The following is a 55,622-nucleotide window of genomic DNA, read 5'->3' as shown; positions in this document are numbered from 1 at the left end:
CGGATCGCGCGCACCAGATCGGAGATCCAGGTGTTGCGCATCGTGTTGACGAGGACCGCGACCACACCGCGGTGCGAGGTCTCGTCGGCGAGCTCCTCGAGCGGGAAGTTCAGGCGCTCGGCGGCCTCGTGGACGCGCTGGCGCAGGCGAGGCCGGATGTCGGCCTGGTCCCGCAGTGCTCGCAGTGCGACGGCGCTGGAGATGCCCAGGCTGTCGGCGACGTCGCGGAGGGTGCCGCGGCTGGGCCCCTGGTCGGCGGCGATGGACGCGCTCACCGCGTCGCCCTGCTCGATCACCTGGTCCGTCGCGCCTGCTCCCTCGGCGCTGTCCGAGTTCGGGTCGATGCTGCCGGCATCCTGCATGTCGTCCGCTCCTTCGCTGATGAGGTCATCGCTCATGGACTCATTGAACCGCACCGGAGCCCTGCGGGGTGCGCGGCTCCCCCGGGCGGGACAGGTCTCACAGCGCCGCGCGCCCGCGAGGCGGCGGCCGATCGGCCGCGCGAGCGGGGGTTATCCCCCGTGAGTCTGGGCGGTGGGCCCCGGTGTGCGCCGCACCGCGCCCGCCTACGGTGATCCCATGACCTCCACCACGACGCCCGCCGGTCCCGCGCCGGCACCGCGGCCCGACGCACCGCGCCCCGACGCACCTCGTCCCCGCTTCCTGGTGGGGATGGCGAGCGTGCTGGTCTCGGGACTGCTCTCGATCACCTGGCTGTGGATCAGCCTGACCGTCCTGGTCACCGGGATCGCCTCCCTGCCCGCGGTCCTCACGGGCCTCGTGCTGCTGGTGCCGTGGGTACTGGTGATGCGCGCGGCGGCCGCGTTCGAGCGCCGACGGGCCCGCGCGGTGCACGGCCTGGACGCCGTCGTCCCCTCTCGGCGGGTCGCACAGGGGGCCGGCTTCGGCGCCGCGCTGCAGAACCTGGGGCTCGACCTCGTCTCCTGGCAGTTCTGGCGCTCGGTGCTGCACCACCACCTCACGATGATCGTGGGCTTCTTCCCGAGCCTCGTGTTCTACGCCGGAGTGTGGGGCGCGTGGACCGGGGCCGAGCTCGCGATCCTCGCGCCCGATGCCCAGCTGGGCTCCTGGCGTCCCGGCGCGCTCGTACTCGCCCTGGGCGCCGTGCTGTGCCTCGCGATCGCGATCGGCTCGCTCGCCGCCGGGGTCCTCGCCGAGCGGGGTCTCGCCCGGGTGATGCTGCCCAGCAGCGACGACGGCCTCCGCCAGGAGGTCCAGGAGCTCTCCGTGCGCCGCCAGGGCGCGGTCGACGCCGCCGAGCAGGAGCGCCTGCGCATCGAGCGGGACCTGCACGACGGCGTCCAGCCGCGCCTGGTCGCGCTGGCCATGACCCTGGGCCTCGCGCGCTCGCGCATCGAGAAGGATCCCGCGGGCGCCGCCGAGCTCGTCGACGAGGCGCACGGCGAGGCGAAGGCCGTCATCACGGACCTGCGTCAGCTCGCCCGCGGCATCCACCCGGCGGTCCTTACCGACCGCGGCCTGGACCCCGCGCTCTCCGCACTCGCGGCGCGCTCCCCCGTTCCCGTGCGCCTCACGGTCACCGTGCCCGAGCGCCTGGGCCGCGAGCAGGAGGCGGTCGCCTACTTCGTGGTCTCCGAGGCCCTCACCAACGTCGCCAAGCATGCGGGCGCTTCGCACGTCCGCGTGGACGTGACGACCGCGGGGCCGGCCGAGCGTCCGGACGACGCGGCGGGGTCCCCCCGTCGGCACCCCGGACCGCCCGCGACCGCGGCCCTGCGGGTGCGCATCGAGGACGACGGCCGCGGCGGCGCACGCGTGCACCGCGACGGCGTCTCGACGGGCCTCGCGGGGCTCACCGACCGCGTCCGCGCGACGGGCGGGCACCTCGTGGTCTCCTCCCCCGCGGGCGGTCCCACGGTCCTCGACGCCGCGATCCCGACGCCCGCTCCCTCGGGACCAGCGCGCGAGCCCGCCGGCGCCCACGCTCCCGCCCCCGTCCCCGTCCTCGACGACTCCGTGAAGGAGACCCACCGATGAGCACGACCCGATCCCCCCGTCCCGCGCGCGAGAGCCTGCGGATCGTCATCGCCGAGGACTCGGTGCTCCTGCGGGCGGGCCTCGAGCGCCTCCTCGCGGCCGCCGGCCACGAGATCGTCGCCTCCGTCGAGGACGCGACCGGGCTGCTGGACGCGGTCTCCCGCCACGAGGTGGACCTCGCGATCGTGGACGTGCGCATGCCCCCGACCTTCACCGACGAGGGCATCCGCGCCGCCGTGCTGATCCGCGCGCAGAACCCGGACGTCGCCCTGCTCGTGCTCTCCCAGTACGTCGAGGAGCGCTACGCCTCCGAGCTCATCGCCGACTCGGGCGGGGCGCTCGGCTACGTGCTCAAGGACCGGGTGGCCGACGTCGAGGAGTTCCTGCGCGTGGTGCGCGCCGTCGGTGACGGCGGAACCGCCCTGGACCCCGAGGTGGTCCAGCAGATCCTCGTGCGCTCCCGTCGCCGCTCGGTCCGGGAGGATCTCTCCCCGCGCGAGAGCGAGGTGCTGCAGCTGATGGCCGAGGGACGCTCCAACGCGGCCATCGCCGAGCGGCTGCACGTCTCGGCAGGGAGCGTCGAGAAGCACATCTCGTCCCTGTTCGCCAAGCTCGGCCTTCCGCCTGTCGACGGTGAGAACCGTCGGGTCATGGCCGTGCTGCGCCACCTGGAATCGGAGGACCGCTGATGCCCACCACCCAGCTCCCGCCCCGCCCCCTGTCCGAGGGGACCGGTCGCGACCGCACGATGCGACGCGTGCTCGTGATCCTCGCCGTCGTCTGCCTCGTGCTCACCGCAGGGGGCCTCGCCGCGCGCAGCATCGCCGCGGGCGTCGAGCAGTCCCGCTTCCCCGAGGCGCCCGCCGTGCTCGCCGCCGGCGCGCCCTCGTCCCTCGAGGTCACGTCCTCGGTCTCCGACGTGACCGTGCGCGTGAGCGACGAGGTCGACCAGGTCACGCTCGCGCTCGTCGAGCAGGGCACGGAGACCGTGCCAGCGGATCCCGCTCCCGTGAGGGCGCGCTGGGTGCGCAGCACGCACGACGGGACGCTGCGCGTGGACGTGCAGCGTCCGCGTCTGAAGACGACCTCGAGCTGGATCGACGACGAGCAGCGCGACCTGCTCGTGCTCGTCCCGCCGAGCGCCGCACCCGATCTCACGCTCGGCGTGAAGGTCGACGTCGGGGACCTCTCGGCCCAGGGCGCCCTGGCCGGGCTCGACCTGCGGACCATCACGGGCGACATCGACGCCGACGGCGTCTCCGCGCACGGCTCCGTCGCGGCGCGCACCGATGTCGGCGACATCGACCTCGCGCTCGACGAGGCCGGCGCCCGGGAGGTCACGGCCCGCACGACCACGGGCGATGTGTCCGTCTCCCTCCCCTGCTGCGAGACCTGGAGCGTGGACGCCCGCGCCCAGGAGGGCTCGACCGACGTCGACGCCGGCATCCGGGGCGAGGGGGCGCCGCTGAGCGTCCGCACGGACATCGGCGAGGTGAGCGTCTTGCGGCGCTGAGGCCCCGCTCGGGACCGACCCGCCGCGGCTCGTCGGCCGGACGCGCCGCGGCGCCCCTCACCACCGGGGTGAGGGGCGCCGCGCCGTGAGCGGGACTCCCGTCGGCGCCGGCCCACGGGCCGGCGCCGTCAGGGACGGACGCTCACTTCTTGTCCTCGAGGCCCTTCTGGATGAGGTCCATGACCGAGGAGTCGGCGAGGGTCTGGGTGTCGCCGATCGTGCGGTGCTCGGCGACGTCGCGCAGGAGGCGGCGCATGATCTTGCCGGAGCGGGTCTTGGGCAGCTCGGTCACCAGCAGCACCTTCTTAGGCTTGGCGATCGGGCCGATCTCCGTGCCGACGTGGGCGCGGAGGATCTTCGCCGCCTCCTCCTCGCCGCCGGCGGCCTCCACATCGCCCTGGGTCCCCTCGCGCAGGATCACGAAGGCGACCACGGCCTGACCGGTGGTCTCGTCGTCCGCGCCGACCACGGCGGCCTCCGCCACCCAGTCGTGCGAGACCAGCGCGGACTCGATCTCGGTGGTCGACAGGCGGTGGCCGGAGACGTTCATGACGTCGTCCACACGGCCCAGCAGCCAGATGTCGCCGTCCTCGTCGCGCTTCGCGCCGTCGCCCGCGAAGTACTTCCCGGGGAAGCGCGACCAGTAGGTCTCCTTGAAGCGCTCCGGGTCGCCCCAGATGGTGCGGAGCATCGAGGGCCACGGCTCGGTGAGCACGAGGTACCCCGTCTTCTCGTTCTCGATGGGATCGCCGTCGTCGCCCACCACCTCGGCGCTGATTCCGGGCAGCGGCACCTGCGCGGAGCCGGGCTTGGCGTCGGTGATGCCGGGCAGCGGGGAGATCATGATCGCGCCGGTCTCGGTCTGCCACCAGGTGTCGACGATCGGGCAGCGGTCCCCGCCGATCACGCGTCGATACCACAGCCAGGCCTCGGGGTTGATGGACTCTCCGACGCTGCCCAGAAGGCGCAGGGAGGAGAGGTCGAACTTCGCCGGGATGTCGTCGCCCCACTTCATGGCGGTGCGGATGGCGGTCGGCGAGGAGTAGAAGATGCTGACCCCGTACTTCTGGACGATCTCCCACCAGCGGCCCTGGTGGGGAGTGTCCGGGGTGCCCTCGTAGATCACCTGGGTGGCGCGGTTCGCCATGGGTCCGTACACGATGTAGGTGTGGCCGGTGACCCAGCCGACGTCCGCCGTGCACCAGTACACGTCGGTGTCGGGCTTGAGGTCGAAGACGTCGCGGTGGGTGTAGCTCGCCTGCGTGAGGTAGCCGCCGGTGGTGTGGACGATCCCCTTGGGCTTCCCCGTGGTGCCCGAGGTGTAGAGGATGAACAGCGGGTGCTCGGCCTCCACCCAGACCGGCTCATGGTCGGAGGAGGCGTTCTCGCGCGCCTCGTGCCACCAGACGTCGCGTCCCTCGGTCCATGCGACGTCGCCCCCGGTGCGCCGCACCACGAGCACGTTCGTCACGGACTCGGCGCCGCCGGAGAGCGCGGCGTCCACGGCGTCCTTGAGCGGCAGGGCCTTGCCCCGGCGGAACTGGCCGTCGGCCGTGATGACGACCTTCGCCTCGGCGTCCTCGATGCGGGAGCGCAGCGCGTCGGCGCTGAAGCCGCCGAAGACCACGGAGTGCGGGGCGCCGATGCGGGCGCAGGCGAGCATCGCGAAGACGGCCTCGGGGATCATCGGCAGGTAGATCGCGACCCGGTCGCCGGTGGTGACGCCGAAGCCCTCGAGGACGTTCGCCATCCGGCTGATCTCGTCCTTCACCTGGGCGTACGTGAAGGCGGCATCGGAGCCGTCCTCGTACTCGGCGAGCAGGGCGACCTGGTCGCCGTGACCGGACTCCACGTGGCGGTCCACGCAGTTGTACGCAGCGTTGAGCTCGCCGTCGGCGAACCACTTCGCGAACGGCGGGTCCGACCAGTCGAGGGTCTCGGTGGGGGTCTTGTGCCAGCTCAGCGACGCGGCGCGGGACTTCCAGAAGCCCAGACGGTCGCGCGCGGCCTCCGAATAGAGGGACGGACGGGCATTCGCGTTCTGGACGAACGCCGAGCTCGGGGGGAAGGTGCGGTTCTCCGCGGGGTGGGTGCCGGTCGAAGTGGCGTCGTCGGACATCATCGCTCCTGCGTACGGGGTCCCGCGGCGCTGACCGCGGGGCGTTCGGTCTTCCGCCTCACCGTATCGCAGGAGACCCACGTCACGGGAATGCGCCCACGCGATCGGGCACCGCGGCCGGCGCCCGCCGCGCGGGGGCGCCGGACCGTTCAGGGCAGGGGATGGATCTCGACCTCGATGCCGTCGGGGTCGAGCACGTGCAGCGCGCGCACGGCGCCCTCGACGAGGCGCGCGTCGTACCCGGCGGCGCGGACCCTCTCCCCGAGCGCCCCGAGGTCCTCCGAGGTCTCGAAGCCCAGGCGCACCTGGAGCGTGGGCGGGAGGTCGGGCATCTCCGGGGAGGCGCGACGCGTGCGCTCGCGACCTGCCATCGGGGCGTGGAGACCGATGATCCCCGCGCTCCCGGGGCCGTGCAGCTCGAGCCACCCGTGGCGCTCGGCGGCGGCGATCTCCTCGTCGGCCCGCCCACCGGTCCCGTCGTCCTCCTCGGCTCCGTCGGCTCCGTCGGCCGCTCCGGGAGCGAAGCCGAGCCGGACGAGCCAGCGCGCGTCGCGCCCGAAGTCCTCGCTCGAGAGCACCGCGCACACGCGCAGGCGCGGGTCCGGGGAGGCGTCGTGCCCCTCGTAGCCGTAGAGGTCCTCCTGGTCCTCGTTCAGCGAGACGCCCTCGCCGTCGGGCCCGGTGATCATGCCCTGCCGGCCGTAGCTCTCGTCCCACACGGTGACCTCGATGCCCGCGCGCTCGAGGGCCTCTGCGGCTCCGTCGGCCGACGGCGCCGCCATGCACAGGTCCGTGGTGCCCGGCCGGGCGCCCGTGGCGCTGGTGGAGGCGGCGTGCACCATGACGGCGCCCGCTCCTGCGCGCAACTCGCCGAAGCCGTCGTCGCCGGCGGTGATGCGGCGGGCCATGCCGAGCTCCACGAGGAACGCGATCATCGCGCGCGGATCGGCCGTGAAGCGCAGCGGGAAGACGGTGAGATCGGGTGCGCCGACGGGCGTCGAGGCGGGGGCCGCGCCGGCCTCGGCGGCGAGCGCGGCAGGGTCAGGAGTGGTCCTGGGCGTCATCTTCGACGCTCCTTCCGAGGTGTGCGCGCAGCGCCGAGTCGACGAGCGCGCTGAGGGAGGACGACTCGTCGATCGCGCGATGCTTCACGGCGACCACGAGGTCCTTGGGCAGGTAGACGTTGAACTGCACCTTGCGATCGCCGCCGGCGGTGCCGTCGGTCGGGGAAGAGCTTCCGGTCATGCAAGAATGCTAGCACCCTTGCATGCTGTCCACCAGAGGCTTCCGGGCGCCGCACCGCGCGCCCTCACTCCCACTCGAGCACGCAGGTCGCGGCGACCACCTCGGCCATCACGCTCTGCAGCAGCGCGCCGTGCGGAAGGGGGCCCGCGTGCACCTCGTCCACGCGCCGTCCGGCGCGTCCCACGGTCGCGACGGTCCGCCGCACGGACCACGGGCGTCCACCCTGCACACCCCGCTCCCCCCGCCCCTCGCGCCAGGGCAGGTGCACCTCGGTGACGGCGAGATCCGCGGGCCGCATGTGCCAGCTGACGAACCGCCCGCGCTCCATCGCCCCGGGGAGAGGCAGGGCCAGCTCGAGCACCGCCGCCTCGCCCTCCCCGAGAGGCCGGGGCAGCACGACCTCCACGAGGGTCGCGCCGCCGGGGAGGGCCGCGCGCCTCCCCAGGTCGGCGCCGAGCACCCGCGCCTCCTCCGAGGCCAGCGAGTCCAGCGGCGCCTCGAGCACCGCGAGGAGTCGGTCCGCCCCGCCGCGCTGCGCCGTGAGGACGACGTCGTAGTGCAGGATCGCCTCGCCGTCGGGAGCATCGAGATCCAGAGCCGTGCGCACGTACTCGCGACGCAGCCCGTCGTCCCAGCGCAGACCCCACGCTCGACGGGCGTCCTCCGCCTCCTTCGCGCGCGGGAGCAGGCGGGCCGCCTCGGCCGCGCTGCGATAGCGCCAGGTCTCGGCGTCGATGTCCACGAGATCCACGAGCTCGCCGTCCTCGAGGTCGAGGCACTGCTCGAGAGCCTGCACCACGCCCAGGGACGAGCGGCGACGGGGACGCGAGCGCCCGCTCGCCCAGTAGGAGAGGGTCGCGGGCGACGTCGGTGCACCCGTGCGCGCGAGCATGCCGGCGAGCTCGGCGAAGCCGATGCCGCGCGAGATCATGGTCTCCCTCAGCCGCATCGCGAAGTCGCCGCCCGCGCCCAGACCGCGGCGCCCGGGCACCGTGGCGGTCATGCCGCGCCCCAGGCCCAACCCAGTCGCACGGACCCCTCGTCGATGCCATGGGCGACCACGGCCGCGATGCCGTCCCTGCCCACGTCGACGGCATGCTCGGCGCTCGAGCGCGCCGTGGCCTCGCGCGAGCGCACGATCGACGTCGCCGAGGCGGGGACCGCGCCGACGGGGAAACGGCACTCGAGCACGATCGTCGAGACGGGGAACTCGGTGTGCACGACGTAACCGCCCTCGAGGTCGACCGAGGGGGACGGTCGTTCGAGGGGCCGGACCGTGTAGTCCAGAGCGCCGATCCTGCCCGGGACGATCGGCTCGTCGAGCAGGAGCTCGGTGAACAGCAGCCCGCGCTCGGGCCACGAGCGCTGGCGCCCCACACGGCTGCCGTGGCCGGGCACCAGCTGGAGGGGCACGCCCTCGGCCCCGTGGGAGGCGACCCCGAGGCGGGAGACGGTCTCGCGGGTCGAGCGCAGGACGCGGCGGATCCGCACACCGATCGGCCGATGCTGCGGATCGATGTCCACGCGGTGATGGACGAGCAGCCGCTGCACGGTGTCCCCCTCGTCGAGACCCATCTCCGCTCGCACCCGCTGGACCGGATCCTCCGTCTCCGTCCGGGCGCTCCAATGGTGGGCGGGGAGACTGCGCACGAGGGTGTCGAGGAGATACCCGCGCGGAGTGCGCAGCACCTTCTCGAGCTCGGCCACGGCGCGCATGGCCTCGTTGCGACGCGGGCGGCTGCGGCCATGGCGCCACAGCGAGAGCGTGGAGGGCGAGAGGGCGATTCCCGCTCCGCGCAGGCGCTCGCACACGCGCTCGAGCGCGAGGCCGCGCGCGCTGAGCGCCGCATCCAGGCGCGCTCCGAAGGTGTCCCCGGGCAGCGCCCCGGGAGGATCCGGGGTGAGGGCCGACGGCGGAGTCGCGGGGGTGCGCAGCACCGGGCTCGAGCGAGCGGGCGACGACGGCCCCGGCGCGGGGCTCTCCACCCCGCTCCGCTCGGCCCCGCCCGCGCTGGATCCCATCGACTCCCCCTCGTGATCGGGGCGCTCCCGCACGGGGCGCCCGACTCCGCCTCACCCTACCCACGCAGGCGAATTCGGAGGAATCGGACACCGTGGCGGCGTCACGAGAGGGTCATGATGCGATGCGGCTCACGCGCACGCGCTGCGCGGGCGGATGTGATGTGGGGGTGTCGAGGCGCGGCGGCGTCGGACGGCGAGGGCGTCTGACGGCGAGGGCGTCGGGCAGCGGGGCGCCGGCGCCCGTGCGATGCCCCGTCAGCACTCGGGCAGGGACACGGGCACCGCCGTGACGGCGAGCCCGCCCATGGCGGTCTCCTTGTAGCGCTCGGACATGTCCTTGCCGGTCTGGCGCATGGTCTCGATGACGGTGTCGAGGGAGACGAAGTGCTCGCCGGTGCCCCGCAGCGCGAAGCGGGCGGCGGTGATCGCCTTCACGGCCGCCATCGCATTGCGCTCGATGCACGGCACCTGCACGAGCCCTCCCACGGGATCGCAGGTCAGACCCAGGTTGTGCTCCATCGCGATTTCGGCGGCGTTCTCGACCTGGCGGGGCTTGGCCCCCATCACCTCAGCGAGCCCCGCGGCGGCCATGGAGCAGGCGGATCCGACCTCGCCCTGGCAGCCCACCTCGGCGCCGGAGATCGAGGCGTGCTCCTTGTAGAGGGACCCGATGGCCCCGGCGGTGAGCAGGAACCGCACGGCGACGTCGTCGGGGTCGGCGTCTCGCAGATAGTGGGTCGCGTAGTAGAGGACGGCCGGGATGATCCCCGCCGCGCCGTTGGTCGGCGCGGTCACGACGCGCCCGCCGGCGGCGTTCTCCTCGTTCACGGCGAGCGCCGCGAGCGAGACCCACTCCAGGGCGGATTCAGCGCCGTGGCCGGGGTCCTCGGCGCTGAGGGAGTCGTGCCAGGAGGCCGCGCGGCGCCGGACGTCCAGACCGCCGGGGAGCACACCGGGGGTGCGCACACCGCGCTCGATGCAGTCGCTCATGGCGCCCCAGATACGCAGGGCGCCCTCGCGGATCTCGTCCTCGCTGCGCCACTGCAGCTCGCGCCGCATCATCGCGGCCGACACGGAGATCCCGCGCTCCTCGCACACGCGCATCAGCTCGGCACCGGTGGTGAAGATGGCCTGCCCCGCCTCCTCGGAGGCAACCTCGGCGATCGACTGGTCCATGTCCGCGGCGTCGACGACGAAGCCGCCGCCCACGGAGAACATGGGCCGGCTCGCGATCACCTCGCCGGAGGCGTCGCAGGCCTCGAAGGTCATGCCGTTGGAGTGCTGGGGCAGGAAGGTCAGGGGGTGCAGCACAATCCCGGAGGGCCGGAGGGCCACGGGGAGGCGGCCGTCCAGCAGCAGCCCTCCCCCGGCCTCGATCTGCGCGACGCGCTCGCGACCAACGACGGGGTCGACGGTCTCCGGGTCGGCACCCTCCAGGCCCATCACGATCGCGTCGAGCGTCCCGTGGCCCTGGCCGGTCGCGGCGAGCGAGCCGTACAGATGCACGCCGACGTCCGCGACGCGCGGCCCGGTCTCACGGTCCTCGAGCACCTCGCGCGCGAAGAGGGTCGCGGCCCGCATGGGGCCCACGGTGTGGGAGCTCGACGGCCCGATCCCGATGCTGAACAGGTCGAACAGGCTGATGCTCATCGTCCGCCCCTGCGCGGGCCCGCTCCCCCGCCGCCACGGCGACCGCCGCGACCGCCCTGAGGGCCGCCGCGTCCCTGCGAGCCGCCGCGACCACCCTGGCCACCGCGTCCGCCCTGGCCGCCGCGCCCGGTGTGCGAACCGTCGTGCCCGCCCTGGGATCCGCCGCCGGACCGCCCGGAGGGAGCGTCGCCGCCGGTGCGGGCGCCGCCCTGCCTGCCGCCCGAGCGTGCGCCGCCCGTGCGCCCCTGGCCGGTGCGGCCGCTCGTGCGGCCTCCGGTGCGCTGGCCGGTGGAGCGCCCTGCGCCGGCGCGGCCGCCGGCACCGCGTCCACCCGAGCCGCGCCCGCCGGACCCGCCTGCTCCTCGCCGAGCGCCGTGACCGGCCGAGGGGCCGCCCTCGGCAGCGGCCTCCTCGTCCCAGGCGGCGCGGAGCTCCTCGTTCGTGCGGCGCTCCTCGGCGCGGGCCGCGTTCGCGCCCTCACCGCCGTTCGCCACGCCGCCGGAGAGGCGGAGCTTGCGCGGGGCGCCCTTGTGCTTGATCTTCGCCGGGTCCGCGGCGGGCTCGCCCGAGGGCGTGCGACCGCCCAGGTCGATGAGCGCCTGGGCGTCCGCGCTGCGGGCCTCCTCCCACGTGGGCTCGACCTCGGCCGCCTCGAGCACGGCGCGGGTGCCCCGGGTCTGGTGCGGCAGGGCGAGGGTGACCACGCTGCCGGCGGCGCCCGCTCGCGCCGTGCGGCCGGAGCGGTGCACGTACTCCTTGGAGTCGGTGGCGGGATCGGCGTGCACGACCATGCTCACGTCGTCGATGTGCAGCCCGCGGGCCGCGACGTCGGTCGCCACCAGCACCGGGAAGTCGCCCTCGCGGAAGCCGGCGAGGACGTTGGTGCGCAGACCCTGCTGCTTGTTGCCGTGCAGCGCCGCCGCCTGCACGCCGACCTCCACGAGCTCCGCCGCGATGCGCTCGGCGCCCAGCTGGGTGCGCGTGAACACGAGGGTGCGCCCGCGGCGCGCGGCGAGCTGCGCGATGACCTGGCGCTTGGCCTTGGGGGCGACCGCGAGCACGTGGTGGGACATGGTCTTCACCGCGGCGGCCACCGGAGTGGTCTCGTGCTCGACGGGATCGACCAGGAAGCTGTCGACGAGGGTCTCGACCTGCCCGTCGAGCGTCGCGGAGAACAGCATCTTCTGGGTGCCCATGGGGGTCGCCGCGAGGATCTCCCCGACCTGGTCGAGGAAGCCGAGGTCGGCCATGTGATCGGCCTCGTCCACGACGGTCGTCTCGATGCGGTCGAGGAAGAGGGCGTCGCGAGCGGCGAGGTCGAGGAGACGACCGGGCGTGGCGACGACGATCTCCGCGCCCCGGCGCAGGGCCTCCGCCTGCTTCTCGATGTTCATCCCGCCGGCGACCAGCTGCGCACGGATGCCCACGGCCCGCGCGAAGGGATGGAAGGTGTCCACGACCTGCACGGCGAGCTCACGGGTGGGGACCAGCACGAGGCCGAGCGGTCGACGGCGGTGCACCTTGCGCCCCCGGAACCGTGCGCACATCGAGAGCGCGAAGGCGAGGGTCTTGCCGGAGCCGGTCTCGGCGCGGGCCATCACGTCGCGGCCCGCGAGGGCGTCGGGCAGGATCGCCTCCTGGATCTCGAAGGCGCGGGTCAGGCCCTGCTCGGCGAGCACGGCGAGCAGCTCCTCGCTGAGCGCCATGTCGTCGAAGCGGGACGAGCTGTGGGCGCTGCGGCGGCGTGCCTTGGGCATCGGGGGTCCTCCTGGGTCGGGGCGCCCCTCGGGGCCGATCGGTGTCCCGATCCGGCCGTGCATCGGGCCTGCGATCGGGTCGTCGATCGGGCGGAGCGCTCCTCCATCATCGCGCACCGCGCGCTCGCGCGAGGCCGTGCGGGGCATGCGGGTGCGCAATGCCTCCCGTCGGCCGGACGGCGTCGCCCTCATCGGTCGGACGGGGTCCGGGGGCCGACGGCCGACGGGGCGCTCGTCACAGGTCGCCTCACGAGGTGGTCGCGCCTCGCCGGGCCCGTCGGCCCGTGGGAGAATGGCGGCGATGATGCGCACACTCATGACCTCGAAGATCCACCGCGCGACCGTGACCCAGGCCGACCTGCACTACGTCGGCTCGGTGACGATCGACGCGGCGCTCATGGACGCCGCCGGGATCCTCGAGAACGAGCAGGTCTCCATCGTGGACGTCACCAACGGCGCCCGGCTGGAGACCTACGCGATCACGGGCGAGCGCGACAGCGGCGTCATCGGCATCAACGGGGCCGCCGCGCATCTGGTGGTACCCGGCGACCTCGTGATCATCATCGCCTACGGCCTGTTCGACGCGCAGGAGGCCGCACAGCACCACCCACGCGTGGTGCACGTGGACGGCGCGAACCGCGTGGTGAAGGTGGGCGACGACCCCGCGGAGCCCGTGCCCGGCATGCCCGACCAGCGCACCGGCCGCTGAGCCGCGCACGGGTGCGCTGAGCCGTGACAGGGGTCCTCTCCGGGTTCTTCATCGTCTGGTGCCTGATCGCGATCGGCTGGATCGTCGGGCGCACGGGCGTCCTCGGCGAGCAGGGGCGCTTCGTCCTGAACCGCACCACGTTCTTCCTGGCCTCCCCGTGCCTCGTGCTCACCTCCCTGCTCGAATCGGACCTGGGGCAGGTGCTGTCCACGCCGATGCTCATCGCCGGGGTCTCGGGTCTCGTCTCGGGCGGGCTGCTCCTGCTGATCATCCGTGTGCTCACGAAGCGCCGCGGAGCCGAGCTCGTGGTCACCGCGATCAGCGGCTCCGTGGTCAACGGCGCGAACATGGGCTTCCCGATCGCCGCGTACGTCCTGGGCGACACCTCGCACGCGCTGCCCGTGATCCTCTTCCAGCAGGCGATCTACACGCCGCTGTACCTGTTCGTGCTGCACGCCGTGACCACGAAGATGCGTCCCTCCCCCGCGGGCGTGCTGCGCAACATCGCCTCGAACCCGACGATCGTGGCCGCCGCGGTCGGGATCGTGCTCGTCGTGTGCGGGGTGAAGCTGCCGGAGGTGATCCTGCAGCCCTTCGGCTCGATCGCGGACATGGCGATCCCCGCCATGCTGCTGGCCTACGGGATCTCGCTGATGGGGTCGGCGCCGCTCGCCAAGGACGACGGGTACCGCGGGCTGATCGCGATCGCCACCGTCTTCAAGCTCGCCGTGATGCCGGTGATCGCGCTCGGCCTGGGTCTGCTGCTCGGACTCGGCGGGCACGATCTCTTCGCGGTCGTGGTGATGGCCGCGCTGCCGACGGCGCAGAACGTGTTCGTCGCCGCCTCCCAGTACAGGGCCGCCGAGAACCTCGCCCGGGACACGGTGCTGCTGACGACGGTCGGCACCGTGATCACCCTGCTGATCGTCTCCGGCGTGATGAGCGCGTGAGCGGGTCCTCCGTGACCCCGACGACGGGTCGCGATAGGATCGCTCCGTGGCTCGTTCGCTCCTGCTTCCGTAGCCGCGCCGGACATGCGTCCGCCCCAGCCGTCGGCCCCGGGGACCGGACACCGACGCGGCTCCCCTCGCCTGTGCGGGGGTTTTTTTGTGCCGGAGCGGGCACGGGCCCCAGGACCACCACCGAGAAGGACAGACATCCATGAGCGAGGCACCCTTCCGCTACACGGCCGAGATGGCCCGGAGCATCGAGGAGCGCTGGCAGGAGCGCTGGGACGAGGACGGCACCTACGACGCCGTGAACCCGGTGGGGCCGCTCGCGGACGGCACCGCCCCCGCGGACCTGCCCGAGAAGATGTACATCATGGACATGTTCCCCTACCCCTCCGGGGTGGGGCTGCACGTGGGCCATCCGCTGGGCTACATCGCGACCGACGTGATCGCCAGGTACCAGCGCACGCTGGGCAGGAACGTGCTGTACACGATGGGCTACGACGCCTTCGGCCTGCCCGCCGAGCAGTACGCCGTGCAGACCGGCACGCACCCGCGCACCACCACCGAGGCGAACATCGCCAACATGCGCCGCCAGCTGCACCGCCTGGGCCTGAGCCACGATCCGCGCCGCTCCTTCGCGACCACGGACCCGGAGTTCGTGAAGTGGACGCAGTGGATCTTCCTGCAGGTCTTCGACTCCTGGTACGACCCGTCGGCCGCGAACGCGGACGGTGTGCGCGGGCGCGCCCGCCCGATCGCCGAGCTGGTCGAGGAGCTGCGCGCGGGCGCCGTCGACCCCTTCGCGCTGGCGGAGCGCCAGGGCATCGCCCTGCCCGAGGACTGGGCGGGGCGCAGCGCCGAGGACCTGACGGAGGCCTCCGAGAAGGAGATCCGCGACCTCGCGGAATCCTTCCGCCTGGCCTTCATCTCCGAGACGCCCGTGAACTGGTGCCCGGGACTGGGCACGGTGCTGGCGAACGAGGAGGTCACCTCCGAGGGCCGCTCCGAGCGCGGCAACTTCCCGGTCTTCACGCGGACCCTGCGCCAGTGGAACATGCGCATCACGACCTTCGCCGACCGCCTGCTCGAGGACCTGGACCGCGTCCAGTGGCCCGAGGCCGTGCGCTCGATGCAGCGCAACTGGATCGGCCGCTCCCACGGCGCCCAGGTCGCCTTCGGCATCGAGGGCCGCGACGGGGACGGCGCGGGCTTCGAGGTCTTCACGACCCGGGCCGACACGCTGTTCGGCGCCACCTTCTGCGTGCTGGCCCCCGAGCACGCCCTGCTGAGCGACGTCGACTCCCTGCCGGAGGCATGGCCCGAGGGCGCGAAGGACGCGTGGACGGGCGGCGCCGCGAGCCCGCGCGAGGCCGTGCGCGCCTACCAGCAGCGCGCCGCCGCGGCGGGCGAGGAGGACCGCACCGCCGAGGACCGGGAGAAGACCGGCGTGTTCACCGGCCTGTTCGCCGTGAACCCCATGGACGGCCGCCGCCTGCCCGTGTTCACCGCGGACTACGTGCTCACCGGCTACGGCACCGGCGCGATCATGGCCGTGCCCGCGGAGGACGAGCGCGACTTCGCCTTCGCCGACCGCTTCGAGCTGCCGATCATCCGCACCGTCCAGCCGCCCGCCGACTTCGAGGGCGGCGCCTGGACCGGCGAGGGCGCGAAGATCAACTCGCGGAACGACGAGCTGGACCTGGACGGCCTGGACAAGGACGAGGCCAAGCGCCTGGCCACCGAGTACGCGACCGCGAAGGGCTTCGGGCGCGCCCGCACCACCTACCGTCTGCGGGACTGGCTGTTCTCCCGTCAGCGCTACTGGGGCGAGCCCTTCCCGATCGTCTACGACCCCGCCGATCCGGAGACGCCGATCGCGCTGCCCGAGAGCATGCTGCCCGTCGAGCTGCCGGAGGTCACGGACTTCTCCCCGAAGACCTTCGACCCGATGGACGCCGAGACCGAGCCGCAGACCCCCCTCTCGCGCGCGACCGAGTGGACGCACGTGACGCTGGACCTGGGCGAGGGCCCCAAGGAGTACCTGCGCGAGACGAACACGATGCCGCAGTGGGCGGGCTCGTCCTGGTACCAGCTGCGCTACATCGACCCCTCGGACGGCGCCCACGCGGTCGAGCCGGACAACGAGCGCTACTGGATGGGCCCGCGCCGCGAGGGCGACGTGGGCGGCGTCGACCTGTACGTCGGCGGCGTCGAGCACGCCGTGCTGCACCTGCTGTACGCGCGGTTCTGGCACAAGGTGCTGTTCGACCGCGGCGTCGTCTCGAGCCAGGAGCCCTTCCACCGCCTCATCAACCAGGGGTACATCCAGGCCTTCGCGTACACCGATGCGCGCGGCATGTACGTCCCGGCCGACGAGGTCGTCGAGGAGTCCGACGGGACCTTCACCCACCAGGGGGAGAAGGTCACCCAGGAGTACGGCAAGATGGGCAAGAGCCTGAAGAACGCCGTCACCCCGGACGACATGTACGACGAGTACGGGGCGGACACCTTCCGCGTGTACGAGATGTCGATGGGCCCGCTCGAGGACTCCCGCCCGTGGGAGACCCGGGCCGTCGTCGGCTCGCAGCGGTTCCTGCAGCGGCTGTGGCGACTGATCGTGGACGAGGACAGCGGCGAGCTGCGCGTGAGCGAGGACCCGGCCGACCTGCCCACGAAGCAGGCGGTGCACCGCACGATCGACGGCGTCTCCCGCGACATGGAGACCTTCGGGTTCAACACGGCCATCGCGAAGCTCATCGAGCTGGTCAATCAGCTCACGAAGTCGGGGGCCTCCCCGCGCGAGGCCGTCGAGCCCCTGGTGATCATGCTCGCGCCCTTCGCCCCGCACCTGGCGGAGGAGCTGTGGACGCGGCTGGGCCATGGGGGCACGGTGACGCGCGAGCGCTTCCCCGAGGCCGATCCGGAGCTGGTGAAGGCCGATGCCGTCACCTGCGTGGTCCAGATCAAGGGCAAGGTCCGCCACCGCCTCGAGGTCGATCCCGAGATCGGCGAGGACGCCCTGCAGGAGGCCGTCCTCGCCGAGGCGCGGGTGCAGGAGCTGATCGGGGACGCCGAGATCCGCAAGATCATCGTGCGCGCGCCGAAGCTCGTGAACATCGTCGTCTGATCACGACGGGCCGACGGGGCACGATCCCCGTCGGCCCGCCGCATCAGCGCCCGGGGCCCTGAGGGGCCTCACGGCGCGACCGCGCCGCGCGGGCCCAGCGTCGTCACCGGGTCGCCGTCGACACGCCCGAGGCGCCCTCGACGGAGGCGGAGCCGACCTCGCGCAGGTCCTTGCCCCTGGTCTCGGGCAGGCACAGGACGATGGTGAGCGTGGAGATCACGAGCAGCGCGATCGCGTAGATCCCGAAGGCGATCTGGCCTCCGGTGCCCGAGCCCGCGTGGGTCGAGACGAAGGTGTTCACGTACGGCGCGGTGCCGCCGAACACGGCGATCGCGATCGCGTAGGGGATGCCGAAGCCGCTCGTGCGCTCGGCGGTCGAGAACATCTCCGCGTACATCGCGGGGGCGTGGGACAGGAAGCCGGCCAGGAGCGCGAGCTGCACGCAGATCGCGAGGACCAGCTGCCAGAACTCGCCCTGGATCAGCAGCACCAGCGGGATGTAGGCGATCGCGGAGCCCAGCAGGGCGATCACCGCGCAGGTCTTGCGGCCCACGCGGTCCGAGGCGATGCCCCACAGAGGCAGGGCGATGATGAGCACGATGTTGCCGATCATCGAGGCCTCGAACGCCTCGGAGTCGGAGTAGCCGAGGTTCTGCTGGGCGAGCGAGGCCATCGAGACCGACCACACGTAGTAGCAGACCGTGAGGCCCGCGGTCATGCCGATGACGATGAGCCCGGTGCGCCAGTTGCGCGCGAGCGCGAGCCAGACGTTGGCCCTCGAGCCGCTGGCCTCCTGCTGGGCCTTGCTCTCCTCGAACACCTCGGACTCGTCCATGGAGCTGCGGATCCAGAGGGCGACGAGCCCCAGGACGGCTCCGCCCGCGAACGGGATCCTCCAGCCCCAGGCGCTCATCTGCGCCTCCGTGAGCGCGCCGGAGAGGACCAGGCCGACGACGAGCCCCGCGAGCAGCCCCAGCGTGCCCGTGACGTAGATCGAGCTGGCCCAGAAGCCCCGCCGGTTCCGCGGCGCGTGCTCGGCGAGGTAGGTCTGGGCGCTGGGCAGCTCGCCGCCATGGGCGAGGCCCTGGACGAGACGCGCCACGAGCAGCAGGGCGGAGGAGGCGACGCCGATCTGGCTGAAGGTGGGCAGCAGCGCGATGAGCAGGGAGCCTGCCGAGGCGCACAGCACGGCGATCGTCAGGCCGTGCTTGCGGCCGATGCGGTCGCCGATCCAGCCGAAGACGACGCCGCCGAAGGGCCGTGCGACGAAGCCGACGGCGAAGATCGCCATGGTCGCCAGGAAGTCCGAGGCCTTGTTGTCCCCGTTGAACGCCTGCGCGGAGAAGTACACCGCGAAGCTCGCGTAGATGTTCCAGTCGTACCACTCGAGGGCGTTCCCGATCCCCGTGCCGAGCAGGGTCTTCAGCGTGGACTGTGCGGGCTGCGCGGGCCGGGCGCCGGCGCCTCCCGGTGTCGTGGGGTGCGTGGTCATGCCGCCCAGGGAAGCACGCGCGGAGGGCGGCACGCGGAGGTTTCTGCCCTTCGGACCCGCGGACGCGGAGCTCCACGATCCCCACGAGTCCTCCCCACCGCGAGTTCTCCACAGCGGCGCCGCTCCCCCGGCGGCCGCGGTCGCATCTGCGTAGCGTCCGCGGCATGAGTGGATTCCTGGGATGCGACACCGTGCAGATGCAGCAGCTCGCCCGGCGGTTCGAGAGAGCCGCCTCGGGTCTGGAGACGCGGGCGGGCGTGCTCGACGCCGCCGGAGGTCTGCGGTGGGAGGGGCCCGATGCGGAGACCTTCCGCGCCGCTGCGGCGAACGCGGGGCGGCAGGTGCGCTCGCGCAGCGCGAGGCTGCACGCCCTCGCTGATGACCTGCGCTCCCAGGCCGATGAGCAGGAGCGGGCGAGCAGGGCCGAGGGAGCGGGCGGTGCCACGGCCGGGACGGACGCGGCGGCGATCGGGCCGGCGGTCGGCGGGGCCCGGATCGGCCCGGGCTCCGAGGACGACGGCCTCGATCTCGGCGCGATGGCGCGCAACGATCTCTTCGACCTGTTCGAGGACGCGACCGGGCTCGACGAGGACGATGTGCGCGATCTCGTCGAACCGCACCCGCTGGGATACGGCGATCCGGAGGGCATGAGCCGCTGGGTGAACGAGACCTCCTCCAAGCTCGCGAAGAAGCTCTTCGAGCTCACCCAGCGCCCGGTCCCCGGCTGGCTGGCTCCCGGGAAGCCCTTCGCCCATCCGATCGACCCCGGTCTCGCGGATGCGGTGCGGGAGAGCGCGGCGGCTCTCAACGCACCGGTGCGCCCCCATGATCCGTCCTTCGACCTCGATGCGGCCCATGAGCAGCAGGGGTCGGAGCTGCGGCACTCGCTGCTCGCGCGCGTGCCCTATGCCGGCGAGGCGCAGGCCGCGCTGGACGCCCGGGACAGCGTCCAATCGATGCGCGGGCGGATGGAGACGTTCGCGAACGAGCACGGCCTCGGCGAGGCGACGGCTCCGCTGTTCGCCGCCATGCGGCTCTCCCATGCACCCGACGAGGCGCTGTTCGGCGAGAAGTCCTCCGTCGGCTCGATGCTGTCCGGCACGGACCAGCTCCTCGGCGGCGTCCTGCAGACGAAGGACGAGGTGGGCGGCGCCCTGGGCGCGGGGGATCTCCCGGGCGCGGCGCGGGCCATGGAGACCGGCGCCTACCGCGAGCTGGGGATCGCCGCGCACACCGCGACGTCCACGCCGATCTCCTCCTTCGGTCCGATGGTCTCGACCCAGCTGGAGGCGGAGGCCGACATCCTGGACTCCCCGGTCTTCCAGGGCACGGGCATCGACGGCGACGCGCTGCGCGCCCGCCAGCAGGAGGTCGACGGATTCGTGGAGGACTTCGAGCGCCGCAGGACCAACCTCACCGACACCGAGCCGCTGCTGGAGATGCGCCGGCGGGTCGCCCCCATGCCCTGGGACGAGTGAGGCGCACGCCCCCGACGCGGCAGGACCCCATCCGCCGTGATGGCGGACGGGGCCCTGCTGACCGGGTGGTTCATCCCCGCGGAGCGCGGGTGCTCATCGCAGCGCGTCCTCGTCCTCGCCGCCGAGGTCGACGTCCGAGAGGTCGACCGGGGCCTCGGTGTCCCGCGGGGCGGAGGTGTCCTCGAGGATCGCGTCCTCCGCCTCCCGGGCCTCGGCATCGGACTCCTGCTCGTCGCCGTCCTCGGCGGAGCCGACGACGTGCAGCTCGAGGGCCGACCCGTCGGCCGCGACGCCCGCGGAGACGTGGTCCCCGTCGTGCACCGTGCCGCGCAGGATCATGCGCGCCAGGGCGTCGCCGATCTCCTTCTGCACGAGCCGCTTGAGCGGTCGCGCCCCGTAGAGCGGGTCGAAGCCCTCGTCGGCGAGCCACTGGGTCGCGGCGTCGTCGACGTCGAGGGTGATCCGGCGCTCGGCGAGCCGCGCGGAGACCGAGGCCACCTGCAGGCGCACGATCCGGGCGAGCTGCTGCCGGTCCAGGGCGTCGAACATGATGACGTCGTCCAGGCGGTTCAGGAACTCGGGCTTGAAGCTCGCCCGCACGACGTTCATGACGTTCTCGTGACGCTCCTTCTCGCTGAGCGCCTGGTCCTGCAGGAAATGCGCACCCAGGTTCGAGGTGAGGATCAGGATCGTGTTGCGGAAGTCCACCGTGCGGCCCTGGCCGTCGGTCAGGCGGCCGTCGTCGAGGACCTGCAGCAGGATGTCGAAGACGTCCGGGTGGGCCTTCTCGATCTCGTCCAGCAGCACGACCGTGTACGGGCGGCGGCGCACAGCCTCCGTGAGCTGGCCGCCCTCCTCGTAGCCGACGTATCCCGGAGGGGCGCCGACCAGACGGGAGACGCTGTGCTTCTCCCCGTACTCGGACATGTCGATGCGGGTCATCGCGCGCTCGTCGTCGAACAGGAACTGCGCGAGCGACTTGGCCAGCTCGGTCTTGCCCACGCCCGTCGGTCCCAGGAACAGGAACGATCCGGTGGGACGGTTCGGGTCGGCGATGCCCGCGCGGGCACGGCGCACGGCGTCGGAGACCTCGGTGACGGCCTGGCGCTGCCCGATCAGGCGCTCCCCGATGATGTCCTCCATGTCCAGGAGCTTCTGCGTCTCGGACTGCAGCATGCGCCCGGCGGGGATGCCGGTCCAGTTGGAGACCACCTCGGCGATGTCGTCGGGGCCCACGCGGTCGGAGACCAGCGGGCGGGACTCCTCGGCCTCGCCCGAGGCCTCGACCTCCTCGGCGTCCACGAGCTGGCTCTTGAGCGCGGGGATGTCCCCGTACAGGATCTTCGAGGCCGCGGTGAGGTCGCCCTCGCGCTGGGCGCGGTCGGCCTGCATGCGCAGCTGCTCGAGCTGGGCCTTGAGGTCGCCGACCTTGTTCAGCCCGGCCTTCTCGCGCTCCCAGCGCACCGAGAGCTCGTCCATCTTCTCCGTGCGGTCGGCGAGCTGGCCGCGCACCGATCCGAGCTGCGCCTGGCTGCCGGGATCGTCGCTGCCCTGCAGGGCCAGCTCCTCCATTTTCAGACGGTCCACCTGGCGACGCAGGATGTCGAGCTCCACCGGCGACGAGTCGAGCTCCATGCGCTGGCGCGACGCGGCCTCGTCGACCAGGTCGATCGCCTTGTCCGGCAGCTGACGGCCCGAGATGTACCGGTCGGAGAGCGTCGCGGCGGCGACCAGCGCGGCATCGGTGATCGAGACCTTGTGATGGGCCTCGTACTTGTCCTTGAGCCCGCGCAGGATCGTGATGGTGTCCTCGACGCTCGGCTCGCCGACGAAGACCTGCTGGAAGCGGCGCTCGAGGGCCGGGTCCTTCTCGATGTTCTCGCGGTACTCGTCGAGCGTGGTCGCGCCCACCATGCGCAGCTCGCCGCGGGCGAGCATGGGCTTGAGCATGTTGCCCGCGTCCATCGAGCCGTCACCGCCGCCGCCGGCGCCGACGACCGTGTGCAGCTCGTCGATGAACGTGATGATCTGGCCGTTCGACGTGCGGATCTCGTCGAGGACGGCCTTCATCCGCTCCTCGAACTCGCCGCGGTACTTCGAGCCGGCCACCATCGAGGACAGGTCGAGGGAGATCAGGGTCTTGTCCCGCAGGGAGGCCGGGACGTCGCCCGCGACGATGCGCTGGGCGAGGCCCTCGACGACGGCGGTCTTGCCGACGCCGGGCTCGCCGATCAGCACCGGGTTGTTCTTGGTGCGGCGGCTGAGCACCTGCACCACGCGGCGGATCTCGGCGTCGCGGCCGATCACCGGGTCGAGTTTGCCCTCGCGGGCCTGCTCGGTGAGGTCGAGGCCGAACTTCTCCAGGCTCTCGAAGGTCGATTCAGGGTTCTCCGTATCCATGGGGTTCTCTCCGATCAGTGCAGGAAGGGCATCGCGCAGCGTGCGGGGCGTCGCGCCGAAATCGGCGAGCAGCCGTGCGGCGTCGTCCTTGCCGAGCGCGATGCCGATCAGGAGGTGCTCGGTGGACAGATGGGTGCGGTCGGCATCGTCGGCCTCGCGGCGCGCCGCCTCGAGTGCGTCGTACCCGCTGCCGACGAAGGTCGGATGGGTGTCGCTGCCGCTCACGCGCGGCAGTGCGTCGATCGCCCGCTGGGAGCGCTCGACGATGCGGTCGGGGTCCGCCCCGACCTTCTCGAGCAGGGCGCGCGCGATGCCGTCCTTCTGCTGGGCGAGAGCCCACAGCAGGTGGATCGCGAGGACCTGGGGGTTGCCGAGCTCCGCCGCCCGTTCGGCGGCCTGGGCCACGGCTTCCTGGGAACGGGTGGTGAAGTGGAACTCCACAGTCGCTGCCTCCGGTTCGTGGATGGTCGATTCCGGGCCGCTGCGACGATCACGCCCGCACGCGCGCTCTCGATGAGGCGCACTGCGGGGCACGATCCCTCGCGACCCGACATGAGATGCAACGTCAGGGAAGTTGAGTCTATTCCGCTCAACCCTGGTCTCCCCGTGGCCTGCCTCACGATACTCGCGCAGGGTGTCGGGGCAGCCGCCGTCGTCCACAATCGTCGGCCCTCCCCCGTCACGGATTCCCCCTCCCGGTAGCATCGGCACTCCGGCGCCTCCTCGGCTCCCGCCCGCCGTTCCCGTTCCCCGCGAGGACCCCATGACGCATCCGCCGTCCGCACCGCAGCCCCCGCAGCAGCCTCCGCAGCGGCGCCCCCTCCAGCCCCCGCCGCGGGAACAGCAGCCGGTCCCCCGGGAGCAGCCGGCACCCGGGCAGCGGAGCGGCGGGCAGCAGCAGGCCGGCGGGCAGCAGCAGGCCACGGGCCAGGACCCTGCGCCGCAGGGCCGCCCGGGCGCGCAGAGCCAGGGGCCGCCCGGCGGCCAGTACGTCCACTACGAGCTGCCGCGCCTGTACGACACCTCGAGCCGTCCCGCAGGTCCGCTCACGCGCGCCCGCTTCGCTCCCGCACCGGCGCAGCGCCCGCAGCAGGAGCAGCCGGATTCGGCGTGGGCGACGCAGACCCGCCGCATCCAGGAGGTCCAGCAGCAGCCGAAGGCGGGCATGCCGCTGCCGATCGTGCTGGGCTGGATCCTCGCGGTGCTCCTGGGACTCGGGCTGCTCGTGCTCCTCACCCTGCTCTTCCTCCTGTACGTGCTGGAGGGCTCGAGCCCCGGCGCCTGGGTGCTCGAGGCCGTCCTCGCCTCGTTCTCCCTCGTCGTCATCATCGGGGTGATCGTGCTCGCGGACCGCTGGGATCCGCAGCCGATCCCTCTGCTGATCAGCGCCGTGCTGTGGGGCGCGGCAGCCGCCGCGGGCACGGCGTACGTGGTCAACTCGGTCGTCTCGATCCTCGCCTACCAGGCGACCGGCGACGAGGGCGCCGCCTCGTTCGTGGGGGCAGTGATCAGCGCTCCCTTCACCGAGGAGAGCGCGAAGGGCCTCGGCCTGGTGGTGCTGTTCCTGGTGGGGCGGCGCTACTTCAACGGTCCGCTCGACGGCCTCGTGTACGGGGCCCTCATCGGGGGCGGATTCGCGTTCACCGAGAACATCACCTACTACGGGAGCGCCTGGGACCACGGCGCCGTCACGACCGTCGCGTCGACCGTGGTGATCCGGGGGGTCATCGGCATCTTCGGCCACGCCATCTACACGTCCCTGACCGGCGTGATCATGGGGCTCGTCGCGCGCAAGTGGGGCACCGTGCCGGGCGCCCTCGTCTTCTTCGTGGCGACGTGGCCGGGCATGTTCCTGCACTGCATGTGGAACCTGTCCTCGTTCCTGTTCCCCGACCTCGAGGGCCTGATCATCATGCTGCTGCTCGAGTTCGTGCTCTCGGCCCTGTGGCTCGGCCTGATCGCCGTGCTGGTCTGGGACGAGTCGCGCCTGACGCGCGTGCGCCTGGGCGAGTACGCGAACCTCGGCTGGCTCACGCACGAGGAGGTCACGATGCTGGGCACCTGGAAGGGACGTCGGGAGGGCCGCTCCTGGGCGCGCACGATGGGCGCCCTGCCCGTCATGAAGCGCTTCATCCGGGAGTCGGCGGAACTTGCCGCCACCCGCCAGCGACTGCTGGCCGACGGGGCGAGCCCGAAGGCCACCGCGCACGAGAGGCAGCTGCTGGACCGTCTCACGGTCAATCGCCGCGAGCTGCTCTCCCGGGCCTGAGGTCGACTGAGGTCTCGCCGAGGGCGTCGACGGGATCCACCCCGCGACCGCGCAGGCGGTCCATCTCCCGCCGATCCTTCTTGGTGGGCCGGCCGGCGCCGCGGTCGCGGCGGGGCGGCGCCGCGAGCAGCTGCGGCGCGGGCTCGGGCGAATGGTCCTCGTAGGCCTCGCGGGCGACGGGCGCACCCACCCGCTTCTCGAGCAGGCGGGTGACCACGATGATCCGCTCGCGTCCGGGGCGACGCACCCGCAGCTCGTCACCCACGGAGATCCGCTGCGAGGCCTTCACGAGGTCGCCGTCGCGGCGCACGTGCCCGCCGCGGCAGGCCGCCGTGGCGGCCGAGCGGGTCGGGAACAGGCGCACGCTCCACAGCCACACGTCCACGCGCACCGCCGTCGGACCCGTCGCGCCCGATGCCCCGGTCGGCCCCTGCCCGCCGCTCACGGGACGTCGACCTCGCGCACGAGCGGCCAGGGATCGGCCTGCTCCAGCTGGGCGGCGAGCGCGAGCAGCAGCTCCTCGTCGCCGCCGCGCACGGCACCCAGCTGCACGCCGAAGGGGAGCTCGACCCCGTCGATCTCCTCCCGGTGAAGGGGTACGGACATCGCCGCGCGCCCGGTCATGTTCCAGGTGCTCGTCCAGGGGGTGAAGGCGCACTGGGCGTCGAAATCGGCCTCGGGGTCCTCGAGCTGGAGCTCCGCGGGGAACGCGGGCGGGGCGGCGAGGGACGGGGTGATCACGACGTCGAGGCCGTCGAAGGCCTCCCCCACCTCCCGGGCCAGCATCTGCATCCCCGCGAGCGCGCCGGTGACGGCGCGGCCGTCGTACTCGCGCCCGCGCTCGCGCAGCCAGCGGGTGAGCGGCAGCAGCAGCGCCTCGGCCTCGGGCGGGAGGTCCAGGGCGGCGGCGCCGACGGTCCACAGCGGCATGAACGTGCGCCAACGCGTGGTGTCGAAGGGCGCGGGCACCGCCGTGACCTCGTGTCCGAGCGCGCGCAGCAGGGAGCTCGCGCGCTCGACGGCGCGCAGCGCGGCCGGGTGCACGTCGGTCGCGATCGCGAGGGGCTCGGTGAGCACGCCGATACGCAGTCCCGTCCGGCTCCCTCCCTCGCCGGGGAGCCCGCCTGCGGCCTGCTCGAGCGGTGCGAGATAGCCCCCGCGAGGGGGGCATCGGCCCCAGGCGTCGCCGGGACGCACGCCGGCGATCAGATCGAGCCCGAGGGCCGCGTCGCGCACGGTGCGGGCGAGGATGCCATCGGTCACCAGCCCCGGCCCCTCGGCGCCGTGCGGCCCCGGGGACACGAGCCCGCGCGAGGGCTTGATCCCCACGATGCCGCAGCAGGCGGCGGGGATGCGTATCGAGCCGCCGCCGTCGGATCCCTGGGCGATCGGCACGATGCCGCTGGCGACGGCCGCGGCCGCTCCCCCGCTCGAGCCGCCGGCGGTGCGGCGCGTGTCCCAGGGCGTGCGGGCGGGGGCCGTGGTGGCCGGCTCGGTGTAGCAGGGCAGGCCGAACTCGGGGGTCGTCGTCTTCCCGATGGTCACGGTGCCCGCGTCGAGGATGTCCTGGGCGACGCCGTCGGTGACGTCCGCGCGGGTGCCGACGAGGACCGCGCTGCCGGCCTCGAAGGGTTCGCCCTGGATGCGGGTGAGGTCCTTGATGGGCAGCGGCACGCCGAGCACGGGACGGGACCGTGCGAGCTCCTCCCGGGCGGAGCCCCCGTGCGCGGCGGCGAGCTCCCGGGCGGCGGTCTCGGCCTGGGTGCGGCTGCGCTCCTCGAGCAGATGCGCGAAGGCTCCGACACGGGGGCCGACGGAGCGGGCCTGCGCGAGGACCCTCTCGGTGTGCTCGCGGACGTCGACCTCGCCGTCGCGCAGCGCGCGGGCGAGAGCGAGGGTGTCGAGGCGGAGGGGATCCGCCGCGGGCATCGTCATCGGAGATCCTCCTGCATCGCGGGATGCCAGGGTCTCACGCGGGCGCCTCGTCCGGTGCGCCCGATGTCCGGCGCGGGGAGGGCGCTCAGCCGCGGGCGGGGAGGTGACCGCGCACGTGCTCGACGATGCCGCGGGAGGCAGCCTCGATCTTGCGCGCGGTGTCCTCGAAGTCGCTGCTGTCGCCGTACCACGGGTCGCGGATACCCAGGTCCTCCGGGGCCTCGGGATCGAACTCGCGCAGCATGCGCAGGCGCTCGGAGACGCCGCGCCCGCCGATCCGCTCGAGCGGCCCGACGTGATCGTGGTCCAGGGCCAGCACCAGGTCGACCTCGCGCAGCTCCTCAGGCGTGACCTGCCGCGCCCGGTGGCCGGAGGGGTCGAATCCGAGCTCGCGCAGTTTCTCCCCGGCCCGAGGATCGATGGGTTCGCCGGTCTCCCAGCTCGTGGTGCCCGCGGAGGAGATCTCGACCTGGTCCGCCAGGCCCTCGTCCTCGAACGCGCCGCGGAGCATGTACTCCGCCATCGGCGAGCGGCAGATGTTGCCAGTGCACACGGTGATGATCCTGAAGGTCACGCGTCGCCCTCCCCCGGCTCGCGGCCGGCCTCATCGGTGGGGCGCTGCGTCGAACGGGCCCCTGCGGGATGACGCTCGAGGTAGCCGCGGGCGAACCAGCAGGTCGCCTCGACGTCCAGGCCCTCCTCGGCGGTCTCGGCGAGAGCCTCCCGCACGAGCGCGGTGCCGATGCCCTGGCCCCCGTGCTCCGGGGAGACGACGGTCGAGCGCAGATCACGCGCGCCCTCGGCACTGCCCGGTCCGTACTGGAGGACGCCCACCAGGCGGTCGTCCAGCAGCGCCTCGAACCTCTCCCGGTCCGCCGCGTGCGCGATGCGCAGTCCCTCGACGATCCGTCCCCGTGCTCCCATGGGGCATCACGGTACACTGCCGGTCATGCCCGCGCCCCTGATCTGGCACATCACCGAACGCTCCTCCTGGGACGCGGCGGTGCCCACCGGGCGCTACACGTGCTCCACCCGCGGCCGCAGCCTCGCCGAGGTCGGCTTCATCCACGCCTCCTGGCCCGAGCAGATCTCGATGGTCGCCAAGCGCGTCTATCCGGATCGGCCGACGGACCTGGTGATCCTCGAGATCGACGTGCAGCGCGTCGAGGCCGCGGGCATCGCCGTGGACGTGGAGGAGGACTCCCGCGGCACCGGCCGCTCCTATCCGCACATCCGCGGCCCCGTGCCGATCAGCGCCGTGGTCCGCCTGCGCCGCACCAAGTGGCTGGGCCGGGAGTTCGTGGTCGTCGCCTGAGCGCGCCGCGCGAGGCGCCCCTCCCCCGTCGGCCCCCGCCGGACGTAGCATCGGGCATGGCCCGATATCTGGACATCCATCCCGTGGACCCGCAGCCGCGCCTCATCGAGCAGACGGTGCGCGTGCTGCGCGACGGCGGGCTGATCGCCTACCCCACCGACTCCTGCTACGCGCTGGGCTGCGCCCTCGAGGCGCACGAGGGGCTCGAGCGCATCCGCCGCATCCGGCAGGTCGGCTCCGACCACGACTTCACGCTCGTCTGCTCGGACTTCGCGCAGCTCTCGCAGTTCGTGCTGGTCTCCAACCCCACGTTCCGCCTGGTCAAGAACCTCACGCCGGGGCCGTACACCTTCATCCTGCGGGCCACCAAGGAGGTGCCCCGCAGGATGGCCCACCCGAAGAAGAAGACCGTGGGAGTGCGCATCCCCGACAGCCGCGTGGACCGGGCGCTCGTGGAGGCCCTCGGCGAGCCGATCGTCTCCTCGACGCTGCTGCTGCCGGGCGAGGAGACCCCTCCCTCGCAGGGCTGGCAGGTCCAGCAGGCGCTGGACCCTCAGCTCGACGTGATCATCGACTCCGGGGACGTGGGCACGGAGCCCACGAGCGTCATCGACCTCACCGGGGACCTCGCCGAGATCCGTCGCGAAGGGGCGGGGGACCTCTCTCTCCTGCAGTGAACCGCGCGCCCCGGCGCGCTCAGGCCCGGGCCCCGGCCTCCGTCGTCGGCGCCGTGCGCGCGGAGAGCACTCCGGAGAACACGAGGATCCCGAGGGCGTAGAGCGGCACGAGCCACAGCGCGAAGCGCAGGGTGAGCGCGTCGGCGAGGGCGCCGACGATCGGCGGCGTCACGAAGAAGCCGATGCGGGCGAACCAGCCGACCACGGTGATGCCGAGGCCGTGCGGGACGCCCTCCATCTCGTCGGCCGCTCGGAACGCCGCGGGGAACAGGGTCGCGATCCCCCAGCCGGCGCACGCGAAGCCGATCAGCGCCGTCGCCGGGTGCGGGAAGATGAGCGCCATGGCCATGCCTGCTCCGCTGAGCAGCGCGCCGATCCGGGCCGTGAGACGGTCGCCGAGGCGGTCCACGACCCCGTCGCCGAGGAAGCGGCCGACGGTCTGCGCGCCCTGCAGGGCGACGAAGGCGAGGCCCGCGAGGAACGGCGTCGCCTCGAAGGTGTCGCGCATGAACAGGGCGCCCCAGGTGTTGCCGGCGTCCTCGGTCGCTCCCGCGAACACGAGCACGAGCCCGAGCGCCGCGATCAGCAGCAGTCCGCGCAGGGTGCTCGCGCGCGTCACCCCGGTGCCCGTCGTCGCGCCGGTCCCGGTCGTCGCGTCGCTGCCCGTCGCAGAGTCCGCCCCGGCCGTCTCGCCCGTGCTCGCCGTCTCCCCGCCCAGCGCCTCCTCGGTCGCGGCCGCAGGGGCCGCGGCGGAGGCGGCGGACGGGGCGGCGAGTCCTGCCTCGAGGGCCGCGGGGCGACGTTCGGTGGAGTCGTGGCCGGTGAGGAGGAATCGCCTGCTGCCCAGGGCGAGGGACCCGAAGAGGACGAGGCCCACGAGGCCCTGGATCCACAGCGGCACCGCGAGCTGGGCGCAGACCGAACCGAGGATGCCGCCGGTGACGGCGCCGAGCGACCACCAGCCGTGATAGCTGTTGAGGATCGAGCGCCGGTACCGGCGCTCGACGCGCATGCCGTGGGCGTTCATCGAGACGTCGGTGATCGAGTCGCTCGCGGCCGCGAGGAACAGCGCGGCGGCGAGCCACAGCCAGGTCGCCGAGGTGTAGACGAGCAGGTGGACGGTGCTCGCGACGACCTGGAAGGCGACGGCCACCCTCGCGGAGCCGAAGCGGGCCATGAGCGGGGCCGCCAGGAGTCCGGCGGCGAGCCCGCCGATCGGTCCCAGGCCCACGGCCAGGCCGAAGGACCCGTTGGACAGGCCGATGGACTCCACGAGCTGCGGGTAGCGCGGGAGGATCGCGCAGAACGACGCCCCGTTGAGGAAGAAGATCAGTGAGACCGCCCAGCGCGCGCGGCGGGCGTCGGCGGCGACGGGGACGCGGGAGGTGCGGTGCGGGTGCGAGGAGCGGGACGAGGTCACGGTCACCCAGGTTTCCGGATCGGTGCGGCGGTCGGAGCGAGAACGGGCCCCGCTCTCCGGCGGCGGAGAGCGGGGCCCGTCGGCGCGGTGCGGAGCCCTGCGGCGGGCCGAGGCCCTGCGGCGGGCGCCGCGCGCGTTCAGCGGTGGCGCGGCTGCGGACTCAGCGCAGCAGCGCGGGTATCGCCTGGAAGGCGAGGAACAGGGAGAGGATGCACATGAGCAGCCCGATCACGAAGAGGAACCACGCGATCGTGTAGAGGCTCATGACCCACAGGCCGGCGATGAACAGGCCGAACACGACGATGAACAGCACCCAGGTCACCACGGGATTGTGGGTGGAGGGGGTGCTGGCCTCCTCACGGGGCTGCTGCGTGTGCGGGTCGGTGGCGGAGCTCATCATTCCTCCAGGGGGTACGGCGGGGACGTCCCTCATCCTAGACCAGCACGGGCCCCGTCCGCGCATGAGGGCACGCTGCCGATCGCGGTGACGAGCGCCTCGAACAGCCCGTCGCCCTCGCGGTCGAGCTCGGGGTGCCACTGGACGGCCAGGACCGGGGATCCGGCGGTCGCCTCGAGGGCGAGCGGGAGGCCGCTCGCGTGACGGGCGACGGCGCGCAGGCCCTCGCCCACGGTGCGCACGCCCTGGTGGTGGAAGGCGGTGACCTCGGGACGGGTGCCCACGGCGAGCGCCGTGTCGCTCGCGGCATCCACCTCGGCCTCGACGCGGGTCGGACGCTCCCCGGTCACGGGGTGCTGCGGGAGGTCCGCGGGGAGGTGCTGGTGGAGGTCGCCGCCCTCGGCGACGGTGATGATCTGCAGGCCGCGGCAGATGCCCAGGACGGGCAGGCCCACGCGGCGTGCGGCCCGGTAGAGCGAGGTCTCGAAGGCGTCGCGCTCCGGGGCGGGCGTCATGTCGGTGTCACGGGCCTCCGCGCCGTACAGCACGGGGTCGAGGTCGGCGCCGCCGCTGAGGACGATGCCGTCGAGCTCGGCGAGCTCCTCGTCGGTCCACGCGTCCTGCGGGGCGAGGATCACGGGCCGCGCGCCGGCGCGGCGGATCGCTTCGACGTAGTGCTCGGTGAGCACCACCGCCACGTGGCCCTCCCAGGCGCCGGACATCAGGCGGGACGTCCCAGCGGTCACGCCGATGAGCGGGCGACGAGTGCGCTCGGCCATGAGAGGTCCTTCCTGTTCGATGCCGGTGTCCGGCGAGTGCAGTGCTGTGGGGCCGGTCTCGGTCGGGCCGACGGAGCCCATATCACTCCCCCGCGCGGCGCCCGGTCCACGTGTGTGGCCGAATGTGACGGGCTCTGGTAGGAATCCCCCATGTCGCCAGAGAACCCGGATCCCTCCCCCGCCCTGGACCTGCCCGAGGTGCTCGTCATCGAGCACGAGACGGACTGCCCTCCCGCGGTGCTCGCCGAGGTGCTCGAGGCCGAGGGCGTGACCCTGCGTATCGTGCGCGCGCACCGGGGCGAGCAGGTGCCGGACGAGCTGCGGGGCGTCGAGGGGCTCGTGGTGCTCGGCGGCGGCATGGACGCCGACGACGACTCCGGTCATCCCTGGTTCCCGGCGGTGCGGGCGCTCGTGCGCACCGCGCACGACCGCCGCGTGCCCACCCTGGGCATCTGCCTGGGTGCGCAGCAGCTCGCCCTCGCCCTCGAGGGCGCCATGGGCCGCCGCGCGGTCGCGGAGGTCGGGATCCTGCCCGTCGTGCCGACCGCCGAGGGCAGGGAGGATCCACTGATCGCCGCGCTCGGCGACGACCCGAGGGTGCTGCAGTGGCACCAGGATCAGATCACCTCGCTGCCGCCGGCTTCCCGGCTGCTCGCCTCCGGGACCGACGGCGCCGTGCAGGCCTTCGTCACCGAGGACCTCGCGTGGGGCGTGCAGTTCCACCCCGAGGTGACCCCGGAGGTCGTGGGCCGCTGGGCGGAGACGAGCGATCTTCTGCCCGAGGGCGTGACGCCCGCGCAGGCCGCAGCGGCCGTCGCGGAGGCCGAGGCCCCTCGCGAGAGCTGGCGGGCGCTGCTCGCGGCCTTCGCCCGCATCGTCCGCGGCGACTGACGCCGCGCTGCGGCGCGGGCGCTGGACCTCGGGAGCTCGGCCCCGCGCGCTCAGCCCAGGGCGAGCACTCCGGCGTTGGCGAGGATGGCCTGCTCGTAGTGTCCGTGCAGCTGATCGGCGAGCACGCTCCAGGAGCGCTCCCGCACGGAGTCGAGGGCGGCGCGGCCCATGGCCTCGCGCTTGGCGTCGTCGAACAGCAGGTCGGCGCTGCGGGCGCGCAGCTCGGCGAGATCGCCGGGCGCGTACAGCCAGCCGGTGCGGCTGGGGTCGATGAGGTCGATGGGGCCGCCGGCGCGAGGGGCGATCGCGGGCAGACCCGAGGCCATCGCCTCCTGGATGGTCTGGCAGAAGGTCTCGTGCTCGCCGGGGTGGATGAACAGGTCGGCGCTCGCGAGATGGGCGGCCAGGTCGGCGCCGCGGCGGAATCCCACGAAGCGGGCGCGCGGCATGGACTGCTCGAGATCGGCGCGCTCCGGCCCGTCGCCCACGATCACCAGGCGCACTCCGGGCATGTCGTGGACCACGCGCAGGTCGCGCACCTGCTTCTCGGGCGCCAGGCGCCCCACGTAGGCGATGATCCGCTCCGAGGGGTCGGCGAGCTCGTCGCGGAGGGCGCGGGAGCGCGCCGTCGGACGGAACTGCTCGGTGTCCACGCCGCGGCCCCAGAGACGGATGCGCGGGATCTGGTGAGCGGCGAGCAGGTCGCGGGACGCGGTCGACGGGGCGAGGGTGAGGGTCGCGCGCTGGTGGACGTCGCGCAGGATCTGCCAGCAGGCGTTCTCGAGGAAGGGCAGTCCGTAGGCGGCGGCGAAGCCGGGCACGTCGGTCTGGTAGACGGCGACCACGGGCAGGTCGAGCTGGCGGGCGGCGATCACGGCGCGTCCGCCGAGCACGATCGGCGAGGCGAGATGGACGACGTCGGGCGCGTGGGCGGCGATGGTGCGCCGCAGGGAGGTCGCGCTCACGGTCGCCACGCGGATCCCGGCGTAGCCCGGGAGCGGCAGGGACGGCACCTCGTGGATGGGCACCCGCGCACCGCATGCGGTGGTCAGGGAATCCGGAGCGCCCGCGTGGTGGGGCGCGATCACGGAGACGTCGTCCCCGCGGGCGGTCAGCTGGTCGGCCATGTGCAGGACGGAGCCGGTCACGCCGCTCATGTGCGGCAGGAACGTCTCGGCGATGACGAGTATCCTCACGCGCTCAGCGTGTCCCGCAGTGGGATACCGCAGGACACGCCGGCGTGACGTGTCGGCGACGTTCTTGCGAACGTCGGCCGAGGATCGGACCGGTACGGACCGGTACGGACAGCTCCGATCGGTCAGGAACCGGCCGGCCGGTCCGAGCCGGGTCGGGCCCGGACTGGGAACCAGTCTGAGCGACTCTCAGAGCCTCGCGGAGGCGATCGCGGCGCCCTGCACGAGCGAGTCGAGCTTGGCCCAGGCGATGTCCGGGTGGATGCGCCCGCCGAGTCCGCAGTCGGTCGAGGCGATCACGCGCTCGGGGCCGACGAGCTTCGCGAAGCGCTCGATGCGCTGGGCGACCAGTTCCGGGTGCTCGACCACGTTGGTGGAGTGGGAGACGATGCCGGGGACGATGACCTTGTCCTCGGGCAGCTCGAGGTCCTCCCACACGGTCCACTCGTGCTCGTGGCGCACGTTCGCGGCCTCGAAGCTGAAGTACTTGGCGTCGATCTCGAGCATCGTGGGCGCGAGGTGCGCGAACTCGAGGTCGGTGGTGTGGGGTCCGTGCCAGGAGCCCCAGCACAGGTGGAAGCGGACCTGCTCGGCGGGGATGCCCTCGAGGGCGCGGTTGACCGCGTCGACGCGCTTGCGGGTGAAGGCGAGGTAGTCCTCGACGGTGGGCTCGGGGTTGATCTGGTCGAAGTTCTCGGCGATCGAGGGGTCGTCGATCTGCAGCAGCAGCCCGGCGTCGGCGATGGCGCGGTACTCGGGACGCATGACCTCGACCCACGCGTCGAGGAAGGCGTCGACGTCGCCGTAGTGGTCGTCCTGGATGCGGCTGCCCGATCCGGGCGAGAGGGTGTTGAGGAATCCCTGCTCGATGCCGTGCGCGCCGAGCGCCTCGCGCAGGTTCGCGGCGTCCTGGGCGACCAGCTCGCGTCCGAGCTCGGTGAAGGCGACCTCTCCGGTCGCCGCGGGGAACACGTGCTGCTCGCCGAGCGAGATCCCGGAGGCCGGGTCGGCGTAGGCGTCGGCGAAGCGCACCCAGTCGCGGCGGTCCGCGAAGGAGGTCAGGCGCACGTCGCCGGGCGCGGAGCGCACGGGCTCCTGGCTGCGATGGTCCACGCCCGTGATCTGCAGTCCGCTCACGCGGTCGAAGACGTAGCTCCACCAGGTGCCGTAGTTGTAGGCCGATCCCATGGCGTGGCCGTACTCGCCGTCGTTGGGCACGGAGATGCCCACGCGCTGCTGGCGCGCGACGATGTCGTCGACCGCGGAGGCGAGGATCTGGCGGAACTCGTCGGTGATGATCGGCGTGACGCCGTCATCGGCGACCTCGCGCCGCGCGTTGGCCTCGATGAGCTCGGGCGTGCGCGGGAGGGAGCCGGCGTGGGAGGTGAGGATCTCGGTCATGACCGCAGGCTACGGGTGCCGACTCGCCCGGCCGAAACCGGATGACACGCGGGTTCATGCGGCCGCGGGACCGCGGCGCCTCAGGACTCCGCGTACGCCTCGGGGCTCTGGCAGGTGCACACGAGGTGGCGGTCGCCGTAGGCCTGGTCGACGCGGCGCACCGGCGGCCAGTACTTCGCGGCGATCCGCATCTGCACGCTGTCGTGGCGGCGGCCCTGCGCGATGCTCTCCCGCGAGGCGTGCACGCCCGGGTAGACGGCGATCTCCCGCGAGTAGGGGTGCTCCCAGTCGTCCCGGGCGATCGCCTGCGCGGTGTGGGGCGCGTTCACCAGCGGATTGTCGTCCTTCGGCCAGGCGCCCGAGGCGACCTGCTCGGCCTCCTCGGCGATCATCAGCATCGCGTCGACGAAGCGGTCCAGCTCCGGCAGGTCCTCGGACTCGGTGGGCTCGACCATGAGCGTCCCCGCCACGGGGAAGGACATGGTGGGCGCGTGGAAGCCGTAGTCGATGAGGCGCTTGGCGACGTCGTCGACGGTGATCCCGGTGCGCGCGGTGAAGGGGCGCAGGTCGAGGATGCACTCGTGGGCGACGAGCCCGTTCTCCCCGCGGTAGAGGATGTCGAAGACGTCCTTCAGGCGCGCGGCGACGTAGTTCGCGGCGAGCACCGCGGAGGCCGTCGCGTGCCGCAGGCCCGCCCCGCCCATCAGGCGGATGTACGCCCACGGGATCGGCAGGATCGACGGCGAGCCGTAGGGGGCCTGGGAGACCGGGGCGCCGCCGTGGACGGTCGCGGGGTGCCCGGCGACGTAGTGCTCGGGGTTCTGCATGAGCGGGTGGCCCGGCAGGAAGGGCGCGAGGTGCGCCTTGGCCGCGACGGGGCCGACGCCCGGGCCGCCTCCCCCGTGGGGGATGCAGAAGGTCTTGTGGAGGTTCAGGTGGGAGACGTCGCCGCCGAACTCGCCGGGGCGGGCGACCTCGACCATGGCGTTCATGTTCGCGCCGTCGACGTAGACCTGGCCTCCCGCGTCGTGCACGAGCTCGCACACGGTGCGCACCTGCTGCTCGTAGACGCCGTGGGTGGAGGGGTAGGTGATCATGATGGCGGCGAGCTCGTCGCCGTGGTCCTTGATCTTCTGCTGGAGGTCGTCGACCTCCACGTTGCCCTCGGCGTCCGAGGCCACGACCACGACGCGCAGGCCCGCGAGGACCGCGGAGGCGGCGTTGGTGCCGTGGGCGCTCGCTGGCACGAGGCACACGGTGCGCTCGGAGTCGCCGCGCGAGAGGTGGTAGGCGCGGATCGCGAGCAGCCCCGCGTACTCGCCCTGGGAGCCGGCGTTCGGCTGCAGGGAGACGGTGTCGTAGCCGGTGATGTCGGCGAGGAAGCGCTCGAGGGAGTCGATGAGCTCGAGATACCCCTCGACGTCCTCGCGCGGGGCGAAGGGGTGCACGGCGGCGAACTCCGGCCAGGTGATCGCGCTCATCTCGACGGCGGCGTTGAGCTTCATGGTGCACGAGCCCAGCGGGATCATGCCGCGGTCCAGCGCGTAGTCCTGGTCGGAGAGCCGTCGCAGGTAGCGCATGAGAGCGGTCTCGGAGTGGAAGGAGGAGAACACCGGATCGGCGAGGTAGGCGCTCGTGCGGTGCAGCTCGGCGGGCCAGCCCGCGCCGATCTCCGGGAGCCCGTCCTCGTCGAGCGCATCCGGGGTCTCCGACCCGTCGGCCGCAGCCTCGGTCGTGGTCACGAGCGGCCCGGCCCCGCCGGCCGCGATCCCGCCGGGGACCGAGGACTCCGCGGGCGCGAAGCCGTCGATGACGCCGACGAGGGCCTCGAGATCGCCGGCGTCGGTGGTCTCGTCGAGGCTCAGGCGCAGGGTGTCGGCGTCGACGACGCGGACGAGGTAGCCGGTCTCGGCGAGCGCGGAGGCGATCTCCTCGGCCCGGCCAGGGACGGCGACGGTGAGGGTGTCGAAGAAGGCGTCGTGCGCGAGGGGGAAACCGCTGCGGGCGAGCGCGGAGGCGAGGTCCGCGGTGCGCGCGGCGACCTGCCGGGCGATGCGGCGCAGTCCGTCGGGCCCGTGGTGGACCGCGTACATCGAGGCCATCACGGCCAGCAGCACCTGGGCGGTGCAGATGTTGCTGGTGGCCTTCTCGCGGCGGATGTGCTGCTCGCGGGTCTGCAGGGCCAGGCGCAGCGCGGGATTGCCCTCGGCGTCCTGGGAGACGCCCACGAGACGGCCGGGCAGCTGGCGCTCGAGGCCCTTGGCGACGGACATGAAGCCGGCGTGGGGGCCGCCGAAGCCGAGCGGCACCCCGAAGCGCTGGGAGGAGCCGACGGCGACGTCCGCGCCGAGCTCCCCGGGCGGGGTGAGAAGGGTGAGGGCGAGCAGGTCGCTCGCGAGGATCATCTTGCCACCGGCGGCGTGGACGGCCTCGGCGAGGGGCTGCGGGTCCCACACCAGGCCCGAGGCGGCGGGGTACTGGGCGAGCACGCCGAAGGCGCCGTCCGCGAGGGCCTCGGCGGCGGAGGCCGGATCCTTGAGGTCGGCGCTGACGAGCTCGATGCCCACGGCCTCGGCGCGGCCGCGCACCACGGCCTCGGTCGCGCAGAACACGTCCTCGTCGATGACGAAGCGGGCGACCTTCGCGCGGGTCGCGCGCCGCGCGAGCAGCATCGCCTCGGCGGCGCTCGTGGCCTCGTCGAGCATCGAGGAGTTCGCGATCGGCAGGCCGGTGAGGTCGGCGATCACGGTCTGGTAGTTCAGGAGCGCCTCGAGGCGGCCCTGGGAGATCTCCGGCTGGTAGGGCGTGTAGGCGGTGTACCAGGCGGGGTTCTCCAGCACGTTGCGCTGGATGGCCGCGGGGGTCACGGTCCCGTAGTACCCCTCCCCCAGCAGCGGCGTGCGCACCGTGTTGGCGCGCGCGAGCCCGCGCAGCTCGGAGAGCACCTCGGCCTCGCTCGCCCCGTCGCCCAGGGCGTCGTCGGTGTTGGGATCCAGCAGGATCGTCCCGGGCACGGCGGCCTCGAGCAGGGCGTCGAGGTCCTCGACGCCGACGGCCTCGAGCATGCGGCGCTGGGCATCGGGATCCGTGCCGACGTGGCGGTGGACGAAGGCGTCGTGGGGGAACGGGCTGGCGGTGCTGGTCATCGACGTGTGTCGCCTCATCGGGTGTCGCGGATGGGAGGGGTGCTGCGGTGCGGCCGGGCCCTGCGCCGAGGGTCCTGGCCGGAGCGGCCGACGGGCGGACCGAGGGATCGGGCGGCCCGTGGCCAGGGGACGACGGGACGGCGCGCACGCGGCCCCGTCCGCCCGGTCACTCGCCGACGGAGTCCTTGTACTCGGCCTCGTTCATGAGGTCCGGGGGCAGGGAGAGGAAGGAGGCCTTGACGAGCCATCCGTCCTCGAACGGGGAGGAGTTCACGAGCTCCGGCGAGTCGACGACGGCCTGGTTGACCTCGGTGACTGTACCGTCGAGCGGGGCGAACAGGTCGGAGACGGACTTCGTGGACTCGATCTCGCCCATCTCGGTGCCGGCGCTGATGCTCGCGCCGACCTCGGGCAGGTCCACGTAGACGACGTCGCCGAGCTGGCCGGCGGCGAAGTCGGTGACGCCGATGACGGCGATGCCGTCCTCGCCGACGCGGACCCATTCGTGGTCCTTGCTGTACAGGAGTTCGTTGCTCATGGTCGGTCCTTCCGGGACGGGGCGATGGTGGGGCTGGGAGCGGGAGCGGGAGCGGCGGTCAGGAGCGGCGGTAGAAGGGCAGGGCGGCGACGGTCGCAGGCAGGTCCTTGCCGCGCACGTCGATGACGACCTCCGTGCCCTCGGCCGAGGCCGAGGGGTCGAGGTAGGCCATGGCGATGGGGTGGCCGAGCGTCGGGGAGAGCACGCCGGACGTGATCTCGCCCAGGTCCTGGCCCTGTGCGTCGCGCACACGGGCGCCCGCGCGCCCTGCCCGTCGGCCCTCGGCGACCAGGCCCACGAGCACGGACCTCCCGCTGGGGTCCGAGGCCTCGACGGCCGCGCGGCCCACGAAGTCGCCCTTCGAGGTGAGGGCGACGATCCTTCCCATGCCCGCCTGGGCGGGGAGGGTGTCGCGGCCCAGCTCGTGGCCGTACAGCGGCATCCCGGCCTCCAGGCGCAGGGTGTCGCGGCTGGCGAGGCCGCAGGGGGTGAGCTCGGCGCCGCCGGCGGCGACGACCGTGTCCCACAGGGCGCGCGCATGGGAGGAGGGGACGTAGAGCTCGAAGCCGTCCTCGCCGGTGTACCCGGTGCGGGCGACCAGCAGCTCCTCGCCCTCGAAGGCGCCCGCGAGCACGCGGTAGTACTTGAGCTCGGCGATCTCCTGGACGCTGACGCCGGTGCGCGCCCCCACGAGGGCGCGGGTGACGATGTCGGCGCTCGCAGGGCCCTGCACGGCGATGAGGGCGACGTCGGCGGAGCGGTCGCCGACCTCGACGTCGAGCCCCGCGCTGCGCTCACGCAGCTGCTCGGCGACGACGTCGGCGTTGGAGGCGTTGGCGACCACCAGGAAGCGCTGCTCCCCCAGGCGGTAGACGATGAGGTCGTCGACGATCCCGCCGTCCTCGGCGAGCATGAGCGAGTACTTCGCGCGACCTTCCGAGATGCCGGACAGCTTGCCGGCCAGGGCCCGATCCAGGGCCTCTCCGGCGCCGGGGCCGACGAGCTCGATCTCCCCCATGTGGCTGAGGTCGAAGATGCCCGCGTGCTCGCGCACCGCCCTGTGCTCGGCGAGATCGGAGCTGTAGCGCACGGGCATCTGCCATCCCGCGAAGTCCGTGAACGTCGCGCCCAGCTCCTCGTGCACCGCGTGCAGCGGGGTGGTGCGCTCCATGGCCTCGGGCATCTGCTCTCCTGATTCGTGCGGGGCTCTCCCTCGCAGGTGGGAGGGGTGAGCCGGGAGATCCACAACCGCGTCCTCGCGGCGCGGATCTCACTGTACCGGGGCCGGGCGGGTAGGCTGGCACGGTGACTCGGGAAGGTACGTGGGAATGGCCGATCACGATCCGCGGGCAGCGTGTCGTGATCCGCGCCCCGCACGACGGCGACCGCCCGGAGATGATCCGGCTGATGACCGACCCGATCACCCGCGAGTACCTCGGAGGGTCCGTCGACTACGCGTCCCGCCAGGCCCTCGAGCTGTCCCCGCTGGGGCTGAGCTGGGGGCACTGGGTGATCGACCGTGCCGACGACGAGGACCGCATGATCGGGTCCATCACCCTGGACTACGACCGCGGTGAGCTCGAGCTCTCCTACGCCCTGCTGCCCGAGGCCACCGGCCAGGGCCTCGCGGCGGCCTCGTGCCGCCAGCTGCTGGCCTGGGCGCAGGAGAACCTCGAGGACGACCACGTCATCGCCGTCACGCAGACCCGCAACAAGCGCAGCGTGGCCCTGCTGCAGCGCCTGGGCTTCACGGTGCGCCGCGGTCTCGAGGAGTTCGGCTCCCAGCAGCTGATGATGGAGCGCTCCCTGGAGACCGCCCTGCCCAGCGCCGAGGAGATCGCCGCCTTCGTCCCGCCCCACGCCCCCGCGTCCTGGCGCTGAGCGCCGAAGCACTCCCCGCCGTCCGTCGCCCGCCGCTCCGCACAGCACCCGCTCCACAGCATCCCGAAGCACAGCACAGCACAGCACTGCACGACCCATCGACCCAGGAGGTCCCCATGACCACGTCGTCCGCAGCAGCCGCCCCGTCGGCCCCGACCCGCACCCTCGCCGACGGGACCGAGATCCCGCTCATCGGCTTCGGCACGTCCTCGACCAAGGGCGTCGAGGGCGCCGAGGCGATCGCCGCGGCACTGCGCGGCGGCTACCGCCTCATCGACACCGCCGCCCAGTACGGCAACGAGGCGGCCGTGGGCGAGGGCCTGCGCACGAGCGGCATCGATCCGGCCGACGTCTTCATCACCACGAAGGTCGCCGGCGGTGACCAGGGCCGCGAGGCCGCCCGGGGCGGCGTGCTCGAGTCCCTGCGCCGTCTGGGCCTGGACAGCGTGGACCTGGTGCTCATCCACTGGCCGAACCCCTCGCGCGGCCTGGCCCTGGATACCTGGCGCACTCTGCTGGACCTGCGCTCCGAGGGCCTGATCCGCCACGCGGGCGTCTCGAACTTCCGGCCTGATCAGCTGCAGGAGCTCTTCGACGCGACCGGCGAATGGCCCGAGGTCAACCAGATCCAGCTCTCCCCCGCCCTCCAGCGCCGCGAGGCCGTCGCCTTCCACGACGACCACGGCATCGTCACCGAGGCCTGGGGACCGCTCGGCGGCCGCGAGGGCCTCGGCGAGCAGTTCGCGATCCGCAAGGTGGCCGACAAGCACGGCGTCGGCACGGCGCAGATCGCCCTGCGCTGGGCCGTCGACCAGGGCATCGTCGTGATCCCGAAGTCCGCGAACCCCGAGCGCCAGCGCGCCAACCTCGACCTGGGCTCCGTGGCGCTGGACGACGAGGACCGCGCCCTGCTCGCCACGCTGGACCTCGGCGAGGACGCCGCCTGGGACTCGAGGACCCACGAGGAGTGGTGAGCCCCCGGTTCCGTCCGGACCCCTCGCAGCGGCTCGTCGTCCTCACGGGGGCGGGGCTCAGCGCGCGCACCGGGGTCGGCACCTTCCGCGGGCCCGACGGGCTCTGGGCGCTCTCGCCCGACCTCGAGAGCGCCATGCACGCCGATGCCCTCCCCGGCTCCCTGCCCGCGCTGTGGCGCGTGTGGGGCGGGATGGCGAAGGTCGCGGCGGATCACGGTCCGACGCCCGGCCATTACGCGATCGCCCGCATGGGTGCGCCGGTGATCACCCAGAACGTGGACGGCCTGCACCAGGCGGCGGGGTCCCGCGACGTGAGCGAGCTGCACGGCCGCGCGTACGCGGCGGTCTGCACCGACCCGGACTGCACGTGGGAGGCCCCGCTGACGCCGGGCGAGGGCGATCGCGCCGAGGACCACGGCGCGCTGTCCGTCTGTCCCGTCTGCGGGAGCCCGACCCGGCCCGACGTCGTGCTGTTCGACGAGATGCTCCCCGAGGCCGCGCTCTCGCGCGCGCAGGCCCTCGCGATCTCGGCCGACGTGTTCGCGGTGGTCGGCACCAGCGGCACCGTGTTCCCGGCCGCGGCCCTGGCCCCGCTCGCGCGCGAGCACGGCGCGACCACGGTGCTCATCGACACCGATCCTCCGCGGGACCCGTTCGTGCGCGCCGCCTTCGATCATGTGATCGCCGAGGACGCCCACCAGGTGCTTCCCGACTGGGAGCGCCATCGCGACGGCGCGACGAACCCCTTCCTGGAGCCCTTCGGCTGAGTGCGGCCCCGCACCCGGTGACTGCGCGCGGCGAGATCGCGAGGCGCGGCGCGCCCGGGCACGCGGCCGCTGCTCAGATCCAGATGGCGGGGTCGACGAGCTCCTCGGGATGGGCGCGCTCGCGGCGCACGCGCGCGGGGACGCCCACGGCGGTCGCATGCGCGGGCACGTCGGCGACGACCACCGCGTTGGCGCCGACCTGCGCCTGATCGCCGATCGCGACCGGACCGAGCACGCGTGCACCCGCCCCGATGACGACGCCGTCGCCCACGGTCGGGTGGCGCTTCGTGCGCTCCATGGACCGGCCGCCCAGGGTCGCGCCGTGGTAGAGCATCACGTCGTCGCCCACCTCGGCGGTCTCCCCGATGACCACGCCCATGCCGTGGTCGATGAAGAAGCGGCGTCCGATGCGCGCGCCCGGATGGATCTCCACGCCCGTGACCGAGCGGGTGGTCTGGGCGAGAAGGAGCGCGGGCAGGCGCCCGACGCGCCCCGCGCCCCAGAGGCGGTGGGCGAGGCGGTGCGACCAGATCGCGTGCAGTCCCGGAGAGGTCAGCAGCACCTGCAGGTCGGAGGTCGACGCGGGATCGCGGTGGCGCGCGGCGGTCACGTCATCGCGGACGGCCGCGAGCGCCCCGCGCAGGTCCGCGGGACCGGATCGTCCGTCGGCCGACGCGGCCGACGCGGCGGACCCGCGCACGAGCCCGCCGCGTCGGCCGCCGTGGACGCGGGAGAGGAGGCCCATGCGGACCTCAGTCCATGTACTCGGCGTACAGCGGGGTCGTGAGGTAGCGCTCGCCGAAGGAGGGCACGACCACGACGATCCGCTTGCCCGCGAACTCGGGGCGCGAGCCCACGCTCACGGCGGCCTCGATCGCGGCGCCCGAGGAGATGCCCACGAGCAGGCCCTCGGTGCGGGCGATCGAGCGCGCGCGCTCCATGGCGGTCTCCGCGTCGATGTCGATGACCTCGTCGTACACGTCGGTGTCCAGCAGCGCGGGCACGAAGTTCGCGCCGAGGCCTTGGATCTTGTGGGGGCCGGGCTGGCCGCCGTTGAGGATCGGGGACTCGGCGGGCTCGACGGCGACGATCCGCACGCCGGGCTTGCGCTCCTTGAGGACCTGGCCCACGCCCGTGATGGTGCCGCCGGTGCCGATGCCGGCGACGAGGACGTCGATCTCGCCGTCGGTGTCCTCCCAGATCTCCTCGGCCGTGGTGCTGCGGTGGATCTCGGCGTTCGCCTGGTTCTCGAACTGCTTGACCTGGACGCCGCCGGTCTCCGCGGCGACCTCCTGGGCCTTCTCCACGGCGCCCTTCATGCCCTTGGAGGCCTCGGTGAGCACGAGCTCGGCGCCGAAGGCGCGCAGCAGGGCGCGCCGCTCCTTGGACATGGACTCGGGCATGGTCAGGACGACCCGGTACCCGCGCGAGGTGCCGATCATGGCCAGGGCGATGCCGGTGTTGCCACTGGTGGCCTCGACGATCGTGCCACCCTCCTCGAGCTCGCCGGAGCGCTCGGCCGCGTCGATCATGGCCACGCCGATGCGGTCCTTGACCGAGGCCGCGGGGTTGTAGAACTCGAGCTTGGCGACGACGTCGGCGACGACCTCGTCGCCCAGGTGGTTCAGGCGCACGAGCGGGGTGCGGCCGACGAGCTCGGAGACGTTCTCGAAGATGGGCATGCGTGTTCCCTTCCGTCCGGGGCGGCGGTCCCGGCGCACCGGCCCGCCACCCAAAGGTCTGCTTTAGGCGAGTATAAGGGCGCTCCCTCCGCAGGTGCAGGGACCGACGATCGGCGGATCCGCCGTGCGCTCGGCGCTCCGTAGCGTGGAGCCATGGACCCGCATCCCCAGGCCCCGTCCGCTCCTCGCGCTCCCCGGGCGACGACCCGCGCCCCGGCGCCGTCGGCCCATGTGCGCAGCCTCGTCCTCGTGCTCCTGGGCGCGCTCGCGCTACTGGCGCTGCTCGCTCCCCTGCTGGCTCCTGGAGCGTATGCCGCTCCCCCGGGCGCGGTCGAGATCGACGACGAGCAGGGGGTGATCGATGATCCGGACGCCCTCCAGGGCCGGCTGGAGGGCATCGACCTCCGCGACGCCGCCGCTCCCGTCGACCTCAAGGTGGTCACTCTCGACATCGCCGCGCACGACGCGGACCCGTCGGCCGATACCGGGCTGAACGACGCGGTGCTGGACGACGCGAGATCCGAGCACCCCGACTGGATCGACGGCGAGAAGTGGGCCGACGGCGTCGTGATCCTCGCGATCGACCCGGAGCACCGGAAGGTCGGGACGTACGCCGGGGAGGACGTCAAGCTCTCCGACGGCGGCTTCGAGGACGTGCAGGACGCGATGAAGGACGACGCCTCCGACGGCGCCTGGGCCGATGCCTTCGAGGCGGGCGCCCAGAAGTACGCCGACCTCCTGGGTCGCCCGTGGTGGCGGAGCCCGGGCGCGATCATCGGCGCCTTCATCGCGCTCGTTGCCCTCGGCGCCGGAGCCGTGGCCGCGCTCGCCCGCGGTGCCGGCAGCCGCCGCCGGGTCCGCACCGCCCGCGAGCGCTTCGACGACGTGCGTGCGAAGCGGCAGGAGACCGATCAGGCCGCCTCCCGGATCCCGCGCGACTCCTCATACGGCGCGACGAGCCTCGCCGACGTCGAGGACTACCGCCGCGCGGTCGGCGAGGCGGAGAGCACCTCCTCCGAGCTGCCGGCGCACCCGGGCCCGCTGTGGGGCATCGGCCCAACGTCGGCGCGCCGCGCGAAGGAGTTCGAGACGTCGGTCGAGGTCGCCGATCGAGCCGACGACACCATCATCGGCGCGGCCCGTCTCCTCGGCCGCACGGGGGACTTCCGGAGCGCATGGGAGGAGGAGCGCAGGCCGTTGGACGAGTCGCTCGCCGCGGTCGAGCAGACCATCGCGGAGGTCCTCGAGGACGCTGCCGACACCGACGCCGACTCCGACACTCCCGAGCAGCAGGGCGCCACGACGGACTCCGACGCGGCCGCCGGCCTGCGTTCCACGGCCCGGCAGGTCTCGAGCGACCTCGAGGAGGTCTCCACCGCATACCTCGACGGCGGCATCAGCCCCGACGACGCACTGGAGAGGCTCGACGAGCTCACCGAGCGGCTGTCCGTGGCGAGCGAGCGCCTGCGCGAGGAGGCGATCGGCGCCCGCTCCAAGGACGATGACGAGGTCAAAGTGATGCGGGACGCCGAGCCCGAGCACTTCACCAGCGACTTCCCGACCTCGGTGCGCGGGCGACAGTTCGCCCGGCACCCGCAGGACTACGTCTCGGGCTACTCGCTGAGCCCCGTGCTGTGGACGGGCGCCTGGTACGGCGGCGCCACGACGGCGCTGGACACGCACCGCAATCCGCCGGCGTCCTCAGGGAGCACGAGCGGGTACTCGGGCGGCGGCTTCTCGGGAGCCGGCAGCTCGAGCAGCTTCTGAACCGGGGCCGCCGAGCCGCCGAGTGCTCGGCGGCTCGGCGATTCAGAGGGTGAGCGGCCGACGGGTCAGTACACCATCCCCATGACCTCGCGCACGTGGGCGAGCGTCTCGTCGGCCGCGGCGTTCGCGCGCTCGTTGCCCGCGCGCAGCACCGAGAAGAGGTAGCCGGGATCCTTCTCGAGCTCGGCGCGGCGCTCGCGCAGGGGCGCCAGGTGCTCGTTGAGGACCTCGGCGGTCATCACCTTGAGGGTGCCCGCGCCCTTGTCGCCGATCTCGGCGGCGATCTCCTCGGGGCTGCGCCCCGTGGACAGTGAGGCGATGGTCAGCAGGTTCGCGACCTCGGGACGGTTCTCGGGATCGAAGGTGATCTCGCGCTCGGAGTCGGTCTTGGCCTTCTTGATCTTCTTCGCGGTCTCCTCGGGGCTCATGCGCAGCATGACCGTGTTGCCCAGCGACTTGCTCATCTTGTGGCTGCCGTCGAGCCCCAGGATCGTGGGCGCCTCGGAGAGCAGCGCGTCGGGCTCGGGGAAGAACTGCTCCCCTCCCGCGTAGCGCTCGTTGAAGCGGCGGGCGACCACACGGGTCTGCTCGATGTGGGGCAGCTGGTCCTTGCCCACCGGCACCAGGTTCCCGTGGCAGAACAGGATGTCCGCCGCCTGATGGACCGGGTAGGTGAGCATGAGTCCGCCCATCGCCGACTTGCCGGCGGCGGCGAGCTCGGCCTTCACGGTGGGGTTGCGCTCGAGCTCGGGCTGGGTGACGAGCGAGAGGAACGGCAGCATCAGCTGGTTCAGCGCGGGCACCGCGGAGTGCGTGAAGATCGTGGCCTGCTCCGGGTCGATGCCGGCGGCCAGGTAGTCCGTGATGAGCTCGCGCACCGAGCCCCGGATGTCGCCGAGCACCTCGCGGTCGGTGATGACCTGGTAGTCCGCGACGATCAGCCAGGTCTCCACGCCCGCCTGCTGCAGCCGCACCCGGTTGCGCAGGGAGCCGAAGTAGTGGCCGATGTGCAGGGCGCCGGTGGGGCGGTCCCCGGTGAGCATCCGCAGCCCGCTGGGGTTCGTGCGGATCTTCTCCCACAGCGCGTCGCTGCGGGTCTGCGCGCGGCGGTAGCTGGCGTCGCTGATGCCGGCGGCATCGGAGTTCTCGGGGGTCTGGGCCGTCTCGGTGGTCACCGATCCATGCTATCGGCCCGAGGCGCCGGTCCCGACGCCCCTCCGAGATGCTTCGCCGGGGCCCGCGTGCTCATCACCCCGCACGAGGACGACGCGACCGGCCTGCGAGCGCTGCCCGCGGACGCGACGCTGTGGCTGCACGCCACGGCCGCGCGCTGAGATCCGTGTCCCACCTGGGAGAGAACGCGTGAGCGCCCGGTAGGATCCCACGCATGCCTTCGTCCCCCCCGACGGCCGATCCGGGCTTCGACGTCGTCGTGCTCGGAGCGGGTCTGAACACACTGAACCTCACGATCGCGTTCCATCAGGAGTACGGGATCGTGTCCACCCTCGTGTGCCGCGTGCCCGTGGCGATGAACGAGCGCACCGTGACCGCGCGCAGCATCGTGCTGGGCGCGGACGCGAGCGACGAGGAGATGCGCGACGTGCTCGTCGAGCTCGCGCAGCAGCGTCCCGCGGGCCGCGCCGCGCTGCTGCTGTGCAACGCCGACTCGCTGGTCGCCTTCATCGACGCCCACCGGGCCGATCTCGAGGAGCACTATCTGCTCTCCCAGGTCGACGCCGCCCAGCTCGAGCGCCTCGCCGACAAGGCGGAGTTCCAGGAGATCTGCGCTGGCCTGGACATCGCGACCCCGCCCACGAAGGTCGTGGACTTCGCGCGTGCCCGTGACGCGGACTGGGACGGGGAGGATCCGCTGCCCTGGGCCTATCCCTGCGTGGGCAAGGCCGCGAACACCGCCGAGTACGGCCGGGTGTCCTTCCCCGGCAAGCGCAAGGTGTTCTTCCTCGAGAGCGAGGAGCAGCGTCTGCGTCTGGTGCGCAGCCTGCGCGATGCGGGCTTCACGGGCCGCTTCCTGTTCCAGGACCTGGTCCCGGGGGACGACACCGCGCAGCGCTCGATCACCGCCTACCGCTCGAGCCGCGGACGCGTCACCCTGCTGTGCGCCGCGCAGGTGCTGCTGGGCGAGCACACCCCGGAGGCCCTGGGCCGCCCGGCCGCGATGATCACGGGCGCCCACCCGCAGCTCGTCGAGGCCGCCTCGCGCTTCCTGGACGCGGTCGACTACGTGGGGTTCGCGAACTTCGACGTGAAGGTCGACCCGCGCACCGGCGAGCAGTGCTTCTTCGAGATCAACCCGCGGATCGGGCGCAACAACTACTACGTGACCGCCGCCGGCGAGTCCGTCGCCCGGCACATCGTCGAGGACCTCGTGCACGGGGAGGACATCGACCAGGTCGTGGTGACCCGCCCGGTGCTCTACACGATCCTGCCGGTGCGGCTCGTGCTGCGCTACGTCCGCGATGCGCACCTGCGGGCGCGCGTGAAGGACGTCGCCCGCACCGCGCTGGCGAATCCGTTCCTGTACCGTCCGGAAGGGGCCTGGATGAGGGCGTACGCCCGCACCTCCGGTCTCAACTTCGTGCGCAAGTACCTGCGCGTGTACCCGCGCCCGACCGACACCGGGTTCTGACGGGACCGATCCCGTCCGACCCCACGGTCACCCCGCCCGTCGGCCGCCCAGCCATCGGCTGCCCATCCCGTCGGCCCGCCATCCCGTCGGCCGCCCCACCGCCCGTCCGAAGGAGATCATCCATGGCTCCCGCCTCCTCGCGTCCCCGCGGCCCCGTCGAGCCTCGCGACGACTTCGACCTGGTGATGCTGGGCGGTGACATCGGGGTGTACGCCCTGGCCCGCGCCTTCCACGAGCAGTACGGGACGATCTCGCACGTCATCACGCGCAGCGTCTCGGGGCCGATCGCGGACTCGCGGATCCTGGTGGCCGAGGAGCTCGGCGCGAGCGCCACCGAGGACGACCTCGCCGCCGCCCTGCTGCGCCACGGCCGGGAGCGCGCCGCGCGGCGCCCGGACGTCCCGGCGATCGTGCTCGCGAACGCCGACTGGCTGATCGCACTGCTCAGCGCACACCGCGAGGAGCTCGAGGAGTTCTTCGTGCTGCCGGTGCTGGACGAGAAGACCCTCCGCGACGTCTCCGACAAGGCGACCTTCTCCGAGATCTGCACGACGCTCGGCGTGAGCACGCCGGAGACCGTGGTCGTCGACTTCACCGGCGAGGGGCCGACGGAGATCCCGGAGCTCCCGTTCGCCTACCCCGTGGTCGCCAAGCCCGCGCGCTCCTCCGCCTACACGCACGTGGAGTTCGCGGGGAAGAAGAAGGTCTACCACCTCACCGAGCCCGCCGAGCTCACGGACCTCGTGCACAGGCTCGACGCGGCGGGCTTCGCCGACCGCTTCGTGGTCCAGGAGATGGTGCCGGGCGATGACACCGCCATGCGCTCGATCACCGCCTACGTCGACCAGGCGGGCCGGGTGACGCTGCTCGGCGGCGCGCACGTGCTGCTCGAGGAGCACACCCCCGGCGCCCTCGGGAACCCGGCCGCGATGTTCACGGCCGACCCGGGCGAGATCGCCGTGCAGGCCGTCGCGTTCCTCGAGCACACCGGCTACCGCGGCTACGCGAACTTCGATGTGAAGGTCGACCCGCGGACCGGTGTCGCGAAGTTCTTCGAGGTCAACCCGCGCATCGGCCGGAACAACTACTACATGACCGCGGCCGGGGCGAACGTGGCGCGCGCGGTCGTCCGCGACGTCGTCGACCACGAGCAGATCGAGCGGATCGTCCCGGACGACGAGATCCTCTACTCGATCGTCCCCCGCCCCCTGCTCATGCGCTACGTGACCGAGCCCGGGCTGCGGGCCCGCGTGCGCCGCATCGCGCGCCACCGCACGATGCACCCGCTGGCCTACGCCACCGAGGGCACGCGCCGTCGCGCCTACATCGCCGTCGCGATGGCCAACCAGGTCAAGAAGTTCCTCACGCACTACCCGCGCCCGTCCTCCAGCGGATTCTGAGCCGTGGCCGACCAGCCCCGGGGTCGGCGCAGGAGGGACGCGCCGACGAGCGCAGGTCGAGCACTGCGACCGCCGGGGATCCTGTCGTCACCGGGCGAGCGTCCCGTAGCCTGGGAGCATGACCGACACCACGTTCTCCGTCACCTCGCAGGCCACTCCCGCTGACTCCGTGGTCGCCGCCGCGCAGCTCGCGCCCGAGCTCGGCGGCACCTCGACCTCCCCGGACCTCACGTGGACCGGCGCACCCGAGGGGACCCGGAGCTTCGCCGTCACCTGCTACGACCCCGATGCGCCGACGGGCTCGGGATTCTGGCACTGGGTCGCCTGGGACATCCCCGCCTCGGCCACCTCGCTGGACCTCGGCGTGCCGCGCGAGAGCTCCGATCTGAAGCAGGCGGCCAACGACTTCGGGCGCGTCGGCTACGACGGCCCCAACCCGCCCGCCGGCCCGCCGCACCGCTACGTCTTCTCGGTGCACGCGCTGCCCGTGGAGACCCTGGGCGCCGCCCCGTCGGACCCCCACGTGGGCGCGCGCTTCGCGATCTTCACCCAGCAGCTCGCGAGCGCCGACCTCACCGCCACCTACCAGGTCAGCGAGTGATCACCGCCTGAGCCGCTCCCCGGCGCGCGCCGGGGCGGACACCGGAGGTGGGGAAAGCCCGACATGGGCCCCACCAGGTGGCGGGATGGGAAGCGTCGCCGCGGGTGCGCAGACTCGGAGCATGACTCCTCGACACCCCGCCACCGCCCCGACCCGCTCCCCGTCATCAGGCCTTCCCCGGCGTGTCCCCCGCCGCACCCTCGACTCGCGGCTCCGGGACGCTATGGTCGGGACCATGCAGCGCTCACGTTCGTGCGAAGGGGGAGGCCAGGGCCGAGTGCCCGGGTCCGCCTCCGTCGCAGGATCATCCCTGGGGTGGACGCAGAGTGGACCTCCGACTGATGGGTCGGCCCCGGCTCCGGCGGAGGATGGCACCATGACACTGCTCGAGAGGTCCTCGTCCGCGCGGCCCGCCGCGCGCTCCGAGCGTCCACTGAAGGTGCTCCTGACCACCGACTGGTGGGAACCCGCGGTCAACGGGGTCGTCGCCTCGGTGACCACGCTGCGTCGGCAGCTCGAAGCCCTGGGCTGCGACGTGCGCGTGCTGACCCTCGCGCCCGGCCTGCGCTCCTCGTGCGAGGGCAAGGTCTACCGGCTCGGCTCGGTCTCGGCCTCGCTGTTCTACGCGAGCGCCCGCATCGGCACCATCCACCAGCGGCGCATCCTCGGGGCGATCAAGCGCTGGCACCCGGACGTGGTCCACTCGAACTGCGAGTTCACCACCCACGTGTGGGCCCGCCGCATCGCCCGCGACCTCGACGTGCCCCTCGTGCACACGTACCACACGATCTACGAGGACTACACGCACTACTACTCCCCCAGCCGCACCATGGGCCGCAAGGCCGTCGCGGAGTTCTCCCGCCGGCTGCTGGAGCGCACGGACGCGGTCATCGCGCCCACCGAGAAGGTCGCGCACCTCCTCGAGGGCTACCGGGTGAGCCGCCCCGTGCACGTGATCCCGACGGGCCTGGACCTGGGGCGCTTCCGCCCCGCGCAGTCCTCCGCCGAGGCAGCCGACTCCGCCGCCCTGCGCGCCTCCCTGGGGATCGGCGCGCGCCAGAAGGTGCTGCTGAGCGTCTCCCGCCTGGCCAAGGAGAAGAACCTCGATCAGGTCATCCGCGACGTGGCCGCCGCCGAGCGCGAGGATGCCGTCCTCGTGCTCGTGGGCGACGGCCCCTACCGCGAGCACCTCGAGCACCTGGTCGCCGACCTCGGCATGGAGAAGCGCGTGCGCTTCGCCGGCGCGATCGACCCGCACGAGGTTCCGCGCTGGTATCGGATGGCCGACCTGTTCGTCTCCGCCTCCCGCTCGGAGACGCAGGGCCTCACGTACATCGAGGCCCTCGCCTGCGGGCTCCCGCTGCTGTGCCGCCGCGACGACTCCGTCGCCGGAGTGCTCGTGGACGGCGAGACCGGCTACGCCGTGGAGGACTCCGCCGAGTTCGGCGCCCGCCTCACCTCGCTGCTGGACGACGAGATCGGCATCGAGAGGATGTCGCACCGCGCCCTCCAGCACGCGCGCCGCACCTGCGGCGCCGAGGCCTTCGGCGCTCGGGTCCTCGAGGTCTACCGCACGATGCACCTCGAGCGCAGCCGAGCAGCGGCCGCGTCGACCGCGTCGACCGCGTCGTCATCGGCTCGCGGCCTCGCGCCCGCTCTCGGAGCGCACCTCGCCGACTCCTCGGCGGGAGCCCCGGGCGTCGAGGTCCCGGCACCGGCCGCTGAGAGCGGTCCGCACGGCGCCGCGTCGCACCTCCTGAACGCCTGAGGCGACCATGAGCACCACGATCCCTGGGCGCACCGCGCGCCCCGCCCGTCCTGCGCGCCCAGCTGTCCTCGAGCGTCCTGCGACCGGCCCGTCCGTCAGCTCGTCAGCCCTATCGCCGGCTCCGACAGACGCGGGTGCCCCTGTCACGGGTGAGGCGTCCGCCGCTCCCCGCCGCGATCCGCTGCGGATGGCGGTGCGCCTCGCGCCCCTGCTGGGCCTGCTCGCCTGCGCGGGCGCCGTGATCTGGGGCCTGCGCGCCGGCGTCCTGGACTCCCAGGAGCACCTGCAGTCCTTCATCGATTCGCTGGGGGCCTTCGGGCCCGTGGTCCTGGTGCTGCTGAGCGGGGCGAGCGTCGTCTTCCCGATCATCCCCGGCGGGATCCTCGTGCTCGCGGCGCCCGTGCTGTTCGGCCCGGTCGAGGGCACGCTGCTGAGCTACCTCGCGGTGTGCGCGGGCTCCTTCGCGAACTTCGCGATCGCCCGCCACGTGGGGCTCGGGCTCATCGAGCGCGCGTTCAGCGAGAGCACGGTCGAGAAGTACCTGGGGTGGACCCGCAGGCCCCGCTTCACGACCCTGTTCGCGACCGCGATCGCCCTGCCCGTCGCCCCGGACGACCTGCTGTGCTATCTCGCGGGCACGACCCGCATGCGCTGGCGCACGTTCGCGCTGATCATCCTCGCGTGCAAGCCCTGGGCGCTGCTCGCGTACGGACTGGGCGTGAGCGCCCTGCTGATGAAGGTGGTGCCCTGGTGAGCGACGACGACACGACTCCTGCGCGGCTGCGCGTGCTGATCCCCAAGGGCCTGGCGGCCCTCGCCGGTCAGTCCGGGATCGGCGAGGCCATCCGTCATCAGCGCCGTGCGGTCGAGGCCCTGGGGCACGAAGTCGTCACCTCGCCCTTCGCGGACTACGACGTCGCGCACCTGAACACCCCCTTCCCGGACACCCCGCTGCTCGCGGCGCTCTCGCACCTGCGCGGGCGCCCGGTGATGATGTGGGCGCACTCGACCGAGGAGGACTTCCGGGACTCGTTCACGGGAGCGAACCGGATCGCTCCCTGGTTCCGACGCTGGATCGCGTGGATCTACCGCCGCGGGGACGCGGTCGTCACGCCCACGCAGTACGCGCGCACGCTGATCTCCCGGCCCCGCTACAAGATCTCCCGGCGCATCCACGTGCTCTCGAACGGGGTCGACACCGGCTTCTTCGCGCGTCGCGACGGGGACCGCGAGGCGCTGCGCGATCGTCTGGGACTGGCGCCCGAGGCGCCGGTGGTGATGAGCGTGGGCATCCAGATGGTCCGCAAGGGGATCCTCGAATGGGTGGAGCTCGCCCGCGCGATGCCCGAGGTCACCTTCGTCTGGTACGGGCGCACCGACCCGCGTCTGATCACGAAGGATGTCGCGGGCGCAGTCGCCTCCGCACCGTCCAACGCCCGCTTCCCGGGGTATGTCACCCCGGACGTGCTGCGCGAGGCCTACGCCGGGTGCGACGCCTTCTGCTTCCTCACCAAGGAGGAGACCGAGGGGATCGTGCTGCTGGAGGCCCTCGCCTGCCGCGCGCCCGTGCTGCTCTCGGACATCCCGATCTACGAGGAATGGTTGCCGGACGGCGAGGTCGTGCACAAGGTGCCCGTGCCCGCATCGAGCGTCGTGAGCGGCGGCTCGGACCAGGCGCGGCGCGCCCGGCGCAGCGCAGCGCAGAACATCGCCGAGCGCCTGCGGCGGCTCCTCGACGGGGATCTCGCGGACCTCTCCGCGGCGGGGCGCGCCGCCGCCGCGGCGGTGGACATGCAGGAGGTCGCCGCGCAGCTGCAGCGCATCTACGACCAGGAGGGCGTCACCCCGCGTCGTCCTCGCTGAGGGCGGGCGACGGACCGAGCACTCGGAGGTTCGAGCGCCCGACGAACCCGCGCGCACGGCTCAGCGCCCTCCGCCGGGCCTCCAGAGCACGACGGCCCCGTTGTCGGGGCGGGCGGGGCGCTGGCCGCGGCGCAGGGTGCTCACGCGCCCCGCGCTGTCGGCCGCGAAGACACGACCGGAGCCCTCGCCCCCGCCGCTGCGGGAGCCCGAGGTGCGGCCGCCCATCGCGGCGATCGCCTCGCGCACGGAACCGAGCTGGGACTGCAGCTGCGTCACCTCGTCCTGCAGCTCGAGGATCCGCTTGATCCCCGCGAGATTGATGCCCTCCTCCTGGGAGAGGCGCTGGACCTCGCGGAGCTGCGCGACGTCGCGCGCGCTGTAACGGCGACCGCGGCCGGACGTGCGCTGCGGTGAGACCAGGCCCAGCCTGTCGTACTGGCGCAGGGTCTGCGTGTGCATGCCCGCGAGCTCGGCCGCGACGGAGATGACGAACACGGGCGCCCGCTCGTCGAACTGCTGGAACGGGGGCATCGCCCTCGCCTCCTCTCGTACTGCGGTCGAGCTCTGGTCGTACACCGGACCGTGCACCGTGCGGCCGGCCTGGGCGCAGTGAGCGTCCGGGCCGGATCGCCCGCGGCCGTCAGCGGCGGGCGGCCTCGGCGAGGCCGTCGCGCGGGTCCTCGTCGCCGAGCGCGTCGCGCAGGGCCTCGACGGCCTCGCGCGCCGAGTCGTCGAGGTGCTCGGGGACGGCCACCTCGATCTTCACACGCAGGTCTCCCGTCCGCTTGGACGTCTTCAGCCCCTTGCCCTTGGCGCGCAGCGTGCGGCCCGACGGCGTGCCCGCGGGGACCTTCATCCGCACGTGGCCGCCGTCGAACAGGGGGACCTCGATCGTGGTGCCGAGCGCCGCCTCGTCGAAGCGGACGGGCACGGTGATGTGCAGGTCCGCGCCGTCGGCGGACCACACGGGGTCGGAGCCGACGTCGAGGGTGAGGATCAGGTCGCCGGCGGGGCCGCCGTTCTGCCCGGGCTGTCCCTTGCCGCGCAGTCGGATCTTCTGTCCGTCGTGCACGCCGGCGGGGATGCGGGTGGTGACGCTGCGCCCGCCGACGTCGAGCTTCGCCTCGGTGCCCAGCGCCGCGTCGCGGAAGCTGAGCGTGAGGTGGGCGCGCAGGTCCTCGCCCTTCGTCTGCGTCGCGTAGCCGCCGCGGCCGAATCCCGCGCCGCCGCCGGGCGCACCGCCGAAGCTCGCGCCGCCTCCGCCGCCGCCGAACATGCGCAGCAGGTCGTCCATGTCGATGTTCTGACCGCCCGAGCTGTAGGCGGTGCGGCCTCCGCCGCCGCCTCCGAACATCGAGCCGAACATGTCCTCGAATCCGCCGCCGCCTCCGCCGCCGGACCCGGGGGCGAAGCGCGCGCCGCCCGCCCCCATGGCGCGGATCGCGTCGTACTGCTCGCGCTGCTCGTCGTCGCTGAGGACGGAGTAGGCCTCGCCGACCTCCTTGAAGCGGTCCTCGGCGGTGGGGTCGTCGGCGTGGCGGTCGGGATGGAGGTCCCGTGCCTTCTTGCGGTATGCCTTCTTGATCTCCTGCGCGCTCGCGTCCTTCGAGACGCCGAGGACCGCGTAGAAGTCCTTCTCGAGCCAGTCCTGCTGGGACATTCGTGCGCCTCCTTTCGGGGAGCGTCGGTCTGCTGTGGATCTGTGGTGGTCTCGGTGCGGCGAGGGGGCCGCTGAGTCCATGGTGCACGGCCCGGCTGCGGGCCGCGGAAGTCTGTGGTGCCGATGGTCCCTCATGGCAGGCGGGCCGGTGCGGAACTGATCCGCAC

At 72.9% G+C, this 55,622-nt stretch carries 49 protein-coding genes (1 of these 49 running past the window's edge); 22 read left to right on the top strand and 27 right to left on the bottom strand.

All coding sequences use genetic code 11. The annotated features are described in order from the left end of the window. Window positions 1-398 carry the start of a LacI family DNA-binding transcriptional regulator gene (locus ACFQ53_RS10240; RefSeq protein ID WP_377859049.1) on the bottom strand. It extends 805 nt beyond the left edge of the window, so the window shows 398 of its 1,203 coding nt (coding positions 1-398); the start codon lies at window positions 396-398; its stop codon lies beyond the left edge, outside the window. Window positions 399-579: 181 nt separating this feature from the next. Here ACFQ53_RS10240 and ACFQ53_RS10235 point away from each other — a divergent pair, with 181 nt between their 5' ends. Genes ACFQ53_RS10235 through ACFQ53_RS10225 form a run of 3 tightly spaced genes read left to right on the top strand, consistent with a single transcriptional unit; the run spans window position 580 to window position 3,532 of the window. Next, complete coding sequence (locus ACFQ53_RS10235) at window positions 580-2,019, top strand: sensor histidine kinase (RefSeq protein ID WP_377859046.1); 1,440 nt, start codon at window positions 580-582, stop codon at window positions 2,017-2,019. 35 nt (window positions 2,020-2,054) lie between these two features. Further along, the gene (locus ACFQ53_RS10230; RefSeq protein ID WP_377859070.1) at window positions 2,055-2,708 is read left to right on the top strand and encodes a response regulator; all 654 of its coding nucleotides are present in this window, start codon (window positions 2,055-2,057) and stop codon (window positions 2,706-2,708) included. After that, the gene (locus tag ACFQ53_RS10225) at window positions 2,708-3,532 is read left to right on the top strand and encodes a DUF4097 family beta strand repeat-containing protein (protein ID WP_377859043.1); all 825 of its coding nucleotides are present in this window, start codon (window positions 2,708-2,710) and stop codon (window positions 3,530-3,532) included. The genes ACFQ53_RS10230 and ACFQ53_RS10225 overlap by 1 nt, the downstream gene beginning before the upstream one ends. A 142-nt stretch (window positions 3,533-3,674) precedes the next feature. On the opposite strand, the gene acs is transcribed toward ACFQ53_RS10225, so the two are convergent. From acs to ACFQ53_RS10190, 7 genes are all read right to left on the bottom strand, one after another. Beyond that, entirely contained in the window at window positions 3,675-5,651 is a 1,977-nt protein-coding gene (gene acs, locus ACFQ53_RS10220; RefSeq protein ID WP_377859040.1) for an acetate--CoA ligase, read from the bottom strand. A gap of 149 nt (window positions 5,652-5,800) precedes the next feature. Continuing rightward, a complete protein-coding gene (locus ACFQ53_RS10215; RefSeq protein WP_377859037.1) occupies window positions 5,801-6,715 on the bottom strand; it encodes a hypothetical protein in 915 nt (304 codons plus the stop codon). Further along, complete coding sequence (locus tag ACFQ53_RS10210) at window positions 6,693-6,896, bottom strand: CopG family transcriptional regulator (RefSeq protein ID WP_377859034.1); 204 nt, start codon at window positions 6,894-6,896, stop codon at window positions 6,693-6,695. Before ACFQ53_RS10210 ends, ACFQ53_RS10215 begins: the two co-directional genes overlap by 23 nt. 64 nt (window positions 6,897-6,960) lie before the next feature. Further along, window positions 6,961-7,899: a hypothetical protein gene (locus ACFQ53_RS10205; RefSeq protein ID WP_377859031.1), complete on the bottom strand. Its 939-nt coding sequence runs from the start codon at window positions 7,897-7,899 to the stop codon at window positions 6,961-6,963. Then, window positions 7,896-8,918 (bottom strand): hypothetical protein, encoded by a 1,023-nt coding sequence (locus ACFQ53_RS10200; RefSeq protein WP_377859028.1) that lies wholly within the window; start codon window positions 8,916-8,918, stop codon window positions 7,896-7,898. Before ACFQ53_RS10200 ends, ACFQ53_RS10205 begins: the two co-directional genes overlap by 4 nt. A 255-nt stretch (window positions 8,919-9,173) precedes the next feature. Further along, entirely contained in the window at window positions 9,174-10,568 is a 1,395-nt protein-coding gene (locus ACFQ53_RS10195) for an L-serine ammonia-lyase (protein ID WP_377859025.1), read from the bottom strand. Beyond that, window positions 10,565-12,325, bottom strand: a complete 1,761-nt coding sequence (locus ACFQ53_RS10190) for a DEAD/DEAH box helicase (protein WP_377859022.1) — start codon at window positions 12,323-12,325, stop codon at window positions 10,565-10,567. The genes ACFQ53_RS10195 and ACFQ53_RS10190 overlap by 4 nt, the downstream gene beginning before the upstream one ends. Window positions 12,326-12,626: 301 nt before the next feature. On the opposite strand from ACFQ53_RS10190, the gene panD reads away from it, so the two are divergent. The 3 genes from panD to leuS all read left to right on the top strand — a co-directional run bounded on the left by panD (window position 12,627) and on the right by leuS (window position 17,114). Continuing rightward, the gene (panD, locus tag ACFQ53_RS10185; RefSeq protein WP_377859019.1) at window positions 12,627-13,034 is read left to right on the top strand and encodes an aspartate 1-decarboxylase; all 408 of its coding nucleotides are present in this window, start codon (window positions 12,627-12,629) and stop codon (window positions 13,032-13,034) included. A gap of 23 nt (window positions 13,035-13,057) precedes the next feature. Beyond that, on the top strand, window positions 13,058-13,984 hold the full coding sequence (locus ACFQ53_RS10180; protein WP_377859017.1) for an AEC family transporter: 927 nt from the start codon (window positions 13,058-13,060) through the stop codon (window positions 13,982-13,984). A gap of 211 nt (window positions 13,985-14,195) precedes the next feature. Further along, window positions 14,196-17,114 carry a leucine--tRNA ligase gene (gene leuS / locus ACFQ53_RS10175; RefSeq protein ID WP_377859014.1) on the top strand — a complete coding sequence of 973 codons (2,919 nt, stop codon included), beginning with the start codon at window positions 14,196-14,198 and terminating at the stop codon, window positions 17,112-17,114. 103 nt (window positions 17,115-17,217) lie between these two features. Here the strand turns inward: leuS and ACFQ53_RS10170 are convergent, their stop codons facing one another. Then, complete coding sequence (locus ACFQ53_RS10170) at window positions 17,218-18,606, bottom strand: MFS transporter (protein WP_377859012.1); 1,389 nt, start codon at window positions 18,604-18,606, stop codon at window positions 17,218-17,220. Window positions 18,607-18,770: 164 nt separating this feature from the next. Here ACFQ53_RS10170 and ACFQ53_RS10165 point away from each other — a divergent pair, with 164 nt between their 5' ends. Then, window positions 18,771-20,084 (top strand): hypothetical protein, encoded by a 1,314-nt coding sequence (locus tag ACFQ53_RS10165; protein WP_377859009.1) that lies wholly within the window; start codon window positions 18,771-18,773, stop codon window positions 20,082-20,084. A 93-nt stretch (window positions 20,085-20,177) separates the two neighbouring features. Here the strand turns inward: ACFQ53_RS10165 and clpB are convergent, their stop codons facing one another. Further along, window positions 20,178-22,925: an ATP-dependent chaperone ClpB gene (gene clpB / locus ACFQ53_RS10160; RefSeq protein ID WP_377858997.1), complete on the bottom strand. Its 2,748-nt coding sequence runs from the start codon at window positions 22,923-22,925 to the stop codon at window positions 20,178-20,180. A 322-nt stretch (window positions 22,926-23,247) separates the two neighbouring features. Between clpB and ACFQ53_RS10155 the strand changes: the two genes are divergently transcribed. Then, the gene (locus ACFQ53_RS10155) at window positions 23,248-24,753 is read left to right on the top strand and encodes a PrsW family glutamic-type intramembrane protease (protein WP_377858994.1); all 1,506 of its coding nucleotides are present in this window, start codon (window positions 23,248-23,250) and stop codon (window positions 24,751-24,753) included. Here the strand turns inward: ACFQ53_RS10155 and ACFQ53_RS10150 are convergent. From ACFQ53_RS10150 to ACFQ53_RS10135, 4 genes are all read right to left on the bottom strand, one after another. Next, window positions 24,722-25,198: an RNA-binding S4 domain-containing protein gene (locus ACFQ53_RS10150; RefSeq protein ID WP_377858991.1), complete on the bottom strand. Its 477-nt coding sequence runs from the start codon at window positions 25,196-25,198 to the stop codon at window positions 24,722-24,724. The genes ACFQ53_RS10155 and ACFQ53_RS10150 overlap by 32 nt on opposite strands. Continuing rightward, a complete protein-coding gene (locus ACFQ53_RS10145) occupies window positions 25,195-26,688 on the bottom strand; it encodes an amidase (protein WP_377858988.1) in 1,494 nt (497 codons plus the stop codon). Before ACFQ53_RS10145 ends, ACFQ53_RS10150 begins: the two co-directional genes overlap by 4 nt. A gap of 85 nt (window positions 26,689-26,773) precedes the next feature. Continuing rightward, a complete protein-coding gene (locus ACFQ53_RS10140; protein WP_377858985.1) occupies window positions 26,774-27,262 on the bottom strand; it encodes a low molecular weight protein-tyrosine-phosphatase in 489 nt (162 codons plus the stop codon). Then, the gene (locus ACFQ53_RS10135; protein ID WP_377858982.1) at window positions 27,259-27,612 is read right to left on the bottom strand and encodes a GNAT family N-acetyltransferase; all 354 of its coding nucleotides are present in this window, start codon (window positions 27,610-27,612) and stop codon (window positions 27,259-27,261) included. Before ACFQ53_RS10135 ends, ACFQ53_RS10140 begins: the two co-directional genes overlap by 4 nt. A gap of 25 nt (window positions 27,613-27,637) precedes the next feature. Here ACFQ53_RS10135 and ACFQ53_RS10130 point away from each other — a divergent pair, with 25 nt between their 5' ends. Next, a complete protein-coding gene (locus ACFQ53_RS10130; protein WP_152353396.1) occupies window positions 27,638-28,003 on the top strand; it encodes a DUF952 domain-containing protein in 366 nt (121 codons plus the stop codon). Window positions 28,004-28,059: 56 nt separating this feature from the next. Next, complete coding sequence (locus ACFQ53_RS10125) at window positions 28,060-28,680, top strand: L-threonylcarbamoyladenylate synthase (protein ID WP_249480518.1); 621 nt, start codon at window positions 28,060-28,062, stop codon at window positions 28,678-28,680. A gap of 19 nt (window positions 28,681-28,699) precedes the next feature. On the opposite strand, the gene ACFQ53_RS10120 is transcribed toward ACFQ53_RS10125, so the two are convergent. The 3 genes from ACFQ53_RS10120 to ACFQ53_RS10110 all read right to left on the bottom strand — a co-directional run bounded on the left by ACFQ53_RS10120 (window position 28,700) and on the right by ACFQ53_RS10110 (window position 31,276). Then, window positions 28,700-30,100, bottom strand: coding sequence for an MFS transporter (locus tag ACFQ53_RS10120; protein WP_377858979.1), 1,401 nt, complete (start codon window positions 30,098-30,100; stop codon window positions 28,700-28,702). 160 nt (window positions 30,101-30,260) lie between these two features. After that, window positions 30,261-30,497: a hypothetical protein gene (locus ACFQ53_RS10115; RefSeq protein ID WP_249480520.1), complete on the bottom strand. Its 237-nt coding sequence runs from the start codon at window positions 30,495-30,497 to the stop codon at window positions 30,261-30,263. 32 nt (window positions 30,498-30,529) lie between these two features. Further along, window positions 30,530-31,276 carry a gamma-glutamyl-gamma-aminobutyrate hydrolase family protein gene (locus tag ACFQ53_RS10110; protein WP_377858976.1) on the bottom strand — a complete coding sequence of 249 codons (747 nt, stop codon included), beginning with the start codon at window positions 31,274-31,276 and terminating at the stop codon, window positions 30,530-30,532. 150 nt (window positions 31,277-31,426) lie between these two features. On the opposite strand from ACFQ53_RS10110, the gene ACFQ53_RS10105 reads away from it, so the two are divergent. Then, window positions 31,427-32,167 (top strand): type 1 glutamine amidotransferase, encoded by a 741-nt coding sequence (locus tag ACFQ53_RS10105; protein WP_377858973.1) that lies wholly within the window; start codon window positions 31,427-31,429, stop codon window positions 32,165-32,167. A gap of 50 nt (window positions 32,168-32,217) precedes the next feature. On the opposite strand, the gene ACFQ53_RS10100 is transcribed toward ACFQ53_RS10105, so the two are convergent. From ACFQ53_RS10100 to gcvT, 5 genes are all read right to left on the bottom strand, one after another. Next, window positions 32,218-33,363 (bottom strand): glycosyltransferase family 4 protein, encoded by a 1,146-nt coding sequence (locus ACFQ53_RS10100; protein WP_377858970.1) that lies wholly within the window; start codon window positions 33,361-33,363, stop codon window positions 32,218-32,220. Between the two features lie 186 nt (window positions 33,364-33,549). Beyond that, window positions 33,550-34,761 carry a cobalamin-independent methionine synthase II family protein gene (locus tag ACFQ53_RS10095; protein ID WP_249480524.1) on the bottom strand — a complete coding sequence of 404 codons (1,212 nt, stop codon included), beginning with the start codon at window positions 34,759-34,761 and terminating at the stop codon, window positions 33,550-33,552. Window positions 34,762-34,841: 80 nt separating this feature from the next. After that, a complete protein-coding gene (gcvPB, locus tag ACFQ53_RS10090; protein ID WP_377858966.1) occupies window positions 34,842-37,907 on the bottom strand; it encodes an aminomethyl-transferring glycine dehydrogenase subunit GcvPB in 3,066 nt (1,021 codons plus the stop codon). Window positions 37,908-38,073: 166 nt separating this feature from the next. Further along, on the bottom strand, window positions 38,074-38,445 hold the full coding sequence (gcvH, locus tag ACFQ53_RS10085; RefSeq protein WP_377858963.1) for a glycine cleavage system protein GcvH: 372 nt from the start codon (window positions 38,443-38,445) through the stop codon (window positions 38,074-38,076). Between the two features lie 58 nt (window positions 38,446-38,503). Continuing rightward, a complete protein-coding gene (gcvT, locus tag ACFQ53_RS10080) occupies window positions 38,504-39,628 on the bottom strand; it encodes a glycine cleavage system aminomethyltransferase GcvT (RefSeq protein WP_377858960.1) in 1,125 nt (374 codons plus the stop codon). 122 nt (window positions 39,629-39,750) lie between these two features. Here gcvT and ACFQ53_RS10075 point away from each other — a divergent pair, with 122 nt between their 5' ends. From ACFQ53_RS10075 to ACFQ53_RS10065, 3 genes are all read left to right on the top strand, one after another. Beyond that, on the top strand, window positions 39,751-40,326 hold the full coding sequence (locus ACFQ53_RS10075; protein WP_152353406.1) for a GNAT family N-acetyltransferase: 576 nt from the start codon (window positions 39,751-39,753) through the stop codon (window positions 40,324-40,326). A 116-nt stretch (window positions 40,327-40,442) separates the two neighbouring features. Continuing rightward, window positions 40,443-41,300, top strand: a complete 858-nt coding sequence (locus ACFQ53_RS10070; protein ID WP_377858956.1) for an aldo/keto reductase — start codon at window positions 40,443-40,445, stop codon at window positions 41,298-41,300. Next, complete coding sequence (locus tag ACFQ53_RS10065; protein WP_377858953.1) at window positions 41,297-42,067, top strand: NAD-dependent deacetylase; 771 nt, start codon at window positions 41,297-41,299, stop codon at window positions 42,065-42,067. Before ACFQ53_RS10070 ends, ACFQ53_RS10065 begins: the two co-directional genes overlap by 4 nt. Before the next feature lie 73 nt (window positions 42,068-42,140). Here the strand turns inward: ACFQ53_RS10065 and epsC are convergent, their stop codons facing one another. After that, window positions 42,141-42,812, bottom strand: coding sequence for a serine O-acetyltransferase EpsC (gene epsC, locus ACFQ53_RS10060; protein WP_377858950.1), 672 nt, complete (start codon window positions 42,810-42,812; stop codon window positions 42,141-42,143). A gap of 7 nt (window positions 42,813-42,819) precedes the next feature. Then, window positions 42,820-43,749 (bottom strand): cysteine synthase A, encoded by a 930-nt coding sequence (gene cysK / locus ACFQ53_RS10055; protein WP_377858948.1) that lies wholly within the window; start codon window positions 43,747-43,749, stop codon window positions 42,820-42,822. A gap of 153 nt (window positions 43,750-43,902) precedes the next feature. Here cysK and ACFQ53_RS10050 point away from each other — a divergent pair, with 153 nt between their 5' ends. After that, window positions 43,903-45,516 carry a DUF5129 domain-containing protein gene (locus tag ACFQ53_RS10050; protein WP_377858945.1) on the top strand — a complete coding sequence of 538 codons (1,614 nt, stop codon included), beginning with the start codon at window positions 43,903-43,905 and terminating at the stop codon, window positions 45,514-45,516. A gap of 65 nt (window positions 45,517-45,581) precedes the next feature. Here the strand turns inward: ACFQ53_RS10050 and trpS are convergent, their stop codons facing one another. After that, window positions 45,582-46,691, bottom strand: a complete 1,110-nt coding sequence (gene trpS, locus ACFQ53_RS10045; RefSeq protein WP_377858942.1) for a tryptophan--tRNA ligase — start codon at window positions 46,689-46,691, stop codon at window positions 45,582-45,584. Between the two features lie 6 nt (window positions 46,692-46,697). Between trpS and ACFQ53_RS10040 the strand changes: the two genes are divergently transcribed. From ACFQ53_RS10040 to ACFQ53_RS10010, 7 genes are all read left to right on the top strand, one after another. Then, on the top strand, window positions 46,698-46,850 hold the full coding sequence (locus ACFQ53_RS10040; protein WP_377858939.1) for a hypothetical protein: 153 nt from the start codon (window positions 46,698-46,700) through the stop codon (window positions 46,848-46,850). Between the two features lie 53 nt (window positions 46,851-46,903). Next, window positions 46,904-48,163: a carboxylate--amine ligase gene (locus tag ACFQ53_RS10035; protein ID WP_377858936.1), complete on the top strand. Its 1,260-nt coding sequence runs from the start codon at window positions 46,904-46,906 to the stop codon at window positions 48,161-48,163. Window positions 48,164-48,285: 122 nt separating this feature from the next. Next, window positions 48,286-49,563 (top strand): carboxylate--amine ligase, encoded by a 1,278-nt coding sequence (locus tag ACFQ53_RS10030; protein ID WP_377858933.1) that lies wholly within the window; start codon window positions 48,286-48,288, stop codon window positions 49,561-49,563. A 118-nt stretch (window positions 49,564-49,681) separates the two neighbouring features. Beyond that, window positions 49,682-50,164 (top strand): YbhB/YbcL family Raf kinase inhibitor-like protein, encoded by a 483-nt coding sequence (locus ACFQ53_RS10025; protein WP_377858930.1) that lies wholly within the window; start codon window positions 49,682-49,684, stop codon window positions 50,162-50,164. 376 nt (window positions 50,165-50,540) lie between these two features. Next, window positions 50,541-51,932, top strand: a complete 1,392-nt coding sequence (locus tag ACFQ53_RS10020) for a glycosyltransferase (protein ID WP_377858928.1) — start codon at window positions 50,541-50,543, stop codon at window positions 51,930-51,932. A gap of 187 nt (window positions 51,933-52,119) precedes the next feature. After that, window positions 52,120-52,686: a TVP38/TMEM64 family protein gene (locus ACFQ53_RS10015; RefSeq protein WP_377858926.1), complete on the top strand. Its 567-nt coding sequence runs from the start codon at window positions 52,120-52,122 to the stop codon at window positions 52,684-52,686. Continuing rightward, window positions 52,683-53,795, top strand: a complete 1,113-nt coding sequence (locus ACFQ53_RS10010) for a glycosyltransferase family 4 protein (RefSeq protein WP_377858923.1) — start codon at window positions 52,683-52,685, stop codon at window positions 53,793-53,795. The genes ACFQ53_RS10015 and ACFQ53_RS10010 overlap by 4 nt, the downstream gene beginning before the upstream one ends. 60 nt (window positions 53,796-53,855) lie before the next feature. Here ACFQ53_RS10010 and ACFQ53_RS10005 read toward each other — a convergent pair whose 3' ends face one another. Beyond that, window positions 53,856-54,326, bottom strand: a complete 471-nt coding sequence (locus tag ACFQ53_RS10005) for a heat shock protein transcriptional repressor HspR (protein WP_377858921.1) — start codon at window positions 54,324-54,326, stop codon at window positions 53,856-53,858. A 109-nt stretch (window positions 54,327-54,435) separates the two neighbouring features. Continuing rightward, complete coding sequence (locus ACFQ53_RS10000) at window positions 54,436-55,455, bottom strand: DnaJ C-terminal domain-containing protein (protein WP_377858918.1); 1,020 nt, start codon at window positions 55,453-55,455, stop codon at window positions 54,436-54,438. Window positions 55,456-55,622 lie beyond the last annotated feature (167 nt).

It is taken from the genome of Brachybacterium sp. NPDC056505, assembly GCF_042794925.1.
Taxonomy (GTDB): Bacteria; Actinomycetota; Actinomycetes; order Actinomycetales; family Dermabacteraceae; genus Brachybacterium; species Brachybacterium kimchii.
The sequence above is the reverse complement of the archived record's forward strand: the minus strand, read 5'-3'. Positions and strand labels throughout refer to the sequence as shown.

What these genes read in the sequence shown, in the direction of transcription:
- ACFQ53_RS10235 (WP_377859046.1), top strand. Translation starts at nt 580, where the DNA reads ATGACCTCCACCACGACGCCCGCCGGTCCCGCGCCGGCACCGCGGCCC.
- ACFQ53_RS10225 (WP_377859043.1), top strand. Translation starts at nt 2,708, where the DNA reads ATGCCCACCACCCAGCTCCCGCCCCGCCCCCTGTCCGAGGGGACCGGT.
- acs (WP_377859040.1), bottom strand. Translation starts at nt 5,651, where the DNA reads ATGTCCGACGACGCCACTTCGACCGGCACCCACCCCGCGGAGAACCGC.
- ACFQ53_RS10215 (WP_377859037.1), bottom strand. Translation starts at nt 6,715, where the DNA reads ATGACGCCCAGGACCACTCCTGACCCTGCCGCGCTCGCCGCCGAGGCC.
- ACFQ53_RS10210 (WP_377859034.1), bottom strand. Translation starts at nt 6,896, where the DNA reads ATGACCGGAAGCTCTTCCCCGACCGACGGCACCGCCGGCGGCGATCGC.
- ACFQ53_RS10205 (WP_377859031.1), bottom strand. Translation starts at nt 7,899, where the DNA reads ATGACCGCCACGGTGCCCGGGCGCCGCGGTCTGGGCGCGGGCGGCGAC.
- ACFQ53_RS10200 (WP_377859028.1), bottom strand. Translation starts at nt 8,918, where the DNA reads ATGGGATCCAGCGCGGGCGGGGCCGAGCGGAGCGGGGTGGAGAGCCCC.
- ACFQ53_RS10195 (WP_377859025.1), bottom strand. Translation starts at nt 10,568, where the DNA reads ATGAGCATCAGCCTGTTCGACCTGTTCAGCATCGGGATCGGGCCGTCG.
- ACFQ53_RS10190 (WP_377859022.1), bottom strand. Translation starts at nt 12,325, where the DNA reads ATGCCCAAGGCACGCCGCCGCAGCGCCCACAGCTCGTCCCGCTTCGAC.
- panD (WP_377859019.1), top strand. Translation starts at nt 12,627, where the DNA reads ATGATGCGCACACTCATGACCTCGAAGATCCACCGCGCGACCGTGACC.
- leuS (WP_377859014.1), top strand. Translation starts at nt 14,196, where the DNA reads ATGAGCGAGGCACCCTTCCGCTACACGGCCGAGATGGCCCGGAGCATC.
- ACFQ53_RS10170 (WP_377859012.1), bottom strand. Translation starts at nt 18,606, where the DNA reads ATGACCACGCACCCCACGACACCGGGAGGCGCCGGCGCCCGGCCCGCG.
- ACFQ53_RS10165 (WP_377859009.1), top strand. Translation starts at nt 18,771, where the DNA reads ATGAGTGGATTCCTGGGATGCGACACCGTGCAGATGCAGCAGCTCGCC.
- ACFQ53_RS10155 (WP_377858994.1), top strand. Translation starts at nt 23,248, where the DNA reads ATGACGCATCCGCCGTCCGCACCGCAGCCCCCGCAGCAGCCTCCGCAG.
- ACFQ53_RS10145 (WP_377858988.1), bottom strand. Translation starts at nt 26,688, where the DNA reads ATGACGATGCCCGCGGCGGATCCCCTCCGCCTCGACACCCTCGCTCTC.
- ACFQ53_RS10135 (WP_377858982.1), bottom strand. Translation starts at nt 27,612, where the DNA reads ATGGGAGCACGGGGACGGATCGTCGAGGGACTGCGCATCGCGCACGCG.
- ACFQ53_RS10130 (WP_152353396.1), top strand. Translation starts at nt 27,638, where the DNA reads ATGCCCGCGCCCCTGATCTGGCACATCACCGAACGCTCCTCCTGGGAC.
- ACFQ53_RS10125 (WP_249480518.1), top strand. Translation starts at nt 28,060, where the DNA reads ATGGCCCGATATCTGGACATCCATCCCGTGGACCCGCAGCCGCGCCTC.
- ACFQ53_RS10115 (WP_249480520.1), bottom strand. Translation starts at nt 30,497, where the DNA reads ATGAGCTCCGCCACCGACCCGCACACGCAGCAGCCCCGTGAGGAGGCC.
- ACFQ53_RS10110 (WP_377858976.1), bottom strand. Translation starts at nt 31,276, where the DNA reads ATGGCCGAGCGCACTCGTCGCCCGCTCATCGGCGTGACCGCTGGGACG.
- ACFQ53_RS10105 (WP_377858973.1), top strand. Translation starts at nt 31,427, where the DNA reads ATGTCGCCAGAGAACCCGGATCCCTCCCCCGCCCTGGACCTGCCCGAG.
- ACFQ53_RS10095 (WP_249480524.1), bottom strand. Translation starts at nt 34,761, where the DNA reads ATGACCGAGATCCTCACCTCCCACGCCGGCTCCCTCCCGCGCACGCCC.
- gcvPB (WP_377858966.1), bottom strand. Translation starts at nt 37,907, where the DNA reads ATGACCAGCACCGCCAGCCCGTTCCCCCACGACGCCTTCGTCCACCGC.
- gcvH (WP_377858963.1), bottom strand. Translation starts at nt 38,445, where the DNA reads ATGAGCAACGAACTCCTGTACAGCAAGGACCACGAATGGGTCCGCGTC.
- gcvT (WP_377858960.1), bottom strand. Translation starts at nt 39,628, where the DNA reads ATGCCCGAGGCCATGGAGCGCACCACCCCGCTGCACGCGGTGCACGAG.
- ACFQ53_RS10070 (WP_377858956.1), top strand. Translation starts at nt 40,443, where the DNA reads ATGACCACGTCGTCCGCAGCAGCCGCCCCGTCGGCCCCGACCCGCACC.
- epsC (WP_377858950.1), bottom strand. Translation starts at nt 42,812, where the DNA reads ATGGGCCTCCTCTCCCGCGTCCACGGCGGCCGACGCGGCGGGCTCGTG.
- cysK (WP_377858948.1), bottom strand. Translation starts at nt 43,749, where the DNA reads ATGCCCATCTTCGAGAACGTCTCCGAGCTCGTCGGCCGCACCCCGCTC.
- ACFQ53_RS10050 (WP_377858945.1), top strand. Translation starts at nt 43,903, where the DNA reads ATGGACCCGCATCCCCAGGCCCCGTCCGCTCCTCGCGCTCCCCGGGCG.
- ACFQ53_RS10040 (WP_377858939.1), top strand. Translation starts at nt 46,698, where the DNA reads ATGCTATCGGCCCGAGGCGCCGGTCCCGACGCCCCTCCGAGATGCTTC.
- ACFQ53_RS10035 (WP_377858936.1), top strand. Translation starts at nt 46,904, where the DNA reads ATGCCTTCGTCCCCCCCGACGGCCGATCCGGGCTTCGACGTCGTCGTG.
- ACFQ53_RS10030 (WP_377858933.1), top strand. Translation starts at nt 48,286, where the DNA reads ATGGCTCCCGCCTCCTCGCGTCCCCGCGGCCCCGTCGAGCCTCGCGAC.
- ACFQ53_RS10025 (WP_377858930.1), top strand. Translation starts at nt 49,682, where the DNA reads ATGACCGACACCACGTTCTCCGTCACCTCGCAGGCCACTCCCGCTGAC.
- ACFQ53_RS10020 (WP_377858928.1), top strand. Translation starts at nt 50,541, where the DNA reads ATGACACTGCTCGAGAGGTCCTCGTCCGCGCGGCCCGCCGCGCGCTCC.
- ACFQ53_RS10015 (WP_377858926.1), top strand. Translation starts at nt 52,120, where the DNA reads ATGGCGGTGCGCCTCGCGCCCCTGCTGGGCCTGCTCGCCTGCGCGGGC.
- ACFQ53_RS10005 (WP_377858921.1), bottom strand. Translation starts at nt 54,326, where the DNA reads ATGCCCCCGTTCCAGCAGTTCGACGAGCGGGCGCCCGTGTTCGTCATC.
- ACFQ53_RS10000 (WP_377858918.1), bottom strand. Translation starts at nt 55,455, where the DNA reads ATGTCCCAGCAGGACTGGCTCGAGAAGGACTTCTACGCGGTCCTCGGC.